Source organism: Mycetocola miduiensis, from assembly GCF_900115155.1.
Classification (GTDB): domain Bacteria; phylum Actinomycetota; class Actinomycetes; order Actinomycetales; family Microbacteriaceae; genus Mycetocola_A; species Mycetocola_A miduiensis.
Genome location: NZ_FOVM01000001.1, coordinates 681,180 through 737,951, shown reverse-complemented (window position 1 = coordinate 737,951; position 56,772 = coordinate 681,180). Strand labels below are relative to the sequence as shown.

Genomic DNA, 56,772 nt, shown 5'->3' with positions numbered 1-56,772 from the left:
GAGCCTATCGACGCGCGCTCCGCGCCAGTCACCCGGATGTCGGTGGCTCGGCCGAGAGCTTCCGCAGGGTGCAAGAGGCGTGGGCCGTTCTGGGCGATGCCGCCCGGCGAAGCGAGTACGACCGACTGAACCTGCCAAGGGCATCCGCTCCTCCGAAGGGCGAGACCCGCCGCGAACGGGCGTCGTCGCGCCGGACAGCCGACGAGCCAACCGCGACAGCGACGCCGACTTTCGCGACGGCCCACGGGCATCCGGGCGGATATTCACGTTCCCGATACCTCGATATCGCCCGCGAATGGATGCTGTCGCCCCAGCCACCGACGCCGCCCGCGAAGCCGCCGCGCATCCCGCACGAGCGTGACCGCTTTCTGCACATGTGGGGCGTCGTTTGCCTGCAACTGTTCGTGACCTTTGTGCTGATCGTTGCCGGCCTGGCCGCGATCGCGGCTGCCGCCGGAAATCTGCCCACGATTCCGACGGACGCGCTGTTCCCTGTGCTGCGCCACGTCACGATCGCTCTCTTCGGGGTGGCGTTCCTCTGTGGCGGGGCTGTGGCGACGCTGCGGCTGGGCACGAGTCCTGCGCGTGCCGAGGTTCGTCGCGTCCGGGCGCGCAATCGGGACATCTATGCCGGGCTTTGGGCCGCGCATGCTGCCGACCTGCGGGCGTTCCACGAGGACTTGGGCCGTCTCCCCGAGTCTCCAGACAGTTTTCTCCGATCGCCGTATTCGCCTGAGTCGGTGATGGTTGCGCCAGCCGCAGCCCAGGTCGAGCTCGCCAGGGCGCTGGCGCAGGAGCAAATCGCCGGGGCCTTAAAGTCGCTCAGTGATGAGTTCACCATTTGGGATGACGTGCGGATCCGCGAAACGGATGCCTATGCCTCGCATCTGGTGGTCGGGCCGCAGGGTCTCTTTCTCGTGGAGCCCCTCAGTGAGCGGCCGCGTCTCGATCCGCGACTGACGGAGTTGGCGGATGCGGTTGGCGTTGCCGCCCTGTCCGGGGTGCTGTTCGTCGATCTGGACCCGGCTGCGGTGAACGCGCCGCCGGCGAAGCTCGGAGAGGTGCCGACCCTCTCGTGGCGGATCGGGATAACCCGGCTTGCGCCGATGCTCGGTGGTGGGATACACGGCATCGAACGCGGTGAGAGCTGGGAAGTGCGCCAGCTGGTGGAGCGGGTGGCGCGGCGGGTGGCGTTTGCATAGGCGCCACTTAAACGTCGGTACGACCGTCGTGTTGATTGCGCCTTTTTACCGGAGGAAGCTCACACCGAGCCGTCGGGCGATGCCGACGAATACACGGCAAGAGACTCCAACGGCGGCTGCGACGACGGATGCGACACGGCGGCCGCCCCGACCGCACACGCGGTCCGCAGTGCATGCTCGGGCGACTGCCCCGAACGCAGCGCGAGCACCAGCGCCGCACAGAACGCATCACCGGCCCCCACCGAGTTGACCGCCGTGACGCAGACACCAGCGGCCCGGGCGATCTCGCGACCTTGCTCGAGGAGCGCTGCTCCTGCTGCCCCATACGTCACAGCCACCAACCGCGCCTCGGCCAGCTCCGGCATGAGCTCATACTCTGTCTCGTTAACGATGAACAGGTCCACGCGCCGCAGCAACTCCGCCGGGATCGGCTGCGCCGGCGACGCATTGACGGCGAGATAGCCGGGCACGACCTCCGCGAGTCTCGCCGCTATCGCCATCGAAATCTCGAGTTGAGCGATAACGACCTCGTCCGCACCAAACGCGGCGTCCTCAACCGTGACCTCGTCGTTAGCGCCCTGGCACACCGCGATCTGGTTCTCTGCTGCCCTGTCGACCACGATGAGCGCCGTGCCGGTCGCCGCATCAACCGTTCGAACCCGGGAGACATCCACACCGGCAGCCTCGATTTCACCGCGCATCCATCGCCCATCGCTGTCGTCACCGACCGCGCCGATCATGCGAACAGACGCACCAAGGCGAGCGGATGCCACAGCCTGGTTCGCCCCCTTGCCACCCATGTGCCGGCTCAAGACACCGCCAGCGACGGTCTCGCCAGCGCCAGGAAGCCGGTCGACGCTCGCAACGAGGTCCAGGTTGATCGTTCCGACAACAGCAACGGAGGGGAGCGAAGAATGAGTCATGGGGGAGTGCCTTTCAGGATTCGCCGGCCTCATCGATTATGGCCGGTCCATGCGTGGCTCAGCGCAAGTCCAGGCGATTCGCGAAGGGGCTGGAGGCGTTCCGACCGGGCGACTATGAAGGCGTGAAGGCATCCGGAACCCTTAAGAATGCTGTCGCTGCAGCATCCTTATCCCGGCGCTTTTTCCTTATCTCAAGCTGACGCGCTGCCGCCCAGCAGATCCGGGTGGTGGATCTCAGCCACATTCGGGTGCGCACGCAGCCGATAGCGGAGCGCGTTATCGCCGTAGGTGTCGAGGATCGGGCTGTTCGTCGGGTCGACCGAGAGACCACGAGCCGCTGCCGCGAGTTCGGGGTCCAGTTCGAGCCTCGGCATCACCGTGTCGAGGGCCGGGTTGAAGAAGAACGGTACCGAAATACGGTCGGAGCCGATCGGCGGCGAAAACACCTTGTGCAGCGTCGCCTTGAGGTAGCCGCCGGTGGCGAGCTCTAGCATCTCGCCGATGTTCACGACGAACGCACCGGGGATGGACGGCGCATCGATCCACTCGCCGTTGTATTCGACCTGCAGTCCTTCCTTGCCCGGCTCGACGAGCAGCAGGGTGAGCACGCCACCGTCGCGGTGCGCCCCGACACCCTGCTTGCGCTCGGCACCGGACTCACCGGGGTACCGCACGATCTTCGTCAACGCGAACGGCTTGTCGGCGAACGCTTCATCGAACGAGTCCTCCGGGGCACCGAGCGACAGCGCCCAGGCTCGCAGCAGTCGCAGTGAGACCCGTCTGAGTTCGTCGTTCCACCGCTCGGCGACCTGCTGCAGTTCCGGCAGCACCTCCGGCCACAGGTTGGGGCCTTCGAGGCGCCAGTAGTCCGGCGTCCCCTCGGTCAGTTCGACGGCATCCCGTTCCGGACCGATATCGATCTGCTCACGCCAGTCCACATCGCCGTGGGTGAGTTCACCGCCGACCCGGGTGTACCCGCGGAACTGTGGGCTGTGCACATTCTCGAGCTTCAGTTTCTCTTCGGTCGGCAGGTCGAAGAACCGCCGGGAAACAGCGAGGAGATCGTCGATCAGCTCACGGTCGACGCCGTGACCGACGAGGTAGAAGAACCCGACCTCGTGGGTTGCGCGCAGTAGGTCGGCGCGGAACGCGGCGGCTTCGTCAGCGCCGGCATCCAGCCGGGAGAAATCGAGGATCGGAAGGCTAGAGCTCATAGTTCAATGCTGACACGCTGCAAAGGATGCTCCGGCCAATGTGACGACGGGCGGCTCGAACCCCGGGCGCGTCACGCTGGACAGGTGGGCCGGGATGACGGTTTTCAGGAGATCGCACTGTTTTCAGGGGAGAAATCGCACAGGCGTCCTATTAATCCTGCGTTTTCCTGTTTTGCGTACGAGCCAAGCCGGCTATACGGTCAGGACGACTTTGCCGCGGGGGCTTCCCGAGTGGAGATACTCGATGGCCCCACCTGCTTCCTCGAGAGGGAACATCCGGTCGATTCTCGGCGTGATGCTGCCGGAGGCGAGCATCTCGCGAAGCGTCTCTAGCGCGGGCTGGTCCTCCTCGGACATCAGTCCGATCATCCTCTCCCGAACGAAGACGGAGGCCAGCGGAGCGGCGAGGGAACGACCGAAGCCACCCAACAGCATGCCGCCGCCCTCACCACCGACGATGACGAGAGTGCCGTACCTGACCAGGACGCGACGCAGGCGTGAGAGCGAGTTGTGTCCAGCGGTGTCGACGATGAGGTGGTACCTCTCGGGGCGGTCTGCGAAGTCCTCCCGCTCGTAATCGATCACCTTCTCAGCGCCGAGCGAGCGGACGAAGTCGACCTTCGACGTACTGGCTACGCCGGTGACCTTGGCACCGAGAGCGACCGCGATCTGCACAGCGAAGGATCCAACTCCGCCACCGGCGCCGAGAACCAACACCCGCTCGCCGGCGCGCAAACGACCCGCATCGCGCAATGCATGAAGTGCGGCGCAGCCTGAGATCGGAGACGCCGCCGCCTGCTCGAAGCTGATCGTCTCGGGCTTGACCGCGAGGCGGTCCTCGGTGGTGCGGGTGAACTCGGCGAAGCTTCCCTCGAGAGTGGTGCCGAACACCTCATCACCCGGCTTGAACCACGTCACCTGGGCGCCGACCTCCGTCACCTGACCCGCGACATCTCGCCCGGGGGTCCGCTGTTTCGGCGCCCGCAGGCCGAAGCCGAACAGTCGGATGAGGTACGGCTTGCCGGCGGTCGTGTGCCAGACGCCCGCGTCAACGCCGGCGGCCCGCACCCGGATCAGCACGTCGTGATCGCGAACAGCGGGGCGATCTAGCTCCTCGATGCGGAGCACCTCCGGCGCCCCGTACCGGTCCTGGACTACTGCCTTCATGCCTCTGCTCCTCGGTGGATGTGCTCGAGGGTGCACGCCCATGCAGACAGTTTGGCAACAGACGCGCTGCTCCGGTAGAGCGCCGGCGTCCGGCCGCAGTGGAAATGACCGGGAGCGCATGCCGCCACTCAATCGTTGTCCCCCGAACGCCACGCCGTGTCCTAGGCTGAGAGCCAGATGCAGCACGCAGCGGGTCAGGGTGGACAGCGCTTGCAACGCACGATTATTACGAGCCGACAGCAGAAGCCTGCTGACTCGAGGGGGATCATGACAGTCGAAGCCGCCATGAGCGCGAGCGAACGCATGCGGATCGCAGCGGTCGAGGAGCTCGACCTTCTCGATACCCCTCCCGAGGAACGCTTCGACCGGATCACGCGCATAGCGCGGCAGCTCTTTGACGTGCCTGTGGTCGAAATCAACCTCCTCGACGAAAACAGACAGTTCACCAAATCGCCCCAGACGCCCGGGCACTCACCGAACTCACCCCGCTCCGAGTCCTTCTGCGACATCACGATCCAGGAGCAGGAGCTTCTGGTGGTTCCGGATGCCACCGCCGACGCGCGGTTCGCGAATCGCGACACCGTCACCGGGCCGCGTCACATTCGCTTCTACGCCGGCCGGCCGCTGAGCATTGATCCAGGCCTCAACGTCGGCACACTCTGCCTGGTGGATACATCCCCACGCGACCTCACCGACGACGACAGACAGCTTCTCGACGACCTCGGCACCTGGGTCGAACGTGAACTCCGCGAGACCGCCGAGCGTGACCGCGCCGCCGACATCCAGCGCAGCCTGCTCCCGCAGAGCCAACCCGGGGCTCCCGCGTGGGACAGCGCTGGGCTGTCAGTGCCGCTCCACCAGGTCAGTGGCGATTTTTATAGCTGGAGCGAACACGGGACCGGTGTCGACGTGACCGTCGCGGATGTCATGGGCAAAGGTGCGGGAGCCGCCATCGTCGGCGCCGGCGTCCGTTCGGCCTTCCAAGCCCGAACCGGCACAGACCCGGCCCTCGCAGTCGCGCAGGTCAACGCGCAGCTGGCGAGCGACTTCGATGCGACCGAAACCTTCGCCACCCTGTTCCATGCGCGGCTTGACGTCGCATCCGGAGAACTCGTCTATGCAGACGCCGGCCACGGTTTGACCATCATTGCGCGGGCCGATGGCCGGGTCGAACGGCTTCAGGCGACCGGCCTCCCCGTCGGAGTCACGCCGGCCGGCACGTGGCAGACCGGCTCGACGACGCTTCTGGCCGGCGATGTCCTGCTCTCGTTCACTGATGGGCTGCTCGACCTCTTCGATGGGACACTCGCCTCGCTCGACCGGCTCGGAGAACTCGCCCGCACAGCGACGTCCGTGCGCGACATCACCGAACGAATTCGAGCGCTGACCCATGGAAACGCCACGGACGACGTGACCCTCGTCGTGATCACACGCCTGAGCTGAGCCGTGTCTCCTGAAAGTCAGACGCTGGAGGGCTGGGTTGCCTGGAGCGTCGTCCTGCAACCCCATGGTCTACGTCATCATCCCCGGCTTGCTGCGGGTGTTGCCATCCGACGGGTGGGGAACTGATGCGACTCTTCCTGCTCCGCCTCATCGTCGTGCTCACCGCGATCCTCGGCGTGAACTACATCGCCTGGCGCTGGTTGTTCTCGCTCAACTGGGATGCCTGGTGGATCGCCATCCCGCTGATCATCGCCGAAACCTACAGCCTCATCGACGTGCTCCTCTTCGGCATGACCATGTGGCAGGCGAGGACGCGCCTCGCACCGCCGCCGCCCGCGGCATCCGCCACGGCAGACGTGCTCATCACCACCTACGACGAACCGATCGACCTCGTGATGACGACGGCGATGGCGGCGAAGGCGATCCGATTCCCGCACAAGACCTGGATCCTCGACGACGGCGCAAGGGCTGAGATGCGCGAGGCGGCAGAGTCCGCCGGCATCGGCTACATCACACGCGGAGACGAGTGGGACGGCCTGCCTCGGCACGCGAAGGCCGGCAACGTCAACAACGCCCTGTCGATGACCGATGGAGAGTTCATCCTCATCCTCGACGCCGACCAGATTCCGCGCCCGGAGATCCTCGACAACACGCTCGGCTACTTCACCGACGACAAGGTTGCGCTCGTGCAAACGCCTCAGGTGTTCAGCAACGTCGCAACGGGCGACCCGCTCGGCAGCCAGGCGCCCCTGTTCTATGGGCCGATCCAGCAGGGCAAGGACGGCTGGAACGCGGCATTCTTCTGCGGCTCCAACGCTGTGCTGCGTCGCGAGGCGCTGATGATGCTTGGAGTCCTCGGCTACGTCGACGAACTCGACCGGTCGGTTACCTCGTCGCTGCGGCTGGCGTCCCGTGTCGTGCGGAAGGCACGCTCGCATCCGTCGGCTGCCGAGCCCGCCGTCCGGGCGGCGCTCGATGAGGTCGCCGCCGCGATCACGGATGCCCGAGGCCAGTTGGCGCGCAAGGAACCGTTCGCCGAGGTCACCTACGCTCTGCATCAGCGCGTCGACCGGGCCGCTGAGTCGATCGTCGCCGTCGACCTCGCGGCGATGGAGGAGGACCTCAAGGAGATCTACGCCCTCGCTGCGCCGGTGCCAGGCGCGACGAACCTGGAGTACCAGATCGACCTGCAGAACACCGTTTCGGCGCTGGCGACGAAGGAACTGTCGCCATTCAACGCGCTAGAGGCAGTTCAGGCCGTGCTCCGCTCCATCGCGATCGACCGCCCGGACGAGGCGCAGCCGGTGATGCCGCTCGCGACCATCTCAGTGACGGAAGACATGGCGACGTCTATGAGGCTTCACGGCCTCGGCTGGAAGAGCGTTTACCACCACGAACTGCTTGCCGACGGCCTTGCCCCCGAAGACGTCGGCTCGATGCTCACCCAGCGACTGCGCTGGGCGCAGGGCACTATGCAGGTCCTGCTGCGCGAGAACCCGCTCGTGCAGTGGGGAATGACGCTGCCTCAGCGGCTGATGTACTTCGCCACAATGTGGACGTACCTGAGCGGCTACGCCGCGCTCGTCTACTTCGCCGCACCGATCGTGTTCCTCGTTCTCGGCATCCTCCCGGTGGATACGAATGCATTCGACTTCTTCGTGCGGTTCGTGCCGTTCATTCTCGTGAACCAGCTGCTGTTCCTCGTCGCCGGGCGCGGGGTGCCGACCTGGCGGGGGCAGCAGTACAGCCTGGCCCTGTTCCCGGTTTGGATCAAAGCGTGCACGACAGCGTTCCAGAACGTCGTGCTCGGCACACCGCTCGGGTTCGCGGTCACTCCGAAGACCCGGCAGGAGACGACCGGGCGGCCCTGGCACCTGATCCGGCCTCAGCTGGTGGTTATGGTCCTGCTGCTACTCGCGATCCTCATCGGCCTTGTCCGGATCTTCGTCAACGGAGCCGAGCCGCTCGGCACCGGCGTGAACATCTTCTGGGCAGTCTTCGATCTGATCATCTTGAGCGTCCTATTCCGGGCGGTCTCGTATCGCGGCTATTCCGCAAGAAAAGGAAGGCATAAATGAAGTTTCACAGCGAGAATGTCGGAGACACAATCGCGATTGTCCGCGGCGACGGGCGCCTCAACATGGTGTCGGCTCCCGCCCTCCGTCAGGTGATCACAGGACTCGTCGATGCCGGCCGGTCGAAGATCGTGGTCGACCTCTCCGGCATCGACTTCATGGACTCCTCCGGTCTCGGATCCCTCATCGGATGCCTGAAGACCACCCGCCAGGCGGGCGGCGACCTGCGCATCGCCGCACCGACGAAACAGGTCGTTATGGTGCTGCAGTTGTCGAACCTCGACCGGGTTTTGAAGACCTACGACACTGCGGAGGACGCCTTCCATGACGAAACATGAGAACTCGTTCTTCTTCTCTTCGCCGCCCACTGACGTCGACGCCGTCCACGACTTCCTCCACGAGACCTGGGCTCTGCACCCGGATATCGATGAGATGGACCGGATGGCGTTCGAAACCGCTTTAGTCGAGCTTGCATCGAACGTCATTCAGCACGCCGACACGGGCGACGGCGTCACTTGCGCCCTGTCGGTGTCAGCTGACTCCACCGAGCTGCGAGCGCAGTTCAGTGACACAGCCGAGGCAGGCGGATTCCGGATGCGTACCGCGACCATGCCAGACGACCTCGCCGAATCCGGTCGTGGCCTTGCTTTCATGCAGATGCTCGTCGATGAGGTTCGCTACGAACGCGTCGAGGACCGGAACGTGTGGTCGCTCATCAAGAAGCGAGCTGCTTCTGAGGCATCCGCCGACTGACTGTCCGCTACGGCATTCGCAGGAGCGGAGATTCCGCCCGTTGCTTCTCTTTCCAGGCGAAAACGGATGGTTTCAGCCAGTATCTCCGCAATTGCAGACGAGTAGCGACGCGCTCAGGCGGTGATCGTCATCTGCTCCACAAGGTCGTCTTCCACCGTGAAGCTGAAGTGACTCTGCCCGGTGAAGCTGTCACCACCGACCGTTGCCGTGAACGTGGTGTACTCGCCGGTTGTGATGTCGGCGGTGACGTCGAGAGTGACGTGCATGCCGATGAACTCGGCATCCGACCAGCGTTGGATCTCATCGCGACCGGTGAACACGCGGCCCTGGTCGTTGACGGTGCCATCCGGGGCGAAGGTGTCGAGAAAGCCCTGGGTGTCTCCGGAGTTGGCAGCAGCCACCAACCGGGCAACCGGCTCAGGAATTGTGGAATCCATGTCGGTCCCTCTCTCTCGCGTGACACTCACGTTAGCCCCCGAATGGGGGAGCCGTAAATGCCATACCCGTAGCGGGCAAAGGTGGCTACCCCGGAACACAGGGGTTCGATGATGACGAGTGATCGCGACGGTACGTTGCTTGGCTCCGTCCAACGCGCCGCTCTCGTGGATGTCGTGGCGAACGCTCAAACCCCCTTCCGGTGAAAGCGAGAGCCCAGGCATCCGGCCTCACGCTTGGCACCGCGTACAACATCGTCCGCACCCTCGTGCAAGAAATCATCGCCTAGAAACGCGAGCGCGCCCCGACTAGCGTCGTAGTGCAGCGTTTCCGCCGAGCGCAACGTGCGCCAACGCACACACGCGATATGGCGACCCTCACAAGGGTTCGTCTGTTGGGGGGAAAGAGATGTCGCGTTCCTCGCACACCGCGACATCCTCCGGGCGAGCGGGTCTGCGCCGATCCGGCGCGGCCCCTCGCTCGTTGACCAGCGGGTTACGGCATCAGGCTCGTAGCGAGTGACGTGAACATCGCCGTCAGCAGCAGGGGAGCGACGAAAATCAGCCCGGCGCCGGCGACTGCCAGGCTGCCGAAGCTCCAGAGCGAGCGCCGGGTTGTGGCGGTGCGGACCTCGCCGCGAAGCTCATCGAAGCGAGCCAACAGTTGCTCGCATGGGGCGGATGCCCCGGTGCGCCAGGTGGCAGGGTCATCGACCAGCCCGACGATGCGGGTGAGGTCTTCGGGTCCGAACTGCACCGGACGTTTGAGCAGCCAGCGCCGCAAGCGGCGAGCGTCGAGAACGGTGACGAGATCCGGCTGCTCTTTGACGACGATCGAGGCGGCACCGTGGATCGCGACGACCGGACGGACCCGTCCGGTCAGGCCCAGCCTGGCGTGCACGAGCTTGGTCACGCGGGCGGCTTCGTGTTCGGCGTTGCGGATGTGCGGCTGGCGCTGTCCTGCCACCATCAGGGTCCGGTTCGCAACCCAGACCGGCTTTCCGCGGTGGTGCTTCGTGTTGATGCTGAAGACACCGCCTGATCCGACGACGAGGTGGTCGATGTCGGCTTCTTTCGTGCCGACCGGGAGTGCGTGGAAGACGCTCCAGTCCGCCGGCAGCGTGTCAAGCATCCGCCCGACCGCGATCTCTCCCTGGGCGCCCCGGAACCAGGCGGCCCCGCTGCTGCTGAGCGGTGAACGGCCGAAAATGCGGGCCAGCGGGCCACGCTCGACGAGGTGCGAGGGGTCAGCGAGGAGCTCTTCGATGACGGCCTGTGCAGCCTTGCGCTGTCGCATGCTCGTGGCGGTGACGGTCACTGGACTCCCTTTGTAGCTGTCATTCGACAGTACTGAGCCGCCTTGGCGCGATTGCATCCCCAGAACGGGCTCGCGACAAGCCGCTATCATCCGGGTCACTCCACGAAGCGGATGCCGTTCTGCAGTCGGGTGCGCAGGTCGAAGAGTTCGTTGCCGCCCGCCCTGGCAAGGTCGGGGAGCCCGGCCCGGAGGAATCCGGGGAGGAACGACGCACGGATGGCGAGCGTCGCTGCGCCCCGGCTGCTGCCGAGCTGAACGTACGGGGCCTCGAGGGCGTCGTCGGGGAGCACGATCGCCAGTCCGGTGAACTTCACGCGCAGCGACCGACTGACGACTTTGGCCCGCGCCGCGAGTCCATGCATGGGCCGTTCTCCGTCGATGGCTTCGCCGATGAGTTCGCCGCGCTTGATCTTCACCTCGCTGCCCCAGTCCTCCGAGAGCAGGGCGAACAGCCCGGTCGGCCCGAGAACGATGTGGTCGATCTTCTCGTCGGGTGCCCCGGTGGCGACGTCATGCCAGACGGTGAAGCCGAGGCCGAGCTCAGCGAGGTTGCGGGCGGTGGACTCCTCGGCGAGCGCGTCGGCGAGAAGGTGGCGGAGTTCACGCGGCGCGGTGCGGACGAGCGCGGGGTCATAGGGGTCGGCGTCGACGCCGCGGCCGGTCCACTCCCGCATGAGCCGGAGGTATCGCTCCCTCCGCCAGCCGCCCGGATGCCCGTACGAGCGAGCCCGCGGACGTGAGTCCGGCCGCGGCTTGGCGGCGGATGCTGCCCAGGTGTGGTGTTCCTCGGGAGCGGTCGCACCTGTCGAGCGACCGCGGTCGTAGGCGGCGCGCCCCTCAACGGTTCCGATCCGTTCCCAGGCGAGTTGCACGGCGGTGAACCGGACGGCATCTCCGCCGGTGTCCGGGTGAGTCTCGCGCATCAGGCGGCGGTAGGCGCGCCGCAATTCGTCCTGGCCGGCTGTCGGGCTCACGCCGAGGACCTCGTAAGGCGTCGCCGAGATCGGGCTGTCTGGCATCCGCTCGCTTTCGGGTGGGGAATTCTGCGTATCCGACGATACCGAGGAAATCTGGGAGGCGTGCTCGAAGCCAGCGGCGGTTGGGTCGCAGGCAGAAGGCCAGACTTCCGCCGCTAACGCCGACCCGTGTTTCCAACTTCGGATATTCACTCGTTCGCGAGCTGTGTCCGGCCGGAGAGGGCCGATTCAGCGAGAATCTCCGAAGTTGGAGACAGCACGTCCCGAACACCCGGGGCGATATGCGCCGATTGTGGCGCACGAGAACTGTCCGGCGCGAGGTGGACCGACCGGGAAGGGCTGTGCCAGCCTCTTCAGCCCCGCTTCAGCGCGGCTCGGGCAGAATGAGCGGGGAGGTGATCGGCATGCGGCTGCTCGTGGTCGAAGACGAAACGCGGCTCGCCGACGGTTTGCGCCGCGGACTCGAGGCCGAAGGGTTTGCCGTGGACGTCGCTCCGACCGGCACCGACGGGTTGTGGCTCGCGCGCGAGAACCAGTACGCGGCCATCCTGCTCGACATCATGCTGCCGGGGATCAGCGGGTACCGGGTCTGCGAAACCCTGCGCGCCGAGAAGGACTGGACGCCCATCCTCATGCTCACCGCCAAGGACGGCGAATGGGACCAGGTCGAAGCGCTCGACACCGGCGCCGACGACTACCTGACGAAGCCGTTCTCCTTCGCGATCCTGCTGGCGCGGGTGCGTGCCCTCGTGCGTCGCGGTGCCGCCGAACGTCCTGTCGTGCTCGAGGCCGGCGACATCCGCGTGGATCCTGCTGCCCGGAGGGTCTGGCGGGGTGAAACACCGATCGACCTGACCAGCCGGGAGTTCGCGGTACTCGAGTACCTGATGCGGAACCTCGGCAGCGTCGTGTCGAAGCGGGAGGTACTCGACAACGTCTGGGACTTCGACTTCGAGGGCGACCCGAACATCGTCGAGGTCTACGTGCGGCACCTGCGCAACAAGCTCGACCGGCCGTTCGGCCGCGAAGCGATTGAGACGCTCCGTGGCGCCGGGTATCGATTGGCGTCCAACGGTGGCTAAGGAACCGATCGCAGGCACCCGACGCCGGGTCTCGTTGCGAACCAGGATTGTTCTCGCCGCGACCGCCGTCGTCGCCGTTGCGCTCCTGATCGGCGCCGCCGGCTTCGTGGTCCTGCTGCAGGACTCACTGCGCGACGGAGTGCAGGCAACAGCGGAACAGGGCCTCAACGACCTCGTGAACCGGGTCGAGATCTCGGGACTCGACTCGGTTTCGCAAGGCGCCGTGCCGCAGGACCCGGTTTCGCAGGAAACCGTGCCGCCTGCCGTACCCGAGGACGACTCGGATGACTCCGACGGCGACGACTCCGGCAACGACGACTCTGGCGGCGATGGCTCTGGCAGTGATGACGGTGACAACAGCGGCCGGGGCCACAGCGACGACTCGGGCTCCGATAGCTCAGGAGATGATGACTCAGGCAATGACGACGGAGCCGACGACGACCCGGTCACCCAGACCACCGAAGAGTTCCTCTCCAACTACGACGATGACGAGGCGTTCTTCCAGGTGATCGACGACGCCGGCACGGTCGTCGCCGCGAGCGACAACGCCACCGCGATCGGAACGATCACCGCCCCGCCGCCGAATCAGGTGCAGTCACTCCGCCTGCCCGGCGAACCAGGCGAGTTCCTCACTGTCGCCGACACATCCGGCGACCTGTCGATCGTCACCGGTCGCAGCATCGCCTCCATCGGCGAGACCACCGCAACAGTGACCCGGTTGCTCACCGTCGCACTGCCGATCCTGTTGTTGTTCGTCGCCCTGATCACCTGGTTCGTCGTCGGCCGGGCGCTGCGCCCTGTGGATCGGATGCGCCTCGAAGTCGACGACGTGACATCCGCGAACCTCCACCGACGCATCGCCGACCCCGGGTCCCGTGACGAGATCGGACGACTCGCGACAACAATGAACCGGATGCTCGACCGGCTCGATGCGTCGCAGAAGACCCAGCGGCGCTTCATCTCGGATGCCTCGCACGAGCTGAAATCACCGCTCGCGTCGATGAGGCAGTACGCCGAGGTCGCCCAGGCGCACCCCGACCAGGTCGGAGTCGGTGAGCTCAGTGACGTCGTGCTCGACGAGGGCGCTCGGTTGGAGCGGCTCGTGCAGGGGATGCTCGTGCTCGCCAAGGCCGACGAGAATGCCCTGGCGGTGAGCCGCACCGCCGTCGACCTCGACGATCTCGTGCTCACCGAAGCGCGACGATTGAAAGACACAACGTCCCTCACCATCGACACCGCTTCCGTCGGGCCTGCCCGGGTCCTCGGCGACGTCGGCCTGCTCGGGCAGGCCCTGCGGAACTTGGCCGACAACGCCGCCCGGCATGCTGCGGGCCAGGTGTCGTTCGCGCTGTCCGAGTCGAATGGGCAGGTGCTCCTCGCCGTCTCGGATGACGGCAACGGCATCCCCGAGGATGCCCGGGACCGCGTCTTCGAACGATTCGTGAGGCTCGACGAGGCTCGCGCCCGCGAGTCCGGCGGCAGCGGGCTCGGGCTCTCCATCGTGCGCGAGATCGCTCACGCACACGGCGGTTCCGTCGTCGCCACAGAGGGCGCAGCGGGCGGTGCACGAGTCGAACTGCGGCTGCCTGCGGCATCCGTTTCGCCTTCCTGAAACTCTCTTCAGGAGGCTTCAGGCTGGCTTCAGCGGGTGCCGGGCACTGTGGAACAAACGCCACAAGGAGGCTCTCGTGAAGAAGAAAACAGTGATCATCGGATCTGCTCTCGCCGCTGTACTCGTGCTCGGAGGAACCGGCGCTGCCGTCGCCGCCAACAGCTCGAACGACGACGACACCCCGCTCGCCGGCACGACACTCGACATGGCATCGAAAGCTGCACTCGCCGAGACCGGTGAAGGCCGCGTGACCGAGGCGGAAGCCGAACACGGCGGCTACGAGGTCGAGGTCACCCTCGACAACGGCAGCGAAGTCGACGTGAGGCTCGACGACACCTTCACCGTTGTGCGCGTCGACGCCGACGCCGACAAGGGCACTGACGACAACGGCGCGGTGACCGCCGATGAGCACGCCAGCGCCGAAGCGGCCGCCCTCGCTGCCGAACCCGGCACGGTCACCGAGGTCGAGCGAAGCGACGACGGCGACCACGCTTTCGAGGTGAAGATCACCCGCGAGGACGGCACCGAGGTCGAGGTCGAACTCGACGCCGCCTTCACCGTGGTGCGGGTCGACGACGACGCCAACTCGGGCCACAACGGCAACGACGACTCGGGACACAACGGCAACGACGACAAGTAGTAATCGCGCAGCAGAAAGGGGCCGGACGCACTGCGTCTGGCCCCTTTTGCACGATGAGCGGGCACACCCGCGTTTGCAACTGCGGAGTTTCTACCGAGAAACCCCGCTTTCGGGCCGAAACAGCCACCGCGAGCGATTTTCTCCGCAGTTACGAACGGCCCTCCCGAATGCAAGGGGTTTCTCAGCCGCAGTTTGGGACCGTAGCCTCGGACCCATGAGCGACGAGACACTGAACCCCGGCAACGCCCCGAGCGGCGACCCGGTGACGCAGGCAAACACCGGCGGCAACCTCAACGACACCGAGCAGACCGACAAGGACATGTCATACAGCCCATCGAGCGGGCGTGAGACCGAACAACTCCAGGACTCCCCGCAGTCCCAGGCACTTGACGATCAGGACATCGACCCAGAGAACGTGAACCTACTGCCGGGCACCGGCGGCCCGGACGATGTCGGCGACATCGAGGTCGACCCGGACGAGATCGACCTCGAAGGCAACGCCGGCATCAGCTGATCGGTCAGCGCTGGTAGACGTCCGGGATGCCGTCGTTGTTGGCATCCCTTCGTTCTTCCTGTTCGATTCGGCGGTACCGGCGGTTGCGGCTGATCAGCAGAGCGGATGCCAGCACCGCGGCGAGCACGGACGCCAACAGGATGCCGACCTTGGCGTGGTCGTTCTGTACATCGCCGAGGCCAAAGCTCAGTTCGGCGACGAGCAACGACACAGTGAAGCCGATGCCGGCAAGCAGCCCGATGCCGACGAGGTCGATCCAAGCGAGGGAGGCGTCGAGCCGCGCTCGGGTGAACCGGGCCATTCCCCAGGTGGTCGCAACGATGCCGATCGGTTTGCCGAGCACAAGCGCGACGATGATGCCGATCGTGACCGGGTCGACGAGGGACGAGGTGAAGCCGTCCCAGCCACCGATGGCGACACCGGCCGCGAAGAATGCGAACACGGGGACCGCGAAACCGGCGGAGATCGGGCGGAAGCGGTGTTCGAAGATCTCCGCGAGACCCGGGCCGGCTGCTGGGCCACCGCTTGCCGTGCTGCGAAGAACGGGCACGGCGAATCCGAGCACCACTCCGGCGATGGTGGCGTGCACACCGGAGGCGTGGAGCAGCCCCCACGCGATCACCCCGAGGGGCAGGAGGATCAGCCAGGCCGCACTCGCGTGCAGCCCGAAGAACCGGCGGTACCGGTGCGCAACGAACGCGTACACCGCGACCGGAAGAAGGAACAGCACGAGTGGGAGCACGGAGATCTCGTTCGTGTAGAACACGGCGATGATGCTGATCGCGATCAGGTCGTCGACGACCGCGAGGGTGAGCAGGAAAATCCGCAGGGCGCTCGGCAGATGAGAGCCGATGATGGCGAGGACGGCGACGGCGAAGGCGATGTCGGTCGCCGTCGGAATGGCCCAGCCGCGGATGCCCTCCGGGTCGTTGAGATTGATCGCGACGTAGATCACGGCCGGGACAACGACCCCGCCCACCGCCGCTGCGACGGGGATGACGGCCTTGCTGAACTGACTGAGGTCTCCGGCGACGAACTCTCGTTTCAGTTCCAGTCCGACGAGGAAGAAGAAGATGGCGAGAAGTCCGTCAGACGCCCACGTTCCGAGACTCAGCTCGAGGTGCCACGGTTCATAGCCGATGGTGAAGTCGCGGATCGCGAAATACGCATCAGATGCCGGCGAATTGGCCCAGATGACGGCAATCGCTGCCGCGGCGACGAGCAACAGTCCGCCGACGGTCTCCTTGCGGAGAATGTCGCCGATCCGCACGGCTTCGGAATAGCTTCCACGGCCGAAGAGGCTGGGGGACGGTTTCGGTGGGGTGTTCGCCACGGGGGCTCCTTGCTGGACGGGTCGACAGAAGACAATGCCGACCAGACTTCCCGGCTCACCGGCATCCACTCTACAGGCGGGCGCCCGGCGGCTCAGTGGAGGTTACGCACCTCAGCCAGGGCGCTCGTGGACTCGGCGAGCGCTGCGGTCCCGCTCCGGGCGCTCAATTCCGACAGCGTCGTGTAGACGGCCGTTTTCTCGCCGGCTGCTTCGGCCCTGCCAGCGGTGCGTGAGAGGTGACCGCTGAACAGGATGCAGTCCCGGTGCTCGCCGAGTGTGTCCTGCACCCGTTCGCCCGCGGCCGCGACGGCAGCAGACCGCCCCACCCCCGCAACCTCGGCTGCTTCCGCGGCGTAGCGCAGGCGACGGCCCGCCCTGCGGACCGCGTGCAGCTGGGACTCAAGGTCACCGTCTGACGCGGCGACGGCATCCGACCGCTTCTCCACCCGCCGGATCTCACGGGCCAGCACCTTCTTCACGACTTTCTTCGCGCTCTTCGCGGCGGCATCGGTCAGTGGGGGATCGGCGACGAACGCATCGAGGTCATCGAGCAGGCGAAAATACTCGGGAGACGACAGCACGCTCTTGAGATGGCGGTGGGCCTTGCCGTAGCGCTCGCGAGTGCCGTCGACGAGGCGGGTTCGGGCGTCGTTCTCGGGCTGGCCTAGCGTCTCGAGCAGCCCCTCGGCGCGGATCGCCTGCACTTCGAGGTCGCGGGCGTATCCGAGCGCGTCGCCGATCGTTTTCAGCCGGTCCCGGAGGTCGTTCGTCACGTCGCGGTCGAACAGTGCGCGGTAGGCGGCGAGCACACTACGCAGGCGCCGCACGATCGTGCGCATCCGGTGCACTGCGTCAGGTTCGTCGGCACGGGCGGCCGGGTCGGCCTGTTCGAGCGCGTTTACAAGATCTCCGATCGCCCCGACGATCACAACGGATGCCGTGCTGCCGTCAGCGTCGGTCGCGGAGGGGTTTACCGCCGGGGTGGCATCCTTCGGAGTTACCTCGGTGAGCGAATCGGCGCCGAGCGCCCGAGCGATCTTGGCGACGCTCGATGAGGGGTGAGCGCCCGCCTCGGCGATGAGGCCTGCGATCTGGTCGAGGAGGGCTGTGCGGCCTTCCTCTGTGTCTGGGGCAGCGTCGAGGAGTTCGACCTCCCACTCCCGCCAACTCCGTTCTTCGCCGTTGCGGAGGTCCGTGGCGGTGACCTCGTCGTCGGCGATCTCGACGACGCCATTGCCGTCGGCATCCTGCAGGTGGATCGCGGTGCGTGTTGTTGCGATGCGAGCCAGCGGGGTGAGGTCGCGGTTGCGCACCCACGCGCGCACCTGTTCGAGGATCGCGTCTGGCACGGTGCCCGTGTCGTCGCCGAGCGGCCAGTGCAGTTCGGTGCGTCCCTCGGCCGCGGGCTTCTTGATGTGCCAGCCGGCGTCTCCGCCGCCCGTTCGACGGCGGACGACAATGCGTCGCACAGCCAGATCGAGGTTGTCGGTGTCGTAGTACACGGCCTCGAGGTGCACGGGCTCCAGGGTTCTGACCGACGCGATCCCGTCGACGGCGCTGAGGTCTGGGACGCTCGCCCCCTCCTCGACGTCATACTTGCGCTCGATCTCGCTCTGGGAGTGGTGGCCGGCCTCGGCGGTGTTCGTCATACCCCCATTGTCGACTGCACGGTGGCCCGCTGGCCACCGGTCGGCCCGCCTCGGGCGGTCGGGCGGGTATTCCGGCCGCGCGCGGGAGGAAATTCAGTAGCGCACCACCATTTCACCCGCGCCAGCCGGATGCCACGGCGCTGGCCGCCCCGTCAAGGCCTCGCTCCACCGACATTCCACCCCGTAGCCTCCCCACATGACATCCAACGACATGGCATCAAACGACAACGGCGACTTCGGCTTCGACAACAGCCCACTCGACGACGACCAGACGGGGGACTCGGTCGACGACGCCGGCTTTGGCGCCGACGAGGGAATCGGCGACGGCACAGGCATGGGCGAAGGCAACGGCAACGCTGGCCAGTCGTCGGACGACAGCCCCGCCGAGTAACGCCCCGCATCACTCGTTCCGGTCACGCTCACGCGGTGCGCCACGTGAGCGTGACCGGAACGCGTGAACCCGCGCAAGAATGCCTCAGCGCGGCAGCGACACCGGCTCCAGGAGTGTGCCGACCGGGGTGCGTACCCACCAGGCGCCGGTAGCCCGGTGTTCGGCCCAGGTCGAGTAGCGGTACCGGAACGCGCGGGCGCGGATCCAGAGGGGCGGAGCATCCGGGAACGGGTTCACGTCCATCAGCCGTAGCGTGCGCCGGTCGCCTTCGAGAAGCTTTACGACAAACATCTGGAACCACCGGGAGTCAGGCGAACCGAGCGCGAGGAACCACATCAACCAGTCCAGCCGCAGGTGGTACGGCGCGACCTGAGGCGGCATGCGCCTCACGTTCCCCGGTTTCCCCTTGAACTCGTATGGAATCCACTCTGATGCCGGCCCGGGGTTCTCATCGGCGCACCCCTCGACGATGACCTCGATCCGCACCTTCGTCACCGTGCCGAACGCACCGTACGCGTTGACCAGGTGATACCGGTTGAAGCTCGCGTTCATCAGCTGGTGCCGGGCGAAAAGGTTCACGAGGGGCTGCCAGCTGAGCACGAGCAGGAATACGATCACCGCGATCACCACCACGTCGAACCAGAGCGGTGTCGGCGGATACTCGGTGCTGAGGCCGTCGAACGACAGCACAGCCCTGAGTGTTTCATCGTCGATCGCGCAGAATGCCAGCACGATCGTGATCCAGTTGAGCCACGCGAAGTTGCCCGTGAACACCAGCCACAACTGGGTGAGGATGATGATCGTCGCCGCAACGGATGCCACGGGCTGCGGTGTGAATAGAAAAAACGGCACCACGAGCTGAGCGAAGTGGCTGCCGATCACTTCACCGCGGTGGAACCATTTCGGCAGGTGGTGCACGAACCAGCTGACCGGGTTCGGCATCGGTTGCGTCTCGTGGTGGTACATGAGGGCGGTCAGGTCACGCCATTCGCGACCCCCGCGCATTTTGATCATGCCGGCGCCGAACTCGAGTCGGAACACCAGCCACCGCAGGAACAGGATAACCAGAAGCGGCGGCGCGACCTGGTCTGAGCCGAGGAACGCGACGACGAAGCCGGCCTCGAGGAGCAGGCTCTCCCAGCCGAAACCGTAGAACGTCTGGCCGATGTTCACGATCGAGAGGTACAGGGCCCACACGACGAGAAACGCGATCATCGGCAGCCATGGCGGCCCGGACTGCGGCAGGCCGACCACGAGTGTCGCGGAGATGCCGGCGCCGACCGCCGCGACCGCGAGGAGACGGTCGTCGCTGTAGCCACGATGGAACAGGCTCGGCGACTGCTTGAAGCTGACGCGGCGCAGGAACCACGGTGCGGGCAAGAGTCCCCGCTCGCCGAGCAGCGCCGGGAACTGGTTCGCCGCCGCTATGAACGCGATGAGGTACAGCGCCGCTATGCCGCGCTGGAGAACTTGGCGGGCGAGCTCATAGTCCTCAGCGGCGAACCACTCCATCACAAGCCGACGTTAGACCCGTGCGGAGTCCGCTTCAATGGGTGGCCACCGGCCTGCGGAGGCAACCGAGAGCGCCCGAGTCGTTCCTGACATACCCGCCACCTCTCACAGAATCCTCCGGGTGGAAAGAGGTAGCCGCGAGTACTCAACAGTGCCATCATCGATGGCAACGGGCTCCGGACCGCCCGGAAGGGACATGTCATGGCACAGCTGACCAAGAACGACAAGGCCGCGAAGAACGCCCTCAAGAATGCTCTCGACGCGATCAAGGCCGCGACGAAGGCGGCAAAGAAGTCGGATAAGGGTGCACGCAAGGACGCTGCCGGCCTGAAGGCAAAACTTGACAAGGGCCTCAGCGGGTCGCCGAAGCGGACCGCCACAGCGCAGAAGTCCGGCGCGATCAAGAAGCCCACCAAGCCCGCAAAGTCCGCAGCGGCTTCCAAAAAGGCAAAAGACGTCAAGAAGCCCTCGAAAGCTGTGAAGATCAAGGCCTCCAAGGCCGACAAGCCGGCGAAGGCAAAGGACGCGAAAGCGAGCATGGGCGGCAAGAAGAGCAAGGCCATCAGCAAAGACAAAGCCCCCAAACCGAAGCCAGGTCAATCCGACAAGCCTGTCGTCCGGTCTTTTCCCACTCGGAGCGCAACGACAGCCGCAAGCAGCCCGAGCACCACCGCTGCGAGCCCCACTGCTGCGAGTACCGCCTCAGGCACGGCCACGGCGCCGGCGCGTGGAACCAGAAACGCAATTGTGTCGAAGCTGACGGCGCCTGCCGCCACTTCTGCGCCGACGGCAGGCACCGCAAGAAGAGGCCGGCGCAAATCAGCCGAACCGACGCTGCTTCAGCTCAGGCAGCAGGCCAGGTCGGCGGGACTTTCCGGCTTCTCCCGAATGAGCAAGACGGATTTGCAAAAGCTGCTCAGCCCACGGTGACGCGAAGACGATGTCGATGCGTCGCACTCGACGCCTCGCGTTCTCGCCCTGCACCGCAAACCGTGCATCCACAAACCGCGCATCCACAACAAAAACGCGCGCACACGAACCAAGGAGAGCCATGACGTTCAGCGACGACGAGATCGCAACCCCCGCCAACACAACCGTCCCGACCGACACCTTCATTCCGGCCGACGACGAGGACATGAAGACCATCGCCGCTCTGGTGAAGTCGGCGAAAATCGCCCTGGTCACCACCATCACCGCAACCGGCCACCTGCACAGCCGCCCGCTCGCCGCCCAGCAGGTCGAGTTCGACGGGGACCTGTGGTTCTTCACCCAGGATCCCAGCTCGAAAGTCGACGACATCCGCGCAAACAACCAGGTGAACGCCGCTTTCGAATCAGGCAAGGGCTACCTGTCGGTCGCCGGGACCGCGAGCATCGTGCACGACCGGGCCAAGGTCGACGAGCTCTGGACCCCTGTCGTTGAAGCGTGGTTCCCAGAGGGAAAGGACGACCCGACGGTTGCGCTTATCAAGCTGAGCGCCGAATCCGCCGAATACTGGGCGTCGAACGAACCGGGCGTGGTGACGGCGTTCAAGATCGCCAAAGCAATCGTCACTCACACCGAACCGGACGTCGGCGAGAACAAAGCGGTGGACCTCTAGGTCTCTTCACGCGGTCACGCCACCAAGTAGTCCTCGGCGGCGATCCAGCGCACCCCGCGTTTGTGGCTGAGCAGTTGCGCCCGCACGGCAACACCCTCAGTGGCGCAGGCGCGGTGCAATTGTTCCGCCCAGGCACAGTCTGACCTGGTGAGACTGTCGCTGCCGTAGCGCTCCCAGACGAAGATCACCTGGGCCGCGCTTACGGCCTCGACGATGTCGCGCACGCTCGCGGCGAACGACTCGGCATGACCGTCGCCCGGGGACTCCGGATAGTCAGCCACGGGGAGGACCAGCGGCATCTGGATGCTTCTGTCGTCGAGAAACAGCATCCATACCTGCCGGCTGCTGGCGCGCCCGACGAGCGCCCGCACACGTTGTTCAATGAGCTCGTCTGAGACGAGCGGGACTTTTGCCGACGCGTCGGCGCTGATTTCGATCATGCCGACAAGCGTGGCCGTCCCGCCCGGCCTGTGGCACGGCATCCGCATTTCTGTGGAGAAACGGATGCCTGTGGACAAGTCCGCTTAGATGGAACAATGACCGCAGAGATCCCGGCACACCTCGTGCACTTGCTCACCGAACCCAACTTCGGCAGCCTTGCGACCGTCCGACCCAACAACACCGCCCAGGTGAACCCGATGTGGTTCGAGTATGACGGCGAGCACCTGCTGTTCACCCACACGAAGAAGCGGGCGAAGTTCCGGAACCTGCAGAAGAACCCGTCGATGGCGCTTGCCGTCTTCGATCCGCAGAACCCGCTGAGCTACATCGAGGTGCGCGGCGAACTGTCAGAGGTACGGGAGGACCCGACCGGGGACTTCTATGTGCGGCTCGGCAAGCGGTACGGCAACGCGACGCAGGAGGCCCCGCCCGACAAGGCGGACCGGGTGATCCTCGTCATGTCGATCACCAAGGTGCACGGGCGGTAGAGCGCAGGCCGCTCGCGCGGGCCAAACCGCGGGGCGCTGGTGTTTTTCTACCGGCGCGACGCAGAAAGACCCGCGCGAGACGCATCCGCGCGGTTACGAGCGGGCGCTATGCGGTCTGGCGCTCGTGCTCGCCCTCGGCGATCTCCTCGACGAGCTTCGCGTTGAACGCGGGCAGGTCCTCCGGAGTACGGCTTGAGACGAGACCGTTGTCCACGACAACCTCCTCGTCGACCCAGTTGGCGCCGGCGTTGATCAAATCTGTCTTGAGACTCGGGTAACTGGTCAGCTCACGGTCACGAACCACATCGGCTTCAATCAGCAGCCACCCACCGTGGCAGATGACGCCGACCGGTTTGTGGTCCTCGAAGAACGAGCGGGCGAGGTTGACGGCGTCCGCGTCCATCCGCAGGTGGTCGGCGTTCACAACTCCGCCTGGCAGCACCAGGGCATCGAACTGGCTTGACGCTGCGTCGGCGGCCCGAACGTCCGCGTCCTGCGTGTGACCGTTCTCACCGGTGAGTGTTCCCAACTCCGGGGCCACGAGAACGGCGCTGGCGCCGGCATCCGTCACCGCCTGCCACGGGCTCGTCAACTCCGAGTCTTCAAAACCGTCCGTGAGGAGGAAGGCGACCTTCTTGCCTGAAAGTGTGTCTGTCATGATGCTCCTTTCCAGCCCGCCACTTTACGCGCGGCGGTTGGGGAGCGGCATGGCCTTGACGCATCGGGGGCCGAACGGCTAACCGGTGCGCATAGCTCCGCCGGTCCTACCGAAAACCGGGCCCGGCGGTGCCGGATCGCGGTTTACGGTCTGGTTCTGGCTGAGTTATGCGCGCCGGTCGGCGGGCAGAGCGGATGCCCTCGGCTGCGTACCTGATGGAGCGCGCGTCAGTCGGTCGGCTGGGTCTCGCCGAGCGCACCCGGGTTGAACCGGTGCTCGGGGTCGATGGTGGAGAGGATGCGGGTCATGATCCGATCGAGGTCGTCGACGTCCGCTGCAGTGAGCGGATCGACCACGTTCTCACGCACCGTGGTGACGTGGCCAGGTGCCGTGTCGACGACTTTCTCGAAGCCGACATCCGTCAGCCGCGCGTTCGTCGCGCGGCGATCCTCGAGGCACGGGGTCCGCTCGATGAAACCGCGCTTCTCCAACCGCGCGACAACATGGGAGAGACGAGGAAGCGTGGCGTTTGTCGCCGACGCGAGCCCCGTCATCCGGAGGGTCCGGTCGGGTGCCTCGGAGAGCATTGCAAGCACGAAGTATTCGAAGTGGCTGAGCTCGGCGTCGCGCTGAAGCTGCGAATCCAGCACCCCGGGCAGCAGTTCGACCACGGCGACGAACTTCTTCCAGGCCTGAAGTTCGTCCGAATTGAGCCAGCGCACATCGTTCATGAGAAATACTCTACCAAATACTTGACGCTACAACCAAGGATTGCTAGCGTTGCTTGTATCGACAACCAATCGGGCGGGCGCCCGGAGAACTGAGGAGATCACCATGACGAACGTCACCATCGTCGGAGCAGGCAACATGGGCTCGGCTATCGCAGGGATCGCCCTGGCCGGCGGCAACAGTGTGCAGGTCCTTGCCCGCGCGGCCGAAAAAGCAGAGGTCAACGCGCAGGTCAACGCCGGTGTCGTCGGCGACCCGATCACGGGTGACGTCGTCATCCTCGCCCTCCCTTACCCGGCCGTTGCCGAAGTTCTCGACACCTACGCAGGACAGCTCGACGGCAAGGTGCTCGTCGACCTCACCAACCCGCTCGATTTCTCGACCTTCGACGACCTCGTCGTTCCGGCCGACAGCTCCGCTGCCGCACAGTTCGCCGCCAAGGTTCCCGGCGCCAAGGTTCTCAAGGCTCTCAACACCAACTTCGCCGCAACCCTGGCGACCGGATCGGTCGGGAACGACGCCAAGACCACCGTGCTCGTCGCCGGTGACGACGCCGACGCCAAGGCCACGTTCGCTTCGATCATCGAAGGCGGCGGACTGAACGCCGTCGACGCCGGTTCGCTCAAGCGTGCCCGCGAGCTCGAATCCCTCGGTTTCCTGCAGCTGACCCTCGCCGCCGGAGAGAAGATCTCCTGGACCGCCGGCTTCGCGCTCGTCAAGTAAGCAGTAGAGCGGCCAATCGATGGCCTCGGTCCGCTTCGGCGGGCCGGGGCCGTTTCAGTTTTCGCTTGGCCACTCACAGAAAACGCAACCCACCCCTCCTCTAAGCCGTCGCCCGTAGAATGGGTATGCAGCGGTGTTCTCCGTCGTGCCGCAAGCGCTCCCTGGCAGCGCATTCTTCGCCCTCATGGCGACCATTCGGGAAGGGTGGCGATATGACCCCAGTTAACAAGCATCACGCAACGAAAATCGAAGCGTCAGCAGACGCATTCCGCCGCGACGACCCGATCACTGCATCGATGCCAATCATCAGCGAGGCTCCAGAACTCGTCCTTCTCTCGAGCGGCATCCGCGCGAATCGCTTTTCACGCGACGACGTCGTGCTTCGCAAAGGTGAGTACACACTGATCAACGGCCACCTCACCCCGCGTGAGTCGATGATCACGGACCTGCTCTCTCTTCGCGGTGTCCTCGAACGGAATGAGATCCCCTACCTTCTCGTGCGCGGGAGCGGGGACAACCTCGTCCTCGCCGTTGACCGCAAGTGCCGCAAGCAACTGAGCGCCGCGTTCGCCGACGCGTACGCCAACGAACCGTTCTACGCCAAGCGGCTCGACCCCGCTGAGATCCGCAACGGGCGTCGCTCCAAGAAAACGGATGCCCCATCGGCGCTGCTCGCGGACGGTGCGCTGACGAGCTTCCGGAAGGCGTCCGTCTTCCGCCTCTACCGCCCGCGGATCGAGCCGATCGGCCGCCTGCGGTACGGCCCAGAGACCGCCGTGCAGCTCGAACTGTGGCGGTTCGATGAAGATGAGATCGTCACGCCGGTCGAGAACGCCCTGATGCGCCGGAACCTGCCGCGCTCCGAGGCCCTCGAAGACACGGTCGAGATGTTCGGCGTGACCTGGCCGACGCTGCAGAACATGTTCGCCGAACTGGCGAGCGACGTGAGCTTCGACATCGACATGGTGTTCTCCTGGGTCGACGGTTCGAGCGCCGAGTTCCAGCGTGCCCGTGCGAAGCGCATGCAGAGTTACGTCGTCGGTGACGGCGACGATTCCGAGGCCCGGTTCCGCCAGATCAACGAGCTCAAGTACGCCCTGCGCAGCGTCTACATGTTCGCGCCATGGGTGCGCCGGATCTTCATCGTGACCGACTCGCCCAGGCCCGAGTGGCTCGCCGAGCATCCGTCGGTCACCCTCGTCCGCAGCGAAGACCACTTCGCCGACCTCAGCGTGCTGCCGATCCACAACTCACACGCGGTCGAAGCGCAGTTGCACCACATCGACGGGCTCGCTGAGCATTTCCTCTACTCGAACGACGACATGTTCATCGGGCGGCCGATCAAACCCGAGGTGTTCTTCTCCCCGGGCGGCATCACGAAGTTCGTCGAAGCAGCCACCCGGATCGGGCTCGGCGACAGCGATCCCACCCGCAGTGGCTTCGAAAACGCCGCACGGGTGAACCGGAGCCTTTTGCGCGAGCGTTTTGGCAAGGTCACCACACGGCACCTCGAGCACTCGGCAGCGCCGATGCGCAAGAGCGTGCTCCACGAAATGGAGCGTGAGTTCCCCGAGGACTTCAAGCGCACCGCGGCCAGCCGGTTCCGGTCAGCCACCGACATTTCGGTGACCAACTCGCTGTACCACTACTACGCGCTCATGACCGGGCGTGCTGTCGTGCAGACCAACGCGCGCGTGAAGTACATCGAGACGACGCTGAAGTCGGCGCTGAAGTCGATGGAACGGTTGCTGAAACGCCGTGACCAGGACATGTTCTGCCTCAACGACGGCTCGAAGCCCGAGATCTCGGTCGACGAGCGCACCGCTGCAGTGACGAGGTTCCTCGAGCATTACTTCCCGTTCCCGGCCCCCTGGGAGACCGAGGTCGCGGTGCACTCGACCGAGGCTGCCTCAGCAACGGATGTCGGCTAGCGCGAACCCCCGGCGTTTTCACGCACATTGGACGGATGCATGCGGTGCACCGCGTGCATCTGTCCGGAGTGAGTGATCCGGATCTCGAACGGCCGCAAGCGGGCTACTCGATCAATCAGGTGAGGACCGGGATCGACTCCGTCGGCGGTGATTGCGACGCAACCAGCGGGTCGATGTCGAGCTGCATGAAACCACTGGACTCGACAAAACGTACGCCGAGGGCGCTCAGCCGTCGGGCGCTCTCGTCGGCGTCGATGTAGTCGAGCGTGGGGAAGCTGCCGAGCGGCACGACCGAGTGCAGCACCGTGTTCGGGTAGACATGCACGAGGTTGAACGCCCTGGCGCCATCGCGGCCGCGCGTGCCGCCCACCGGAACGGTCAGGTCCTGCGTGTAACAGGTGGCGGATGCCACGGACACCGGGATGTTCGCGAACGTCGCCGTCGACGAATAGTGCAAGTGACCGGCGAGGATGCTGCGCACATCCGTGCCTTCAAGTACTTCGGCGAGGTCTTTCTGGTCACGCAGTTCCACGCTCGCGGCCAGGTCGAGCACGCTCGGGACCGGCGGGTGGTGCATGGCGAGGATGGTGCCGTCCGGAGCGGGAACAGAGAGTTCCTCGGCGAGCCAGTCGAGCTGGTCGCCCGTGACCTCACCGTAGTGATGGCCGGGAACGGTGGTGTCGAGGGTGATGATCCGCAGCCCGTTGAGGTCGTACACCCGGTCGACGGGGCGCTGGGTGGGCACTTCGTTGAAGAGTCCGGCCCGGAACGCCTCACGGTCGTCGTGGTTACCCATCACCCAGATGACTCGGGCGCCGAGTCGGCTGGCCGCTGGGTCGACGATGCGGCGAAGGCGTTCGTACGCCTCGGGTTCGCCGCGATCGGCGAGGTCCCCGGTGAAAACGATGGCTTCGGGGTGGCCACCGGAGGCCTCTAGCTCGGTGAAAACCTGCCTGAGGTGTGTCTCACTGTCTACCTGGCCGTAAAGCCTGTTGCCTCCTGCCAGGAGGTGTGTATCGCTGATGTGAAGTATGAAGTGATCCGGCCTGGGGTACTCAGCCGTTCGCGTGGTCACAATCCGTCCAATCGGGTTTGGCGGTGGTGCGCTTTCTGTAACACCTTATTTCCGTTAACGCCCAATTTGACCAGAGAATTCCGAACGGTCTCTGAACGGCACGCGTCGCCTTGGTTACCGACGCCCCATTTCGGGGCGTCGGAACGCCGTCAAGGGGGTCGCTCGACAAACAGCGCCGGTGACATACTGGCGACCAATGACTTCGCCAGACGCAATCGTGATCGGGTCGGGACCGAACGGCCTCGCCGCAGCCGTCACGCTCGCTCGCGCCGGAGTTTCAGTCCGCGTCTACGAGCGAGAGAACACGATCGGGGGAGGCTCGCGGACGGCGGAAGTGACACTTCCGGGCTTCCGCCACGACATCTGCTCCGCCGTCCACCCGATGGCCTACGCATCCGGTTTCTTCCAACGGTTCGGGCTCGCCGACCGCCTCGACTTCGTCACCCCCGAACTCGCCTACGGCCACCCCCTCGATGGTGGTCGGGCGGGCCTTGCCTGGCGCTCGCTCGAGCGTACCGCCGACGGCCTCGGCGTCGACGGGCTCGCCTGGCAACACTTGTTCGGCCCGCTGGCCGAGCATGCGGATGCCATCGGCCAGTTCACCTCCACGTCCTTGTTTCGCGTGCCGAAGCATCCGCTCACGCTCTCCCGCTTCGGGTTGCGCGCCCTGGAGCAGGGCAGCCCATTGTGGAACGTGCGGTGGCGTAGCGACACGGCGCCCGCCCTGCTCACCGGCGTGCTCGCTCATGCGATCCGGCCGCTTCCCGGCCTCGCGCCGACCGCTGCCGGACTCGTGCTCGCCAGCTATGCACATGCCTATGGCTGGCCCATCCCAGTTGGCGGAAGCCAGGGAATCGTCGACGTGATGGCAGCGGATGTCGTCGCGCACGGCGGTGAAATCGTCACCGACCACAACGTCACAAGCCTCCGCGAGCTGCCGCCGAGCCGGGCGGTGCTGTTCGACACGAGTGCGCGCGGGCTGGACCGGATTGCGGGCAACCGGCTCCCCGCCGGCTACCGTCGCAAGCTGTCACGGTTCGCCTACGGCAATGCCGTCGCTAAGGTGGACTTCGCCCTGTCAGGGCCGGTGCCATGGACGAATCCAGAACTTGCGCAGACCGGCACCCTGCACCTCGGCGGAACCCGTGCTGACATCGCACGTGCGGAGCGTGACGTCGCGCGCGGCAGGCATCCGGAGAATCCGTACGTCCTCGTCTCGCAACCGAGCAGTTTCGATCCGACCCGGGCGCCGGAGGGCAAACACACGCTTTGGGCGTACACGCACGTCCCAGCCGGATCCGACGTCGACCGCACCGACGCGATCACTCGGCAGATCGAGCGCTTCGCGCCAGGATTCCGCGACCTCATCCTCGCCTCGGCATCGAAAACCGCCGTCGATTACGCGGCGTACAACCCGAACTATGTCGGAGGCGACATCTCCGCCGGCGATGTGGACCTCCTGCAGCTTCTCGCCCGCCCGGTGGCGTCTCTGCAGCCATGGCGGACCCCGCTCGCCGGCGTTTACCTCTGCTCCTCGTCAACCCCGCCGGGTCCCGGGGTGCACGGCCTACCCGGCTGGAACGCCGCGCTCCTTGCCCTGCACGACGTTTTCGGCATGACCACACCGCCCTCGCTCGCGCCCGTTCCCAACCTCTAGGAGAGCCATGTCCGTCAACTACCGCTTTATCGAGGCAACACCCGATGAGGTGTTCGCGGTGCTGGCGAACGGATGGCTCTACCCGAGCTGGGTGGTCGGCGCATCCCGCATGCGAGACGTCGACGACGCGTGGCCAGCCGAGGGCGCGCGCATCTTTCACTCCTTCGGGGTCTGGCCGTTCCTGATCAATGACTCGACCTCGGTGCTTGAGTGGGATCCTCCGCGCCACATGAAGATCAGAGCCCGCGGCTGGCCGATCGGCGAAGCTCACGTCACCCTCGATGTGAAACCCCGCCGTGACGGATGCGTCGTCCGCATCGGTGAGGACGCCGTGCGCGGCCCAGGCCGCTACATCCCCGCACCGCTTCGCCAGCCCATGCTTCACGCCCGCAACACCGAGACGCTTCAGCGGCTCGCCTTCCTGGCCGAAGGCGGCGCAGCCGAGGGCTGAACGGACGGTCGACGCTCAACAGGATGAATCGGGCTGCACCCACACCCAACAGGAGCAAACGGCGGTGTTCCGGCATGCCCTCCTGTCGAGCGTGCGCCGGTGATCTTGACCGGTATGTTCAGCAACGAACAGAATTGACGCATGAGCACCGCGGCTCCTCCGGCCATGGGCGGCCGGGACGGTGACCCGGTCACCTCCGTCGGTGTCGACATCGGAAGCACGAACACGAAGGTCGTGCTCCTGGAGTTTGCGGATCGTTCCGGTGTCGCCCGGGAACTGGGCATCCGCTCCTTTCGCACCCCGGACCGGCCGGGCGAACTCGGTGGCGCTGTGCTCTCCGCCATCCGCGGCCTGGCATCATCGCAGTTCCGGCACCCCGTGGCCGTCGGCATTGCGTCGATGCCCGAGAGCGGTGTCGTCCTCGACAAAGCTGGCCGCCCCGTCGGGTCGATCGTGCGCTGGACGTCGGCGGGTACGTCCGCTGCACTGTTCGACGACCTCGGCCCGGCCGAACGAGAGAAACTCTCGCTTGCCACGGGCGTCCCGGCCACGCCCAAGGCTCCACTCGCGGCGTTGTACCGACTGCGGTTCCAGGAACCCAACCGTTGGGACAAACTCTTCCGGTGGGCGGGCATGGCGGACTTCATCGGCGTGATGCTCACCCGCGAACTCGCCACCGACCACACGCTCGCGGGCCGGACCATGGGGTACCGGCTCCCTCCGGCCGGCAGTCCGTTGGAGCCGACGTTCGACGACGACCTGCTCGCTCTCGCGGGGATGTCCGCCGAACAGATGCCTCGAATCCTGCGTCCGGGTGAACCGGTGGGGATGCTCGTGCCCGGCGCCGCTGAGGCCGCCGGTCTCGCGCCGAAAACACCCGTCTATCTCGCCGGTCATGACCACGCGGTCGCCGCATGGGCGGCGGGCGTACGGAAGGACGGAGAGGCGGCCGATTCGATCGGCACCACCGAGGCGCTTCTGCGTGTGGCCGGGGATCCCATCGATCGCGCTGCCGCACTGGCCGACGGGATGAGCGTCACCCGCACGGTGACCGGCGATCATGAGTGCCTCCTCGCCGGGGCAAGCGGTGGGGCGGTCATCGCGCGTTGGATCGCCTCGCATCCCGAGAAGGATGCCGACGTGCTGTTCCGTGCCCTCGAGCTCGAAGGGCCAGGCAACGCCTTCCTGCTGCCTTATCCGCGCGGGCGCCAGACTCCACGGCCCGACCCGGCCGCCCGTGATTTCGTCGTCGGCCCGACCGAGACGACGCTCGACTCTCTTCGCGCTGTTCTCGTCGGCCTGAGCCTCCACCTGCGCTGGATGGACGAGAGCCAATCCCGGATTATCGGTTCCGCGCCGACCGGACTGGGAATCGTCGGTGGCGCCTGGGCCCGCAACGCTGCCTGGAACCGGCTGAAGTCGCAACTGCTGACACGCCCGCTCACCGTTGTGGAATCCCACGAACCGGTCGCTTCCGGTGCTGCCCTCCTCGCCGCCGTCCGCCTCGGCGCCGTACCGCCCGACGCCGCCCTTCCATCTCTTCCGATTCCCTCACGCCCCCACCCGCGGGCGAATGATCTCTTCCGCGCCTTCGTCGAGGCAGCAACGTCCGCCGTTCCCCCATCGACACCCGCCAATCATGACGCCGCCCACACTTGACAGCATCGCCCGGCCGTCCGGCGCCCTGGCGATGGTCGCGATGGACCAGCGCGAGAGCCTGCGCACGATGTTCGACGCTGCAGGCGCCGGCCGGCCGCCGGACCGCGTTCTCATTGACTTCAAACGAAACGTCGCGGATGTTCTCGGGCCGCTGGCGTCCGGCTTTCTCCTCGACCGCGAATACGGTTTCGACGACATCCGAGATCGGCTCGGGCCGACCGCCGGGCTCATCCTCGCCGCGGACGCCCTCACCCAGGACCACGGGTCACCGGTCGAGGAAACCGGGCTCGACCCGGTGGTGCTCGAGCCCGACTTCGACCTGCACGGGGTGGTCGCCCTGAAACTGCTGATCATCTGGCGCCGCGACGTCCGGCGCGAGGAACGCGTTCAACTCGCGCGTGACTTCGTCGTCGCGTCCGCCGAGCGGGGGCTGCTGTCGGTACTCGAACCCGTCGTCCGCGCCACCAGGGATGAAGCGGATGCCGGCACCTGGGACCGTGAGGAGGCGATTCTCGAATGTGCTGAAGAACTCTCGGCCGTCGGACAGTCGCTGTATGAAGTCCAGGTGCCCCTCGCAGGGTTCGGCACTCCTGCCGAACAGCGGGACGCGAGCATCCGCCTCGGCCGCTCCATCACCGGGCCATGGGTGGTGCTGTCGCAGGGTGTCGAGCAGCGGAACTTTCGGCCCGCCGTCGAAGCCGCCTGCCACGGCGGAGCGAGCGGGTTCCTCGCCGGACGCGCACTGTGGAGCGATGTCGTTGGCGCCCGAAACGTGGCGACAGCGCTCCGCGAAAAGTCCCTTCCCCGCCTCGAACGCCTCATCGCCACCGTCGACCGTTACGCACACCCCTGGAGTGAATCATGACCCGTGTCGGACTACTGCACACCGTCCCCGCCCTCGCCGACACCTTCTCGGCCGCCCTGGCCGAGGCATCCCCCGGCATCGACGTGGTCGACATCATCGACCCCACGCTGCTCTCGACGGCGGTTCGGGACGGCGTGACCCCCGAGCTGACGGCGGCGGTCGTCGCCCGCATTCAGGAACTGGCCGCGCTGGACGTCGACGCCATCCTCGTCACCTGCAGCTCGATTGCCGAGGCGGCTGAGACGGCATCCGTCCCGGTGCCCGTGCTGAGAGTGGATACCCCGATGGCCGAGGAGGCCGTCAGGATCGCGCGACGAGTGGCCCGGGAGGAAGCGCGCACCGGCCGGATCGAGGTCCTCGCCACTCTCGAGGCGACAATCGGTCCGACCGGACGACTCCTCGAAAGCGCCGCAACCGGCGCGGACGTTGAGGTCGATGTGACAGTGATCGACGGAGCGGCGGACGCACGAGCGCGAGGCGACCAGGCCGAGCACGACCGGCTCGTGACCGACGCGATCCTTGAATTCGCCGGGCGCGCAGACGTGATCGTTCTCGCCCAGGCCTCCATGGCGGCGGCGCTCGGCGACACGAAGGTCCCGGTGCCCGTGCTCTCCTCGCCAGAGGGCGGCGTGCGGTCGCTCGTAGCCGCTGTCAGCGGCGGCGGGCATCCTGTTGAGGATGCACCGAACTGACGCGCCCAGCTCAGCGTCCGACGACCGGATTGCCGAGCGGAGGAGTGGGCGGAGCGTCCGGATCCTCCGGTGCCACGGGCGCTACCGCGTGAAGCGGTGGCACACGGGGAACCCGCGGTCCGTCGCCGACCGCGGAGATGCGGACCGGGTTGTATTCGGCAGCCTCGGTCGCGAATACCGTCGATTCCGGGCCGGAGCGAACGACGCGTCGGAGGGTTGCGGCAGACATCGCGAGTGCTGCGGTCGACGACACCACGGATGCTCCGGCGAGAATCCAACCGACCACGACCTGCGCGCGTGAACCCTGGATGCCACGGCCCGGCATTGGTCTGGACGCTCTGCGGTTCTTCATAGGATCACCCCTCTCGGCACCGCAGCACTCCCACGACTTCACGATGCACGCTAAGTCGCTTCCCATCTCGAGAACAGGGGTTGACATGGTAACGACCCAGAGCAGTCGTCGCGGTCGATTTCGATGCCCACACCGGTCCCATACCGGTTTTGCCGCGGCCCGGCCCTGATGTCATGACAACCCCTTGTTTGAGGGAAGGGGCTGCACTACCTTGCAGCGTGTGGAAAGGATTCCAGCTTCTTCGGGACATCTCGTTCACAGACCGGCGACGACGCCGAACTTGATCTCTGATCGAAGGGAAAGTACATGAAAACGAGGCAGAACGTGCTCCTTGCCTTCACAGCGACGGCCTCCCTCCTCGCGCTCACCGCTTGCGGTGGCGGCGCTGCAACCACCGAGGACACATCGTTCAGTGACAGTCCTACCGGTGCCCTCGCCTCCTGGGGTTTCGACAACGCCGATGAGGTCGGACTTTCTCGGCTCGAATACGTCGAAAAGGAGTTGCCTGACGTCGACGTCACCCTGGACGTTACCGGATTCGACGCGCAGAAGTTTTCCGCTCGGACGGCCAGCGGCAACGTACCCGACGTGGTGCAGATGGACCGCCAGTATGTCGCCACCTACGCGGCCCAAGACCTCATCATTCCCCTCGATGAATGCTTCGCTACGCACGGCGTCGACCCGGCCGAGCAGTACTACGACGCTGTACTCGAGGACGTCACCTGGGACGACAAGGTTTGGGCCGTGCCGCAGTTCTACCAGCCGCCGGCAATCATTCTCAACAAGCGGGTTATGGACGCGGCCGGTGTCACCGCTGACCAGATCGACACATCCCAACCCGAAGTGCTCCTCGCAGCGGTCAGCAAAATGTATGAGGAGAGCGGCGGAAACCCGAGCGTTATCGGTTTCGATTCGCAGGGCGTGAACCAGGCCGGGTTGTGGTTGCTTGGGCACGGCGGGTCACTGATGGATGACGATGGCAGCCCCACGCTCGATGACCCGACGAATGTCGAGGCCATCGAGTACCTCAAGCTGTTGTTCGACGCGCAGGGTGGCTACTCGAAATACAAGAGCTTCACCGACTCCTTCGACTTCTTCGGCGAAAATAACCAGTACGTAGCCGACCAGGTCGGCGCGGAGATCAACCAGCAGTGGTACGTGAACGTTCTTGCTGAGTTCGCCGACACTGTCGACATCGAGGCGGTGCCGTTCAAAAACATGGACGGTGAGCCTTTCACGGTCGCGAGCGGGACGTCCTTCGTCATCCCTGCTGGAGCTAAGAATGCGGATGCGGCGTGCGCGTGGGCAATCGAGCTCACATCGCAGGACGCCTGGATGGCCGCGGGCGCTGCGCGAGCCGAGACTGTTTCGAAAACGCCGGGCGCCATTAACACCGGCCTTTTCACCGGATCACCCGCTGTCGACGAGGCCATCCGTGACGAGTACGTCGAGGAGAGCGGTAACGCGGGCTTCGATCAAACCATCGCTACCTATTACGAAATCGTTGGCGAAGGTGCTTCATTCGGCGCCTCCCCGGCTGGTCAGGTAATCCAGGACGAGCTGAAGAATGCGGTTACATCCACGCTCCTCGGTGACAAGTCGGCCGCGGAAGCGCTCGGCGACGCTCAGGAAGCGGCGATGCGGGCCTACGACAAGGCAGTGCCGAAGTAAACGCACGTCAGCAGAGACCGGGCGGTCCCTTGCGGGGCCGCCCGGTCTTGAGCGTCGCGGCCGGTGCATAGCGACCGATTCACTCACGCCGGACCAAAACACCCGGCACACGGGATGATCACGTCCGAACCCGGTGAAAACGCCGTCACCTCGCGCTACGCCCCCAGCGTTCGCGCGTCGCACCGACGCCCATTGCGCCCGCCGCACTCGGAGCCAATCCGCGCCGGGGCACAACCGCCAACTCACACACTCCGGACCAGAACACGCGGCGCACCGAATGAATACGGTCGAACCGGGTGAAAACGCGGCACGTTGCATCCGCGCATGCAAGAGACCCGGCGGGAGACCCGGCCCTCCAGCGACGTGCTATCCCTTGCGGCAGCGACGTGCTACCCCTTGCGGCCCTGCGTGGCCACACCCTCGATGAAGTAGCGCTGGCCGAAGGCGAAGATCAGCAGCATCGGGAGCGTGATGATCAACGACGCAACCATGACGTACTGGTAATCGCCCTGCCCACCCGCGGTCGGGCTGTACTTCGTCATCGCGTAGGCGATGCCGAGCGGAGCGGTAAACCCTTCGACTGTGCCTGCATTGAGGTAGATCAACGATGCCTGGAGGTTGTTCCAGCTCGCCTGGAACTCGAACACGAACACGATGATGAACGACGGGATCGACAGCGGCATCGCGATCCGGCGGAACAGCCCCCAATAGCTTGCTCCGTCGATTCGGGCCGCCTCGAACAGCTCACGCGGCAACCCGAGGAAGAACTGACGCTGGAGGAAGATGTAGAACGCCGACCCGAACAAGTTGGCACCCCACAGAGGCACCCACGTGCCGATGAACCCCAGCTCCTTCCAGATCAGGTACTGGGGGAGCATCGTGACAGCACCCGGCAGCATCATTGTCGCGAGCACAAGCCCGAACAGCAGGTTGCGGGCTGGGAACTTGAAATAGGCGAAGCCGAACGCGACCACCGAGCTCGATAACGCCACCGCGAAGGCCGCCAGCAGCGCGATCGCGATGCTGTTGAACATCCAGTTGAGCAGCGGCAGCTGATTCCAGACTTCGACGTAGTTCTCGGGGATGATGGTCTGCGGCCAGAGCGCGTTGTCGAAGACCTGGCCGCGCGGTTTGAGGCTTGCCGACAGCAGCCATACAAACGGATACATGAAGAGAATCGCGAAGAAGATGAGCGCTATCCACAGCACGATCTTGCCGAGGATACTTTTCGGCTTGTACCAGCGGTCGGGTTTGCGCGACGGCAGCTGCTCACGTTGCGGCGGCCCAGTGACGGACTGTTCGCCGATCACCTGTCCCTTCAGTCGGATGGCCTCGGGTGAAGACTCGGTGACGCTCATCAGTGGTCACCCCCCTCGTAATACACGAATCGGTTGCCGAACTTCATTTGAATGAAAGTGATCACCATGATGATCATGAAGAGCAGCCAGGCCATTGCAGCAGCGAATCCGAAGTTGAATTGACGGAACGCCTGCTGGAACAAATACACGGCGTAGAAGAGCGACGACTCCGGCGACGCATTCGATTGATCACGCCAGAACAACAAATACGCCTGGTCGAACACCTGTAGTGCCGCGATCGTGAGAACGATGACGTTGAAGAAGAGGGCACTCGAGATCATCGGGATCGTGATGCTGAAGAATTGCCGCACCGGCCCCGCGCCGTCAAGAGCGGCAACCTCGTAGAGATCGCGCGGCACATTCTTGAGAGCCGCGAGGAAGATGACCATGGTGCCGCTGACGGTCCAGAGAGTCATCAGCACAATGGACGGCTTTACCCATGCCGGGTCGACAAGCCATTGCGGTCCCTGGATCCCGATCACTTCCAGGCCTTTGTTGATCGCCCCGGAGTTGCCGTTCAGGATCAGGAGAAATACGGATGCCGTCGCGACCGTCGGCGTCATCTTCGGCAGGTAGTAGACGGTGCGGAAGAACCCGGCACCCCTGCCCACCCGAGCGAGCAGCATCGCGAGGAACAAGGCGAAGGCGCATTCGAGCGGTACTGCCATAAGCGCGTAGACGAGCGTGTTCGTCAGGGAGAGGCCGACTTTGGGGTCCTCGAACAGTTGCTCGTAGTTCGAGAAGCCCACCGGCGTTGCAGTGTTCGTCGCGAGGTTGTAGTTACTGAACGAGATCACGAGGCTGTAGACCATCGCTCCGAGGGTGAAGACGAGGAAGCCGACGATCCACGGGGCGATGAAGAGGTATCCGGCAATGGCTTCGCGCCGGTTGTACTTCGACCGGAACGCGGCCTTTCGTTTCTGCCGTCTCGACATCGGGGCAGGCGCAGGGTTGTCGCGCCGAACCTCGGTGGTCATCGGGATTCCCCGGGCGGATAGCCCCGATCACAAGAACCGCTGTGTTTCATCGCACACCCCTTATTAAGGTTCCACTTCCGCAGGAAGCCGAGCGCCGAGTATGGCGTCGTTGCCACAGGGGGACTATAAAGCCGAAGCCATAGAGCCACAAGACCATTGGCAAGCGATGTTGACTGGCTACTATGCGACGCTCTGCGGGGCTATTCTGTGGCTCGTCGGTCGGCCGTGTCTCCGCGCCGACGCAACCAAACAACGCGCTCGCTGAGGGTGTCTGGCGCGCGGCCAGCGACCTGGGCCTCCGGATCCCCGACGATCTCGTGTCGTTCGACGCGCGAAGCCCGACCCGGATACCCCGGGAAGCCTCAGCAGGCATCGTCCGGAGAGCGGTCGTGCGTGCTCAGCCCTGGAAGTCGTCCGGGTCGACCTCGTCGAGGAATTTGCGGAACTCGTCTACCCGTTCTTCCTGTTCGACTGGATCTGTCTTCTCGCCCTCATCGACGATGCCTGCCTCTTCGAGCACCTCGTCGTTTACCCAGATGGGCGCATCCATCCGGGCTGCAAGAGCGATGGCGTCTGAGGGCCGGGAATCGATGGCCAGTGCACCGTCTTTCGTGTGGAGGGTTATCTCCGCATAGAACGTTCCGTCTTCGATTTTCGTAACATCCACGCGTTCGACGGTGGCGCCGACTGTTTCGAGAAGCGTCTTCATCAGGTCGTGCGACAGCGGCCGAGGTGCCTCGGCACCCTCCACAGCGATGAGGATCGACGTCGCTTCCTGTGCGCCGATCCAGATGGGGAGCATCCGTTCACTGCCTGTTTCGCTGAGCGGTTTCAACAGGATGAGGGGTTGTCCGCGCGAATCCAGCGCCACACCGACGATACGAACCTGAACCATGGCAACCTCCCCTGAGGGCAACGGGCCTGAACCTTCATGGTAGGTCAGCGAGGCGTTTCAAACGAGCCGCGTTTCACACGAGCTGTCTCGTTTCACACGAGTTGTCTGGCGAGGAACGCAGCCTCTGTTCGGGTGGCCGCCCCGAGTTTGCGGAGGATCGCTGACACGTGCACGCTCGCTGTCTTCGAGCTGATGAACAGCTGTTCTCCGATCTGCCGGTTACTCATGCCCTGGGCGATCAGTTCGAGGACCTGCCGTTCGCGGGCGGTGAGTTCCGCGGCATCCATTGCAGGACGCGCGAATGTGTCGTCGAGGGCGATGCCGGCTCGCGATGCCACCTTTTCGGCCTCAGTCCGGATGAGGCCGGCACCGAGAAGATCGGCTTCGGCGATCGAATCCAGCAGGGATGCCGCCGCTGCGGTTCGGTCGCCCGATTCCGTCTGTGCGCGGCCGAGGCGGAGCAGAACGTAGGGGCGGAGGTGTGCGGGTGATGCAGGGTCGGTGCCCGTGTCGTCGACGGCGCGCTGCCAGGCCTCGGGGTCGTTGCCGGTTCCGGTTGGACCGGAGAGCTCGGCATTGATCAGCGTCGACCAGAGCCTGCTGGTCGGCCAGAACGCCAGGCTGGCGGTCAGCTCCCGGATGTGCGCTTCGGCGGCAGCAGCATCGGCAGCCACGGTCGCAATAGCGCCACTCCTAAGAGCATCGAGCGGCTCTGGCAAGGCTCGAAGTTCGGCAAGCGTGCGAGCCGCCGTCGCGAGGAGTGGCAGGTCGTAGCCGGGGTACGGGCGGCGGTCGGGATCAAACAGCACGGCAACGTCGACCCAGGCCTGCTTCGGGTCGTGGCGGGCGAGGGCCAGTTCCGCTGCGGTGCGGGCATGGCCCAGTTTCACCTGCAGCTCGACCTCAGCGAGGGCAAGGAACGGTGCCCGCATGCTGCGGTACGCCTTCGTCGCCCCGTCGATGTCTCCCCGCCAGATCATCAAGAAGAGCCGCGCCCGCTGCAGGTAGGCGTCGAAGGTGCTCGAGGACAGCAGGGTAAGCGCCCGGTTGATGTGCCGGTCAGCGCGCTCCCAGTCGCCGAGCGCGATGAGAGGGTCGATCGCGTTCGCCTGGAGAACGATTCCCGAACTGCGTTCGACGCCGAGCTCATGGGCGCGGGCGACTCCCGCTTCGGCGATGCGCAGCGCTTCGGCGTAGTGGCCGAGGAGGTATTCGCCGTCTGACGCGTTCACGCGGTAGCGGAGCATCGCAGTGGGGTCGTTCTCAGCGAAACGTTGTGCGTCCTCCCAGCGAGCAAGTCCTTCCTCGATCCGCCCGGTGTCGATCAGTGACGCGCCGAGGATGTTCGACGCTATCGATGCGTTCCGGTCGGAGCCTGCCGACAGAGCCTCCTCGAGCCCTTCGGCCGCGATGGTCTCAGCCTCGGTGAACTGGCCGTCAATCATCAGTCGACCGGCGAGTCCCGCGAGCATGGCTGAGCGTAACTCGGATGCCGTCAAGGCAGACCCGCTCAGGCCTGCGGTCCCGACAACTCCGCTCGACCCGCGCGGAATAAGTTCGAGCGCCTCGCGGATCAACTCGATTGTTCCAGGTTTACCGAGGTTGCCCAGGTGCATGGCCTTGTCTCGCAGCAGGCGGGCATAACGGTAGGTGTCGTCGCGGGGGCACTCCTCGAGTGCGAGGTTGACCATGGCAAGCGAGCGTTCCCCCTCGCCGGCGTTGCGCAGCACGGATGCCGTCTGCGCGATCAGGTCGACCTTCTTACGGTTCGCGACGGACTCCGCATCCTGGACCTGGTCCCAGAGCTCAAGGGCCCGTTCGCCCATCTGGGCTGCCGTCCCGTAGGCGTAGGTCGCCCGCGCCTCGCTCATCGCCGAAAGGGACGCACGGAATGCGCGCGGAGCGTCGTGGGCGGCGAGCCAGTGATAGGAGATCTCCACCGCCAGACGCCGGTCGCCAGGTATGGCCTCGAGAGCTTCGGCGTATCGGGTGTGGAACCGGGAGCGTTCCCCAGGCAACAGCTCGGAGTGGATCGCCTCGCGCACGAGAGCATGGCGAAAGGCGTAACCGCGAGAGTCGGCCATCAGGATGTTCGCGAAGACTGCCTCTCGAGCGGCCCGGTCGAGGATGTCTGCGTCTGCGGAGTACACCTGCACGAGAAGGTCATGGTCAACGCGCACCCCGCCGGCCGACAGCATCCGGAGGAAGTGCTGTGTCTCGTCGCTCAGCCGCTCATAGCGGGCGAGCAGCAGTTCGCGAAGGGTCCACGGAAGGTCTCCTTCACAGGTCTCGTCGAACCCGACGAGTTCTTCGACAAAGAACGGGATGCCCTCGCTCCGTGCGAAAAGGTTGTCGAACGCTTCGTCGTCGGGAATCGTTCCCAGGATTTCCTGCACCTGTTGGCGCACGTCGGTGCGATCGAGCCGTGGAATGTCGATCCGCGAGACACTGCGTGACCGTTCCAGCTCGGAGATGAGCCCACGAAGCGGATGCCCTCGTGGCACGTCTTCGGTCCGGAAGCTCAGGATGACGAGGAGCCGGCCCCGTGTCAGCGCGCGAAGGAGGAATCGCAGCAGGTTGAGGGTCGCGTCGTCAGCCCAGTGCAGGTCTTCGATGACGACGACGACGGGAGAGCGCTGGGACACCGTCTCGAGCAGGACGGCGACCGTCTCATGCAGGCGGTTGGAGCCCGACTCCGTACGGTCGAACGGGGTTTCACCCAGTTCTGGAAGCAGCGCGGTCAGTGCGTCGCGGCCCGGGCCGCCCGCGTCGAGGACAGCATCCGCACCGATCTGTTCAACGAGCCCCCGAAGCACGCCCTTGATCGGGGCGTACGGTGCTCCGACCGTTCCCAGGTCGACGCATTGCCCGGCGACGACGATTGCTTCGACCGACGCCTGGGCAAGGAATTCTTCAAGGAGCCGCGTTTTGCCGATGCCCGCTTCTCCCGAAACGACGACGCCACGTGGGCGTCCGTTCAGGGTGTCGTCGAGCGCCGCCCGCAGCTGGGCCAGTTCGGACTCGCGCCCGATCATCGATGGGCTCGCCGCCGGTGACCTCATACCCTCATGGTCCCACGGACCCCTGACAGCGGTCGAGCGGGTTTCGGTCACAACACCGTCGGTAACCGCCACTGACGCGGACGGCGCCCACGCGGGTGAGGTGGGAGTCACCGGTGGGCCGCGTGGACCGCGGACACCCCGACGTCCTGCCGACCAACCGGCATCCCCTCGCCCGCGAGAAGGGCAGCCAACCGGGCACGCATTGTTCCGCGCGGGTGGCGCTTCTTCGCCGGGGTTTCCGCCTGTCGTTCGTTTCCGATGCGGCGACGCTCCAGGTCACGGCTCAGCTGCTCCTCCGTGTAGCGAAGAAGTAGTTCGGTCCCGTATTCTCCGGAAATCTGCATGATCTCAACTCTCCTCAGGTTGTGATGATGTATTCATCGTGTTCTCTAAGGAGGGGGCCGAGTATCGGGCAGTTGCCCTATTTCTCCGGCCTCAGGCGGCTTAGGCCGGAGCGCGACGGCTTAGGCCGGGGGCAGCAAAAAGCCGTCGTCGACGAGAGCCCGCACGCGCGGCAGCAGCTCATCGAGCAACTCGAGGTAGTCGGCGTCGAGCAACTGGGCGATCGCGGCGACCACCGCAGCGACCGACAGGTCGCCGTCACTTGCCCCTACGAGGGCGGCGAGCCCCGTGTCCATGCGGACGGTGCGGCCGAAACCTCCGCCCTGGCGCAGCATGAGGGCTGTCGGATGCTCCGCGCCCGGCCAGTAGTGACGTTCCTCCGTCACATCCAGCGCGACAGCGAGTTGGGCGAGGCCGAGTTCCTCATTCGACCGCACAACCTGCCAGTCATGGCCCGCGAGTGCCGCCGCGAGGTGGATGCCGAGCCCGGTCTCGTTGGAGCCGAGGGCGCCGTGCATCCGCTCGAGACGACGCAGCGTCGGGGACCCGGCCAGCGGCATCCGAAGAGTGATGTAACCGAAGCCGACCGAGGTGACGCGGCGGGCGGCGAAGTCGTCGAGCCACGCCGTGTAGAGGTGTTCGAACTCCGGCGTGCCTGAGCGGGTGCCGCCGTCGCGGATCCAGGTTTCGGCGTATTGGGCGGGATCCTGAACGTCACGTTCGATGATCCAGGCGTCGAGTCCGGTGCCGTCGACCCAGCCGCCGACCCGGCGGAAAGCGTCCTGACCGACGCGGTACTCCCAGTTGCCGAGCAGCTGGGCGACCCCGCCCGGGTGCAGGTGGGCGGCCGCTCCCCGGAGGACGGCTTCGACGAGCGCGTCACCCTCCATGCCGCCGTCGCGGTACTCATAGGCGGGAACACCCTCGCTGCGCGGCGTGATGACGAACGGTGGGTTCGAGACGATCTGGTCGAATCGTTCCCCGCGCACGGGTTCGAAGAGGTTGCCGTGCCGGAATTCGATGTTGTGGATGCCATTGAGTTCGGCGTTGAGTCGCGCGATAACGAGTGCCCGCTTGGAGATGTCGGTGGCGATGACGGACACGGCATGCCGGGCGGCGTGCATCGCCTGGATGCCGCATCCGGTTCCGAGGTCGAGCACGCTGCCGACCGGGGTCTGCATCATCAGGCCACTGAGCGTCATCGACGCGCCGCCGACACCGAGCACATGTTCCTCACCGAGCGGCCGACCGAGGGCCAGTTCGCCGAGGTCGGAAACGATCCACCAGCTGCCTGCGCCGGCCGCGTCGACGAAACTGTACGGGCGCAGGTCGACGAGCGGACGCACCTCCGTGTCGTCGACGGCGACGAGTTCGAGCTGGGCTGCCCCGTCGGCTCCGAGGGTCGGCAGGGCTGCTTCCAACTCTTCACGCTGCACAGGCAGGCCGAGCACGAACAGCCGGGCGAGGGTGGCGGATGCCTCGGCCCCGGTCTCCTCACGTCGTCGCGCGAGCGCACGCAGAGCCGGGACCCTCTCGTTGCGGTGCAAAGCGGCATCCGCTTCATCGCCCCACAGGCCGGTGAGCGTCGTCACCGTGAACCGGGCGGAGTCGAGGTCAGATCGGAGGCGCTGCACGAGCTCAGAAGTCACGGTCCCCAGTCTTGCACCGTCCGGGGGTGCGCATAATTCAGCCTGCAGCTGCCGTGAGACCGTTGACCCGAGGATTTCGGCTGGCTTGGGGCCCGTTCAGACTGAGTTGTGCCCACGAAGCGCCGGCACAGCTGGGGTGCCAGACTGGATGGATCATGAAAACTCTGTTGAACATCATCTGGGTGGTTCTGTCGGGATTCTGGCTGTTTCTCGGCTACATGCTCGCCGCAGCCGCCATGTTCATCCTCATTGTCACTATCCCGTGGGGCATCGCTGCCGCACGGATCGGGCTCTACGCGCTGTGGCCCTTCGGCAAAGAGGTCGTCGACAAACCGACGGCAGGCATCGGTTCGGTTCTGGGAAACGTGGTGTGGGTGGTCCTCGCCGGGTGGTGGCTTGCCCTCGGGCACATTCTCAGCGGCGTCGCCCTCTTCATCACCATCATCGGCATCCCATTCGGCTGGGCCAACTTCAAAATGGTGCCCGTCGCTCTTCTCCCCTTGGGAAAGCAGATCGTCGACGGCTGACGAGCGGATGCCGCGGGGCGGGTCGCCCCTTCCTGCACGGTCGCGCGGGTCTTTTTGCATCACGCGGGTTAAATTGCGCCCGCGCGACGCAGTTTCTCCCGCGCGGGCGGCGTGACTACGCGTGCTCGGACCGGTACCGCTCCATCAACCGGTCGAGGAGGCCGATGAGTTCGGCCTCCATCGTGTCGTCGAGCGACGCGAACGAGAAGGTCGCTCGCCCTGTGCGCCGGGATCGGAAGGCATCCGAGGCCAGTTCGAGGTCTTCCGGGTATCGGTCCGCGATGATGAGGTAGAGCCCAACTTTGTTCGTGCCCTGTTTGAGCGCGGCGAAGTAGTCGTGGCCGGTTGCACCGGGCCACACGAGCGCTGGGATGCCATAGATGGTTCCGTCCACCAGCTCGGGGCGGTACCGATCGAGGATGGAGTTGAGCCGCTCCTCCACCTCTGCAGGGGTTGTCACAGGCACGGCGGGACCTCAGGCTGCGTCATGGGTCCACCTCTCCCGCTGCGTGCTGTCGACGGCGACGTAGTGCCACTTTTCCACCTCGTTGCCTCGTGTGTAAGACCCAGTTATCTCCGCGGTCGCGACGGCCCCGCGCGGGTCTTTTTGCATCGCGCGGGTGAAATTGCGCCCGCGCGATGTAATTTCTCCCGCGCGGGCCATGCTCCCAAGCATCCGGCCGCCGGGGCTGTCAGCAGCACCTGCCAAGCTGGGAGCATGACGAACACCGGCATCGACACGCGCGCGAACGCCCTCGAGATCCTGCGCACCCTCGTCGGCTCACCCGACGCTGACTTTCACGACGGACAGTTCGAGGCGATTGAGACCCTTGTCGCCGACCGGCAGCGGGCCCTCGTCGTCCAGCGCACCGGCTGGGGCAAGTCCGCCGTCTACTTCGTCGCGACGCTGCTCCTCCGTCGGCAGGGCGCAGGGCCGACGCTGCTCGTCTCTCCTCTGCTCGCCCTCATGCGCGACCAGGTCGAAGCCGCCGCCCGCGCCGGCGTTCGCGCTGTCGCCATCAACTCCGCCAACCCACACGAATGGGGCGACGTGCTGCAAAAGCTGGATGCAGACGAGGTCGACGTGCTCCTCGTCTCACCCGAGCGGCTCAACAACCCGCGCTTCCGTGAGGAGCAGCTGCCCAAGCTCATCCCGCGGACCGGCCTGCTCGTGGTCGACGAAGCCCACTGTATCTCCGACTGGGGCCACGACTTCCGCCCGGACTACCGCCGCCTCCGCGACCTGATCGCTGAGATGCCGCACGGCGTGCCCGTCCTGGCGACGACCGCAACCGCCAACTCCCGCGTCGTGACGGATGTCGCCGAGCAGCTCGAGCACGCCGGCGGCGAACCAGTCGTGACGATCCGTGGCCCGCTGGCGCGAGCATCCCTCCGACTCGGTGTTCTGCGGCTGCCAGACGCCGGGGCGCGCCTCGGCTGGCTGCTCAGCCACCTCGGCGAGCTGACCGGCTCGGGCATCATCTATGCGCTCACTGTCTCCGCCGCCGAAGACACCGCCCGGCTTCTGCGCGAAGCGGGCCATGAGGTGCAGGCCTACACCGGGCGAACGGATGCCGGTGATCGCGAAGGACTGGAACAAGCGCTCAAGAACAATGAGGTCAAGGCGCTCGTCGCTACCAGCGCGCTCGGCATGGGTTTCGACAAACCTGATCTTGGTTTTGTGATCCACCTCGGAGCTCCCTCCTCCCCGGTCGCGTACTACCAGCAGGTCGGCCGGGCCGGCCGCGCGGCGAGAATCGCCGGCAAACAGGCCAGCGCCGACGTTCTGCTCCTTCCAGGCACCGAAGACGAAGCAATCTGGCAGTACTTCGCCACGTCGTCCATGCCGAACGAGCAAAAGGCCCTCGCCGTGATCGACGAACTCGCGTTCGAAGGGGTGCCGCTGTCGACGCCTGCCCTCGAAGCCCGGGTCAACCTCAAACGAACCCCACTCGAACTGCTCCTCAAAGTGCTCGACGTGGACGGCGCCGTGCAGCGAGTCACCGGCGGCTGGATCGCCACTGGTCAACCCTGGGTTTACGACGCCGAACGCTACGAACGCATCGCCGCCGCACGCGTCAACGAGCAAAACGCCATGCTCGAATACGAACGCACGACCGGATGCCGCATGGAATTTCTCCAGCGCGCCCTCGACGACGACACCGCTGTTCCCTGCGGTCGCTGCGACAACTGTGCAGCCGCAGCGGGGCAGCCGGCCTGGTACCCGAGCGACGTGCGGGAGGAGGCATCCGGGCAGGCGCAGAAGTCGCTCAGCCGCGTCGGCGTCACCATCGAGCCGCGGGCGCAATGGCCGACGGGGGCCGACAAGCTCAGCGTGCCCGTGAAGGGCAAGATCGGTCCAGCGGACCGCGTTGAGGCAGGCCGCGCCCTCGCCCGGCTGACCGACCTCGGCTGGGGCGGAACCCTCCGCGACCTTTTCTCGCCCGGAACACCGGATGCGCCGGCGAGCCCTGCGCTGATCCAGGCCTGCATCCGGGTGCTGGCCGAGTGGGGGTGGGACGAACGCCCGGCCGCGGTGGTCAGCATGCCGTCCAGGCGCCGCCCCCAGCTGGTGGACTCCGTGGCCCGCGCCCTGTCTGAGGTGGGCCGGCTGCCCTACCTCGGCCCGCTCAGCCTCAAAAACGGAGGCCCGTCAGGCGAACCCGGCGGCAACAGCGCGTACCGGCTTGCCAGCGTCTGGGACCGATTCGGCCTCGACCCCGAGTTGGTAACCGTTCTCGATGGTTACCGCGGCCGCCCCATTCTGCTGGTCGATGACCTGGTCGACAGTCGCTGGACGATCACTGTCGCCGGCCGTCTGCTTCGCGGCGCCGGGGCATCCGCTGTGCTGCCGTTCAGCCTCGCCGTGCAGGCGTAGCGGGCAGGTCGCCGGCCACGACCGTCGACAGGTCTGGGCCGAATACGAAGTGACGCTCGCAGTACTCGCCGTCGAGCGCTGCGGGGAGCCAGTGTTTAGCGTCGTCCCACATGCGGTCGAATGGGATGTCGTCGACCGGGTGCCAGTGCAACAGGAGCTCATCGGACTCCACGATGTCGCCCTCCCAGGCGTGCACCGCGAACACCCACGAAACCTGACTCCAGGCGGGTCGGTCGGGGAACTCGTAACGGATACGCCCTAGCGAGACGAGGTCCTCCTCGCGCACCCTCAGACCCGATTCCTCGAGTACTTCACGCACGACAGCCTGCTCGGGCGACTCACCGATCTCGAGCTTTCCTCCCGGTCCGACCATCTTTCCGAGGCCGAGTCCCTTCTTCTTCTCGCCGAGCAGAACCTCGTAACCGCCCTGACCGGTTTCACGGAGGATGTAGCAGACGCACACCTCGGGAAGATCCGGGACGGCGGGGAGCGCGGAGGTCATACGCCGAGCGTACGCGCCGTAGTCGAGTTAGCGCTTTTCGGCGAGCCGGGCGCAGTCGATGCAGAGTTCTGCGGCCGGTCGTGCGTCGAGTCTGGCGCGACCGATCGGCTTGCCGCAGCGGGCGCAGATCCCGAAGCTGCCGTCGTCGACGCGGGCGAGTGCTTTGTCGAGGACGGTGAGCTGGCGGGCGGCCTCCTCCTGGAGACCGGTGAGCCTTGACCACTCCGACGCGATCGTCGGGCCTTCCGGGTCGTGCTCGTCGTCAGACTCTCCGTCGCGCGCCACGCGCACTTCGGCCAGCGAGACCTCGTGGTTCGCCCGCTGTTGCAGCAGTTCGGCACGCTGCTCTTCGAGGACCGCGCGGAAATGCTCCAACGTTGCTGTGCTCAACCGTGAGTTTTCCATAGCCCATCGTCGCACGCAGGTGCCCGTTTTCCATGAATTCCGCACGCGCGCTGCCCGCTCTGCCGCTGCCCAGGGAAGAAGGCGTACCCTTTAACGGGTCGTTGGGCGCATCAACGGGTCGTTGGGCGCACCAGGCCATCGAGTGAACCAGGCCATGAAGCGAGACGGGAAGGGGCCGACATGACCACAACGCCGTTCGACCTTGACCGCTTGCGCCGGTACGCACGCGACGAACTCGATGTGATCATCGAGCACCGCTGCCGCGCGGGCGAAGACCCGTACGACTTCATCCACGACCTGCCGACGGTCGATGAGCTCGTCGTCTACGAGTTGCGGGCCGATGCCCTCGACGCCCGCGGACTGACCACCCAGTACACGATGGCCCGGTATGCCGCGCGCAGCAACCGCCCGGATGCCGACACCCACCGCCACAACGTCGCGAGGCTCGAGTACGACCTGCTCCGTGAGATCGCGCTCGAACACCCGGACCTCACGCGAACGGTGTGGACGATGATCGGCGAGATCGGGCTGTAGGGCTTCAAGTGCTACGCACTCGCAAGCCCGCACGGCTTCCTTCACAACCTGCGGCGCGGCCTCCTCGCTCCACGGATCCCTCAACACCGTCACACCTCCGGCGGCGGCTCGGCATCCTCGACTCATGCCGTACATGTATATGCTTCGCTGCTCCGACGGAACCCTGTACACCGGCAGCACCTGGGACCTTTCGCACCGGATGGACCAGCACGACTCAGGGCTTGGCGCGAAGTACACCTCACGGCGTCGACCACTAACCCTCGTGTACTTCGAGTACTTCGACCGGATCGACGAGGCCTATTACCGCGAGAGGCAGATCCACGGCTGGGTGCGATGGAAGAAGGACCGGCTGATTGCAGAGGGACCAGGCGGGCGTGACCCGTGGGATCTCGTCTGAGGGCCGGGCAGGGTCGTGCTGGCACGCTTCGGTTGTTTCGCTCCCTCAAGCGAGCGGAGTAGGAGCACGGACCGCGGACGGAGTGGCTGGCGGCATCCATCCAGCGTCCCCACGTAGAATCAGGTCTCATGCTGGCGAGGCCCAGAGCCAGCGAAAGCCTATGACCAAGAACCGACTAACGAAGACACTGCGTGCGCTCGTAGCCACTGCAGTCGGCTTGGTGTCCCTTGGTGTCGGAACAGGCGCCGTAGCGCTTGACAGCTCACCCTCCGGAACGACGGCGAATGAGGCTGGCCGTGCCGCCCCCGCCGTAGCGCCCGCAGCGGCTTCCGTCGAGGACGTCACCGTTGAGATCAACCAGTCGGCGAGCTTCCTCAGCGGGGCGGAAGCGATGACGCTGACGGTGACCATCGACAACTCCACGACGTCAGACCTGCCCGCCGGCACCCTGGACATCACGTCCGGCACCCAACCCATCGACTCGCGCAAAGCGCTGACCGAATGGCTGTCCGGTGCGGGCGACGTGGCGAGCGATCGCGTCCTGACCAGTATCCCGATCCCTGTGCTCGAACCGGGGGGCCGCCACACGATCACGCCGATCACGGTGAGCGCCGAACTGCTCGGCCTGCCAGCCGAGCCCGGTGCCTATCCGATCGATGCAAGCTACACGAGCGCCGACACGGTCGTCGGAGACTCCGAAACGATCGTCCACCGGCCGGATGGCGCAACGGACAACCCTCTCGGCGTCGCGGTTGCCGCTCCGATCACGGCACCGCCCAGCACCACCGGACTCCTCGGCGCCGACGCCCTGGCCCTCTACACCTCGCCGTCCGGCGTTCTCACCCGGCAGCTCGACGGCTTGATCGACCGGCCGGTCGCTCTGGGGATCGACCCGATGATCATCGCCTCGATCCGCGCACTCGGCAACGCGGCGCCGGCGTCAGCCGTCAACTGGTTGGACCGCCTCAGCCGCGCCACCAACGAAACGTTCCCGCTCCAGTTCGCGGATGCGGACGCCTCTGTGCAGGCGCAGGCAGGCCTGCCCGGCCTGCTGAATCCCACGTCGCTTCTGTACAGCATGGAGCCGGAGAATTTCGTCGAGGAGGCCGTCCCCGATGCTGAGCCAACGGACCCCGACGAGCCGGCAAACCCCGCTCCGACGATCGCACCGACCACCACCCCCTCACCCACTCCCGGGCCGGCCGAGCCCACTTTGCCCACCCTCGCTGAGTTGACCGAGTGGCAGTACACCTCCGCCGGCATCGTCTGGCCCGACGACGGCACCGTGCAGGCCGCTGATTTTCCGGTCTTTTCGGCATCCGGTGCGACCACCACGGTTGTTTCGTCGACCAACGTAACCTCCGAAGGGGGTTACACGCTGGGTGCAGCCGGGACCAACGGTGACGCGTCGGTCCTCGTCTCGGATGCCGCCGCCTCCGACGCACTGCGGCAGGCAGCAACTGCAATCACCAGCGACGAGCAACTGGATGCCCTCGCTACCCTCGCCGGCCACCTCATGGTGATCGCGGCCGAGCCAAATGCCCCGCAGCGCACCCTGATGCTCACTCTCGATCGGGGATGGCCACCCACCGGCTCCCGCCTGAGTGACGCGATCACAGCCCTGATGGCCATGCCGACGGTCGCCGCATCCGCGTTGAGCGCAGCGGCCGCCGAGGAAGCCGAAGCCGTCATCATCACCGACCTGCCGCAAGGGCCTGATCGCATCGCCCTCGTGAAGCGCCTGCACACCCGCGAGGCAAGCCTTGCGGCGTTCTCTACAATGCTCGACGAACCGGCACTGCTGACCGGCCGGGAACGCGCCGAAATTCTCGCCCTGCTCGCTGTGGCCTGGCGCTCGGACTCTGAAGGCTGGGCCCGCGCCATCACCGCCCACGACACCGCAACAACGAGAACGCTCGACTCGGTCTCAATTGCGGAGACCAGCCCCATTCTCATGGTCAGCAACCAGTCCTCGCTTCCATTCTCCGTGCGGAATGAATACGACCTGCCCGTGACCGTGGTGCTGCAGGCATCCAGTTCGAGTCTCAAGCTCAGCGTTGATTCAAGCGTTACCCAGACCATCGCCGCGAACGCGCGCGAATCGGTTCGGGTGCCCGTCGAGGCCCGGCTGGGCAACGGTGAGGTCACCGTGCGCCTACAACTCTATTCGCCGCAAAGCGCCGTGATCGGTGAGAGCTCACTCGTCCCGGTCACCGTACGGGCGGACTGGGAGGGCATCGGCGCAGCCGTGCTCGTCGCGCTCGTCGCCCTTCTGTTCATCGGTGGCCTCATCCGCACCGTTCACAAGCGCCGGGCCGAACGTCGCATCCCAGCCGACACGTATGCCGGAACCGACATGGATGCCAACGCCGACACGGACGCCACAACCGACACGGATGCCACACCCGCGGCCCACGCGGACGCGGGGGAGCGATGACGAAAACGACTGAAAGCGGCAGCATCGGACGCGCCAGCATGTTCCTGGCCTCCGGGACGATGGTGTCGCGCATCCTCGGCTTCGTGAAGGCCATGCTGCTGGCTGCGACGATCGGTCTGGTCAGCAGCCAGAGTGCCGACGCGTTCGGTGTGGCCAATCAGCTTCCTAACACCCTGTACATCATCATCGCCGGGGGCGTGCTGAGCGCAATTCTCGTGCCGTCGATCGTCCGTTCGATCGTGCACGCCGACGGCGGGCGGGCGTACGTCAACAAGCTCCTGACCATCACCCTCGTCGTGCTGTTCGTGGCGACGGCTCTGGCGGTCGTCCTCGCCCCGTTCCTGGTGCATCTCTACTCCGTGCGGCTCGATCCTGACGCCCGGGCGCTCGCGATCACCTTCGCGTACTGGTGCCTGCCCCAGATCTTCTTCTATGGCCTGTACACGGTGCTCGGCGAGATCCTCAACGCGCACAAGCTCTTCGGGCCATTCACCTGGGCACCCGTCGTCAACAACGTCGTCGCCATGGTCGGCCTGGTCCTCTTCATCGTCTTCTTCGGCGCCGACCCCAACGGCGAACGGCTGGTCACCGAGTGGACGCCCGACATGATCACCCTGCTGGCCGGAACGGCGACGCTCGGTGTGGCCACGCAGGCGCTCGTCCTGTTCTTCTTCTGGAAGCGGATCGGGCTGAGCTACCGTCCCGATTTCGGCTGGCGGGGCATCGGCCTGCGGGCGACGGGCAAGCTGGCCGGCTGGTCCTTCGCCATGCTTGCGCTGACGACGGTTGCCGGGCTCATCCAGAGCAACGTCGCCCTCATCGCATCCGGCAACGGACCGTCAACCGCCACCCTGCAGAACGCCTGGCTCATCTTCATGCTGCCGCACTCTGTCATCACCCTTTCAGTTGCGACCGCGTACTTCACCCGCCTCGCAGAACACGTACGCGAGAACCGCACCGAAGAGCTGAAGACGGATGTCTCCTCCGCGATCCGCCAGATCACTCTGATCATCGTGCTGGCCACCGCAGGGCTCATGGTCCTGGCGTTCCCGTTCGCGAGCCTGTTCACCGGAGCGTTCGCCGACACAGCCGCGATGGGTTTCGTACTTATCGCGTACCTGATCGGCCTCGTGCCGTTCGCCGTTCTGTTCGTCTTCCAGCGCACGTTCTACGCTCTCGGCGATACCCGCACCCCGTTCTTCTTCACGCTTGTCCAGGTCTCCGTCTACATCGTCCTGGCACTGGCCTGTTCGCTGCTGCCGCTGCGGTTCATCGGCCTCGGACTCGCCATCTCGATGTCGATCTCGATCATCGTTCAGATGCTCACGGCCGGCATCCTTCTGCGCAGGCGCATTTCAGGCCTTGAGATCCCCCGCATCGTGCGCAGTCTCGTCATCTACTCAGCCGCTGCAGTCCCCGCCGTGCTGGTCGGTGCTGGCCTGGTCGGGCTGCTCGGTGGTTACAGCGGTGGATGGGCCCTGGCATCCGTTCTCGGAGCCCTCCTGACGATGGTTCTCGTCGGCCTCGTCATGTCAGCCGTCTACGTCGGCGCGCTGCTCGCCGTTCGCTCTCCGGAGCTGCGTGAGGCGATCACCCCGATCACCCGCCGCCTCCGCCGCCGTTAGGACGCGGGCGCGCACCCCCGCGCGGGTCAATCTGCACCGCGCGGGTGAGAATACACCCGCTGCTGACCATTTCACCCGCGCGAACGCCGTTTGGCGCGGCCGGTAGGCAGCGGCGGAGCGCCGTACAGGTGAGCGGAATATCGTCGAACTAAGATGTGTTCCATTCAGCGACTGACATTTTCCAAGGAGCTTCTGTGCGCAACGTCATCATCATCGGGTCGGGTCCTGCCGGCTACACCGCTGCCATCTATGCGGCGCGGGCGAACCTCAACCCGCTGCTTCTCGCCTCGAGCGTTGAAGCCGGTGGTGAGTTGATGAACACGACTGAGGTCGAAAACTACCCCGGTTTCCCCGAGGGAATCCAGGGCCCCGAACTCATGACCAAGTTCCAGGAGCAGGCAGAACGCTTCGGAACCGAGGTCATCCTCGACGACGTCACTGAGGTATCGCTCGAAGGCGACGTGAAGACCGTGAAGACCGGGTACTCGGGCGACTTCGAGGCGGCATCCGTCATCGTGGCGACCGGCAGCGCCTATCGCAAACTCGGTCTCGAGGACGAAGAACGCCTCTCCGGCCGAGGGATCTCGTGGTGCGCAACCTGTGACGGCTTCTTCTTCAAGCAGAAGACGATCGCCGTCGTCGGCGGTGGCGACTCCGCAATGGAAGAGGCAACCTTCCTCACCCGCTTCGCGTCGAAGGTCTACGTCATCCACCGCAAGGACACCCTCCGCGCGTCCAAGATCATGCAGGAGCGCGCATTCGCCAACGACAAGATCGAATTCATCTGGAATTCCGAAGTTGTCGGCATCTCCGGAGAGAACGCCGTCGACGGTGTCACTCTGAGATCCACAGTTGACGGAAGCGAAAGCCACCTCGAACTCGGCGGCCTGTTCGTCGCGATCGGCAACGACCCGCGTACGCACCTCTTCCACGGTCAGCTCGAACTCACCAAGGACGGCACCATCGCCGTCGACGGCCGGTCCTCCCGCACAAACCTGCCCGGCGTTTTCGCCGCAGGTGACGTCATCGACCCGACCTACCGTCAGGCCGTGACGGCCGCCGCATCCGGAACCGTTGCCGCACTCGACGCCGAACACTTCCTCGCAAGCCTCGAGCAGGAAGCCCAGCACAACCCGGAAATCGCGTCAGCCGTCGCGGCATCCGTCTAGACTTCGACCCATCCACAAAGGAGAACACTTCATGTCAGCACGCGCCGTATCCGAAAGCACCTTCGACAAAGAGGTTCTGCAGAGCGCCCGACCGGTCCTCGTCGACTTCTGGGCCGAGTGGTGTGGCCCCTGCCGCATGGTTTCGCCGATCCTCGACCAGATCGCGACTGAGAACCTCGACAAGCTCGACATCGTCAAGGTGAACGTCGACGAGAACCCCGGCCTGGCGATGCAGTACCAGATCACCTCCATCCCCGCCCTCAAGGTGTTCAAGGGTGGAGAGGTCGCGCAGACCATCATCGGCGCGAAGCCCAAAGCAGCACTCGAAGCCGACCTGGCCGCCTTCCTGGCGTAGTCCGGCGACCCTCGAAACTCGACCCGCCCGGCACACGCCGGGCGGGTCTTTTTTTTACCCACCGAAAACAGGAGCCACACGCGCGCAATTGGCATCACTCAACCCCGATAACATCGATTAGGAACCAGGAACGGAAGAACAGTGTCAGAACCAGTCCACCGCCAAGCATCCGGAAACAACCTCGACCCGTGGTACGGCGCCTACGCCGCCCGCACGGCCGGGTTGGCCGCCAGCGAGGTCCGTGCACTGTTCGCCGTCGCCAGCCGCCCAGAGGTCGTCTCGCTGGCCGGTGGGATGCCGTTCGTCTCCGCCCTTCCCGAGGACCTGGTGACGGATGCCATGAGTCGCGTCATGCGAGAACAGGGCCCTGTCGCCCTGCAGTACGGCTCGGGGCAGGGTGTTGAGAAGCTCCGGGAGCAGACGCTTGACGTGATGGCTCTCGAGGGCATCCAGGGCAGCGCTTCGGACGTCGTCATCACGACAGGGAGCCAGCACGCCCTCGAACTGTTCAGCAAACTCTTCATCGACCCGGGTGACGTCGTCCTCGCCGAGGGACCGAGCTACGTCACCGCGATGGTCATCTTCAAGAGCTACCAGGCCGAGGTGAACCATGTCGCGATGGACGACGATGGGCTCATCCCCGAGGCGCTGCGCGAGCAGATTGCGCGGCTCAAGGCCGACGGCAAGAAGATCAAGTTCCTGTACACGATTCCCACCTTCCACAACCCTGCCGGCGTCACGCTCTCGGAAGCACGGCGGAGCGAGATCCTTCAGATTGCGCGGGAGAATGACATCCTCGTGCTTGAAGACAACCCGTACGGGTTGCTCTACTTCGATCAGAAGCCACCGGCGGCGTTGCGCTCGCTCGAACAGGACGGCGTCGTCTATCTGGGGACATTCTCCAAGACGCTCGCACCGGGCTTCCGTGTCGGCTGGGCCCTCGCGCCTCACGCCATCCGCGAGAAGTTGATTCTGGCCAACGAGGCGGCGATCCTCTGTCCGTCGTCGTTCAGCCAGCTGGTGATCTCGCAGTATCTGGACCAGGCCGACTGGAAGGCCCAGATCAATACCTTCCGCGGGGTCTACAAGGAGCGCAAAGAAACGATGCTCTCTGCGCTCGGGGAATACCTGCCCGACCTCACCTGGACGAACCCGACAGGTGGCTTCTACGTGTGGCTCACTCTGCCGGAGGGGCTGGACTCGAAGGCCATGCTGCCGCGTGCCGTCAAAGAACTCGTTGCCTACACCCCGGGCACGGCGTTCTTTGCTGATGGCGACGGGCACCAGAACATGCGGTTGTCCTTCTGCTACCCGGCGCCTGAGAGCATCCGTGTCGGCATCCGACGCCTCGCCACGGTCATCAACGGCGAGCTCGACCTGCTTAACACTTTCGCTGGAACGGGGCGCCTGACGAGTTCGAAAGCACGCGGGAAGTTCACGGCACCTCCCCCCAATATGTCCTGATATCCCGCACACAGACCAGAGAAAAGGCCTGATCATGACTACATTCAAGAAGCTCAACATCGTGGTGCTCGCCGGCGGGATCTCCCACGAACGTGATGTCTCGCTCCGCTCGGGACGCCGCGTGGCAGAGGAGCTGCAGGCCGCCGGCCACACTGTGACGTTGCGCGACCCGGATGCCTCCCTGCTGGCGGCACTCACCGAGAACACCCCAGATGTCGTCTGGCCGGCCCTGCACGGCGCCAGCGGCGAAGACGGCGCTCTGCAGGCGCTCTTACGAGCCCGCGGCATCCGCTACGTCGGGTCACACCCCGAAGGCGCCGGACTGGCGTGGTTCAAGCCCACCGCGAAGGCGCTGGTTTCACGTGCCGGTATCGCCACGCCCGACTGGCTGGCCCTGCCCAATCAGACCTTCCGCGAGTTGGGTGCCAACGGCGTGCTGGCCGAGATCCTTCACGGCATCGGTGCTCCCGCTGTCGTGAAGCCGGCCCAGGGCGGCTCCGCGCAGGGTGTGACGATCGTCACGGACGCTGCTGACCTTCCTCGCGCCATGGTCGACGCGTACACCTACTCCGACGTGGCCCTCATCGAGAAGAAGATCGACGGCACTGAGCTCGCGATCACGGTGATGGACTCCGGTCACGGTCCTGTGGCGCTTCCTGCGGTCGAGATCGTTCCCCTGTCTGACGTGTACAGCTTCGAGGCGCGCTACAACGCCGGAGAAACGACGTTCTACGCACCCGCGAGGGTGTCTGAAGAGGTCGCCGTGCGCGCCGCCGAGGTGGCTGTACAGGTTCACAGGCTGCTCGGCCTGCGTCATCTCTCCCGGGTGGACGTCATCGTCGACGCCGAGGGAGTGGTGTGGTTCCTCGAGGCGAACATGTTGCCAGGGCTGACCGAGACGTCACTCGTGCCTCAGGCAATTGAGGCCGCGGGACTGACGCTGTCGTCTGCGTACAGCGCACTGG

The 56,772-nt window shown here is 65.5% G+C and carries 54 protein-coding genes (2 of these 54 running past the window's edge); 31 read left to right on the top strand and 23 right to left on the bottom strand.

Features of this window, described 5'->3' with window-relative positions; all coding sequences use genetic code 11:
* A protein-coding gene (locus BM197_RS03640) for a J domain-containing protein (RefSeq protein WP_090708840.1) crosses the window boundary here: on the top strand, positions 1-1,202 show its 3' portion. Its footprint begins 67 nt before the window's first position; the window shows 1,202 of its 1,269 coding nt (coding positions 68-1,269); the start codon falls outside the window, past its left edge; its stop codon occupies positions 1,200-1,202.
* Between the two features lie 59 nt (positions 1,203-1,261).
* On the opposite strand, the gene BM197_RS03635 is transcribed toward BM197_RS03640, so the two are convergent.
* The 3 genes from BM197_RS03635 to BM197_RS03625 all read right to left on the bottom strand — a co-directional run bounded on the left by BM197_RS03635 (position 1,262) and on the right by BM197_RS03625 (position 4,506).
* On the bottom strand, positions 1,262-2,125 hold the full coding sequence (locus tag BM197_RS03635) for a ribokinase (protein ID WP_090708838.1): 864 nt from the start codon (positions 2,123-2,125) through the stop codon (positions 1,262-1,264).
* Positions 2,126-2,316: 191 nt separating this feature from the next.
* Complete coding sequence (locus tag BM197_RS03630; protein WP_090708837.1) at positions 2,317-3,339, bottom strand: isopenicillin N synthase family dioxygenase; 1,023 nt, start codon at positions 3,337-3,339, stop codon at positions 2,317-2,319.
* 192 nt (positions 3,340-3,531) lie between these two features.
* Entirely contained in the window at positions 3,532-4,506 is a 975-nt protein-coding gene (locus BM197_RS03625; protein ID WP_090708835.1) for an NAD(P)-dependent alcohol dehydrogenase, read from the bottom strand.
* 267 nt (positions 4,507-4,773) lie between these two features.
* Between BM197_RS03625 and BM197_RS03620 the strand changes: the two genes are divergently transcribed.
* The 4 genes from BM197_RS03620 (at position 4,774) to BM197_RS03605 (ending at position 8,777) form a co-directional block, all read left to right on the top strand.
* Complete coding sequence (locus BM197_RS03620) at positions 4,774-5,949, top strand: PP2C family protein-serine/threonine phosphatase (RefSeq protein WP_177216702.1); 1,176 nt, start codon at positions 4,774-4,776, stop codon at positions 5,947-5,949.
* Between the two features lie 125 nt (positions 5,950-6,074).
* Positions 6,075-8,027 (top strand): glycosyltransferase family 2 protein, encoded by a 1,953-nt coding sequence (locus tag BM197_RS03615; protein WP_090708832.1) that lies wholly within the window; start codon positions 6,075-6,077, stop codon positions 8,025-8,027.
* Positions 8,024-8,362 carry an STAS domain-containing protein gene (locus BM197_RS03610; RefSeq protein ID WP_090708830.1) on the top strand — a complete coding sequence of 113 codons (339 nt, stop codon included), beginning with the start codon at positions 8,024-8,026 and terminating at the stop codon, positions 8,360-8,362. Before BM197_RS03615 ends, BM197_RS03610 begins: the two co-directional genes overlap by 4 nt.
* On the top strand, positions 8,349-8,777 hold the full coding sequence (locus tag BM197_RS03605; protein WP_090708829.1) for an ATP-binding protein: 429 nt from the start codon (positions 8,349-8,351) through the stop codon (positions 8,775-8,777). The genes BM197_RS03610 and BM197_RS03605 overlap by 14 nt, the downstream gene beginning before the upstream one ends.
* A gap of 113 nt (positions 8,778-8,890) precedes the next feature.
* Here BM197_RS03605 and BM197_RS03600 read toward each other — a convergent pair whose 3' ends face one another.
* The 3 genes from BM197_RS03600 to BM197_RS03590 all read right to left on the bottom strand — a co-directional run bounded on the left by BM197_RS03600 (position 8,891) and on the right by BM197_RS03590 (position 11,548).
* The gene (locus tag BM197_RS03600) at positions 8,891-9,214 is read right to left on the bottom strand and encodes a nuclear transport factor 2 family protein (RefSeq protein ID WP_090708827.1); all 324 of its coding nucleotides are present in this window, start codon (positions 9,212-9,214) and stop codon (positions 8,891-8,893) included.
* Between the two features lie 493 nt (positions 9,215-9,707).
* The gene (locus BM197_RS03595) at positions 9,708-10,529 is read right to left on the bottom strand and encodes a nuclease-related domain-containing protein (protein ID WP_177216701.1); all 822 of its coding nucleotides are present in this window, start codon (positions 10,527-10,529) and stop codon (positions 9,708-9,710) included.
* Between the two features lie 95 nt (positions 10,530-10,624).
* Positions 10,625-11,548 (bottom strand): J domain-containing protein, encoded by a 924-nt coding sequence (locus tag BM197_RS03590; protein WP_090708824.1) that lies wholly within the window; start codon positions 11,546-11,548, stop codon positions 10,625-10,627.
* A 362-nt stretch (positions 11,549-11,910) separates the two neighbouring features.
* Between BM197_RS03590 and BM197_RS03585 the strand changes: the two genes are divergently transcribed.
* The 4 genes from BM197_RS03585 (at position 11,911) to BM197_RS03570 (ending at position 15,354) form a co-directional block, all read left to right on the top strand.
* Positions 11,911-12,588, top strand: coding sequence for a response regulator transcription factor (locus BM197_RS03585; RefSeq protein ID WP_090708984.1), 678 nt, complete (start codon positions 11,911-11,913; stop codon positions 12,586-12,588).
* Positions 12,581-14,200 carry a sensor histidine kinase gene (locus BM197_RS03580; RefSeq protein WP_177216700.1) on the top strand — a complete coding sequence of 540 codons (1,620 nt, stop codon included), beginning with the start codon at positions 12,581-12,583 and terminating at the stop codon, positions 14,198-14,200. The genes BM197_RS03585 and BM197_RS03580 overlap by 8 nt, the downstream gene beginning before the upstream one ends.
* A gap of 76 nt (positions 14,201-14,276) precedes the next feature.
* Entirely contained in the window at positions 14,277-14,840 is a 564-nt protein-coding gene (locus BM197_RS03575; RefSeq protein ID WP_090708821.1) for a PepSY domain-containing protein, read from the top strand.
* A 214-nt stretch (positions 14,841-15,054) separates the two neighbouring features.
* A complete protein-coding gene (locus tag BM197_RS03570; protein ID WP_245762353.1) occupies positions 15,055-15,354 on the top strand; it encodes a hypothetical protein in 300 nt (99 codons plus the stop codon).
* A gap of 4 nt (positions 15,355-15,358) precedes the next feature.
* Here BM197_RS03570 and nhaA read toward each other — a convergent pair whose 3' ends face one another.
* Both nhaA and BM197_RS03560 read right to left on the bottom strand, forming a co-directional pair.
* The gene (gene nhaA, locus BM197_RS03565) at positions 15,359-16,687 is read right to left on the bottom strand and encodes a Na+/H+ antiporter NhaA (protein ID WP_090708819.1); all 1,329 of its coding nucleotides are present in this window, start codon (positions 16,685-16,687) and stop codon (positions 15,359-15,361) included.
* A 92-nt stretch (positions 16,688-16,779) separates the two neighbouring features.
* A complete protein-coding gene (locus BM197_RS03560) occupies positions 16,780-18,336 on the bottom strand; it encodes a CYTH and CHAD domain-containing protein (protein WP_090708818.1) in 1,557 nt (518 codons plus the stop codon).
* A 196-nt stretch (positions 18,337-18,532) separates the two neighbouring features.
* On the opposite strand from BM197_RS03560, the gene BM197_RS03555 reads away from it, so the two are divergent.
* On the top strand, positions 18,533-18,727 hold the full coding sequence (locus BM197_RS03555) for a hypothetical protein (RefSeq protein ID WP_090708816.1): 195 nt from the start codon (positions 18,533-18,535) through the stop codon (positions 18,725-18,727).
* Between the two features lie 84 nt (positions 18,728-18,811).
* Here BM197_RS03555 and BM197_RS03550 read toward each other — a convergent pair whose 3' ends face one another.
* Entirely contained in the window at positions 18,812-20,239 is a 1,428-nt protein-coding gene (locus BM197_RS03550; protein WP_090708814.1) for a lipase maturation factor family protein, read from the bottom strand.
* 201 nt (positions 20,240-20,440) lie between these two features.
* On the opposite strand from BM197_RS03550, the gene BM197_RS03545 reads away from it, so the two are divergent.
* Together BM197_RS03545 and BM197_RS03540 are read left to right on the top strand one after the other, a co-directional pair.
* A complete protein-coding gene (locus BM197_RS03545) occupies positions 20,441-21,169 on the top strand; it encodes a hypothetical protein (RefSeq protein WP_090708812.1) in 729 nt (242 codons plus the stop codon).
* A 121-nt stretch (positions 21,170-21,290) separates the two neighbouring features.
* Entirely contained in the window at positions 21,291-21,839 is a 549-nt protein-coding gene (locus BM197_RS03540; protein WP_090708811.1) for a pyridoxamine 5'-phosphate oxidase family protein, read from the top strand.
* 14 nt (positions 21,840-21,853) lie between these two features.
* Here BM197_RS03540 and BM197_RS03535 read toward each other — a convergent pair whose 3' ends face one another.
* On the bottom strand, positions 21,854-22,279 hold the full coding sequence (locus tag BM197_RS03535; protein ID WP_143094973.1) for a hypothetical protein: 426 nt from the start codon (positions 22,277-22,279) through the stop codon (positions 21,854-21,856).
* A gap of 96 nt (positions 22,280-22,375) precedes the next feature.
* Here BM197_RS03535 and BM197_RS03530 point away from each other — a divergent pair, with 96 nt between their 5' ends.
* Positions 22,376-22,768, top strand: coding sequence for a PPOX class F420-dependent oxidoreductase (locus BM197_RS03530; RefSeq protein ID WP_090708809.1), 393 nt, complete (start codon positions 22,376-22,378; stop codon positions 22,766-22,768).
* 106 nt (positions 22,769-22,874) lie between these two features.
* Here BM197_RS03530 and BM197_RS03525 read toward each other — a convergent pair whose 3' ends face one another.
* Together BM197_RS03525 and BM197_RS03520 are read right to left on the bottom strand one after the other, a co-directional pair.
* Positions 22,875-23,429 (bottom strand): type 1 glutamine amidotransferase domain-containing protein, encoded by a 555-nt coding sequence (locus BM197_RS03525; RefSeq protein ID WP_425435673.1) that lies wholly within the window; start codon positions 23,427-23,429, stop codon positions 22,875-22,877.
* 224 nt (positions 23,430-23,653) lie between these two features.
* Positions 23,654-24,157 carry a MarR family winged helix-turn-helix transcriptional regulator gene (locus tag BM197_RS03520; protein WP_090708806.1) on the bottom strand — a complete coding sequence of 168 codons (504 nt, stop codon included), beginning with the start codon at positions 24,155-24,157 and terminating at the stop codon, positions 23,654-23,656.
* 103 nt (positions 24,158-24,260) lie between these two features.
* Between BM197_RS03520 and BM197_RS03515 the strand changes: the two genes are divergently transcribed.
* Both BM197_RS03515 and BM197_RS03510 read left to right on the top strand, forming a co-directional pair.
* Complete coding sequence (locus BM197_RS03515) at positions 24,261-24,878, top strand: NADPH-dependent F420 reductase (protein ID WP_090708804.1); 618 nt, start codon at positions 24,261-24,263, stop codon at positions 24,876-24,878.
* A gap of 212 nt (positions 24,879-25,090) precedes the next feature.
* Entirely contained in the window at positions 25,091-26,809 is a 1,719-nt protein-coding gene (locus tag BM197_RS03510; RefSeq protein WP_177216699.1) for a stealth family protein, read from the top strand.
* A gap of 115 nt (positions 26,810-26,924) precedes the next feature.
* On the opposite strand, the gene BM197_RS03505 is transcribed toward BM197_RS03510, so the two are convergent.
* Complete coding sequence (locus BM197_RS03505; RefSeq protein ID WP_090708803.1) at positions 26,925-27,884, bottom strand: phosphodiesterase; 960 nt, start codon at positions 27,882-27,884, stop codon at positions 26,925-26,927.
* A gap of 196 nt (positions 27,885-28,080) precedes the next feature.
* Between BM197_RS03505 and BM197_RS03500 the strand changes: the two genes are divergently transcribed.
* From BM197_RS03500 to BM197_RS03480, 5 genes are all read left to right on the top strand, one after another.
* A complete protein-coding gene (locus BM197_RS03500; RefSeq protein ID WP_090708801.1) occupies positions 28,081-29,541 on the top strand; it encodes a phytoene desaturase family protein in 1,461 nt (486 codons plus the stop codon).
* A 7-nt stretch (positions 29,542-29,548) separates the two neighbouring features.
* Positions 29,549-29,992, top strand: coding sequence for an SRPBCC family protein (locus BM197_RS03495; protein WP_090708799.1), 444 nt, complete (start codon positions 29,549-29,551; stop codon positions 29,990-29,992).
* 141 nt (positions 29,993-30,133) lie between these two features.
* Positions 30,134-31,651 (top strand): FGGY-family carbohydrate kinase, encoded by a 1,518-nt coding sequence (locus BM197_RS03490; RefSeq protein WP_090708797.1) that lies wholly within the window; start codon positions 30,134-30,136, stop codon positions 31,649-31,651.
* Positions 31,632-32,516, top strand: coding sequence for a hypothetical protein (locus BM197_RS03485; protein ID WP_090708795.1), 885 nt, complete (start codon positions 31,632-31,634; stop codon positions 32,514-32,516). Before BM197_RS03490 ends, BM197_RS03485 begins: the two co-directional genes overlap by 20 nt.
* Positions 32,513-33,208, top strand: coding sequence for an aspartate/glutamate racemase family protein (locus BM197_RS03480; RefSeq protein ID WP_090708793.1), 696 nt, complete (start codon positions 32,513-32,515; stop codon positions 33,206-33,208). The genes BM197_RS03485 and BM197_RS03480 overlap by 4 nt, the downstream gene beginning before the upstream one ends.
* A 10-nt stretch (positions 33,209-33,218) precedes the next feature.
* On the opposite strand, the gene BM197_RS03475 is transcribed toward BM197_RS03480, so the two are convergent.
* A complete protein-coding gene (locus BM197_RS03475) occupies positions 33,219-33,560 on the bottom strand; it encodes a hypothetical protein (RefSeq protein WP_143094972.1) in 342 nt (113 codons plus the stop codon).
* A 306-nt stretch (positions 33,561-33,866) separates the two neighbouring features.
* On the opposite strand from BM197_RS03475, the gene BM197_RS03470 reads away from it, so the two are divergent.
* Positions 33,867-35,231 carry an ABC transporter substrate-binding protein gene (locus tag BM197_RS03470; RefSeq protein ID WP_090708789.1) on the top strand — a complete coding sequence of 455 codons (1,365 nt, stop codon included), beginning with the start codon at positions 33,867-33,869 and terminating at the stop codon, positions 35,229-35,231.
* A gap of 389 nt (positions 35,232-35,620) precedes the next feature.
* On the opposite strand, the gene BM197_RS03465 is transcribed toward BM197_RS03470, so the two are convergent.
* From BM197_RS03465 to BM197_RS03440, 6 genes are all read right to left on the bottom strand, one after another.
* Positions 35,621-36,589 carry a carbohydrate ABC transporter permease gene (locus BM197_RS03465; protein ID WP_090708788.1) on the bottom strand — a complete coding sequence of 323 codons (969 nt, stop codon included), beginning with the start codon at positions 36,587-36,589 and terminating at the stop codon, positions 35,621-35,623.
* Complete coding sequence (locus tag BM197_RS03460) at positions 36,589-37,566, bottom strand: carbohydrate ABC transporter permease (protein ID WP_425435668.1); 978 nt, start codon at positions 37,564-37,566, stop codon at positions 36,589-36,591. Before BM197_RS03460 ends, BM197_RS03465 begins: the two co-directional genes overlap by 1 nt.
* Positions 37,567-37,963: 397 nt before the next feature.
* A complete protein-coding gene (locus tag BM197_RS03455) occupies positions 37,964-38,461 on the bottom strand; it encodes a bifunctional nuclease family protein (RefSeq protein WP_090708786.1) in 498 nt (165 codons plus the stop codon).
* 92 nt (positions 38,462-38,553) lie between these two features.
* On the bottom strand, positions 38,554-41,523 hold the full coding sequence (locus BM197_RS03450; RefSeq protein WP_090708977.1) for a helix-turn-helix transcriptional regulator: 2,970 nt from the start codon (positions 41,521-41,523) through the stop codon (positions 38,554-38,556).
* 107 nt (positions 41,524-41,630) lie between these two features.
* Positions 41,631-41,867: a hypothetical protein gene (locus BM197_RS03445; RefSeq protein WP_090708784.1), complete on the bottom strand. Its 237-nt coding sequence runs from the start codon at positions 41,865-41,867 to the stop codon at positions 41,631-41,633.
* Between the two features lie 120 nt (positions 41,868-41,987).
* Positions 41,988-43,514, bottom strand: a complete 1,527-nt coding sequence (locus tag BM197_RS03440; protein WP_245762352.1) for a DUF7059 domain-containing protein — start codon at positions 43,512-43,514, stop codon at positions 41,988-41,990.
* A gap of 155 nt (positions 43,515-43,669) precedes the next feature.
* Here BM197_RS03440 and BM197_RS03435 point away from each other — a divergent pair, with 155 nt between their 5' ends.
* A complete protein-coding gene (locus BM197_RS03435; protein ID WP_090708780.1) occupies positions 43,670-44,041 on the top strand; it encodes a YccF domain-containing protein in 372 nt (123 codons plus the stop codon).
* Positions 44,042-44,156: 115 nt separating this feature from the next.
* Here BM197_RS03435 and BM197_RS03430 read toward each other — a convergent pair whose 3' ends face one another.
* Positions 44,157-44,507: a hypothetical protein gene (locus BM197_RS03430; RefSeq protein WP_143094971.1), complete on the bottom strand. Its 351-nt coding sequence runs from the start codon at positions 44,505-44,507 to the stop codon at positions 44,157-44,159.
* Positions 44,508-44,759: 252 nt separating this feature from the next.
* Here BM197_RS03430 and BM197_RS03425 point away from each other — a divergent pair, with 252 nt between their 5' ends.
* Positions 44,760-46,919: a RecQ family ATP-dependent DNA helicase gene (locus BM197_RS03425; RefSeq protein ID WP_090708777.1), complete on the top strand. Its 2,160-nt coding sequence runs from the start codon at positions 44,760-44,762 to the stop codon at positions 46,917-46,919.
* Here BM197_RS03425 and BM197_RS03420 read toward each other — a convergent pair.
* Together BM197_RS03420 and BM197_RS03415 are read right to left on the bottom strand one after the other, a co-directional pair.
* On the bottom strand, positions 46,897-47,421 hold the full coding sequence (locus BM197_RS03420) for an 8-oxo-dGTP diphosphatase (RefSeq protein WP_090708775.1): 525 nt from the start codon (positions 47,419-47,421) through the stop codon (positions 46,897-46,899). The genes BM197_RS03425 and BM197_RS03420 overlap by 23 nt on opposite strands.
* 27 nt (positions 47,422-47,448) lie before the next feature.
* Positions 47,449-47,811: a TraR/DksA family transcriptional regulator gene (locus tag BM197_RS03415; protein WP_245762351.1), complete on the bottom strand. Its 363-nt coding sequence runs from the start codon at positions 47,809-47,811 to the stop codon at positions 47,449-47,451.
* Positions 47,812-48,006: 195 nt separating this feature from the next.
* Here BM197_RS03415 and BM197_RS03410 point away from each other — a divergent pair, with 195 nt between their 5' ends.
* The 8 genes from BM197_RS03410 to BM197_RS03375 all read left to right on the top strand — a co-directional run.
* The gene (locus tag BM197_RS03410; protein WP_090708772.1) at positions 48,007-48,360 is read left to right on the top strand and encodes a hypothetical protein; all 354 of its coding nucleotides are present in this window, start codon (positions 48,007-48,009) and stop codon (positions 48,358-48,360) included.
* Between the two features lie 124 nt (positions 48,361-48,484).
* On the top strand, positions 48,485-48,757 hold the full coding sequence (locus BM197_RS03405; protein WP_090708770.1) for a GIY-YIG nuclease family protein: 273 nt from the start codon (positions 48,485-48,487) through the stop codon (positions 48,755-48,757).
* A gap of 160 nt (positions 48,758-48,917) precedes the next feature.
* Positions 48,918-51,194, top strand: a complete 2,277-nt coding sequence (locus tag BM197_RS03400; protein WP_090708769.1) for a DUF6049 family protein — start codon at positions 48,918-48,920, stop codon at positions 51,192-51,194.
* Positions 51,191-52,819, top strand: a complete 1,629-nt coding sequence (gene murJ, locus BM197_RS03395) for a murein biosynthesis integral membrane protein MurJ (protein ID WP_090708767.1) — start codon at positions 51,191-51,193, stop codon at positions 52,817-52,819. Before BM197_RS03400 ends, murJ begins: the two co-directional genes overlap by 4 nt.
* 194 nt (positions 52,820-53,013) lie before the next feature.
* A complete protein-coding gene (gene trxB / locus BM197_RS03390) occupies positions 53,014-53,988 on the top strand; it encodes a thioredoxin-disulfide reductase (protein WP_090708765.1) in 975 nt (324 codons plus the stop codon).
* A gap of 31 nt (positions 53,989-54,019) precedes the next feature.
* Complete coding sequence (gene trxA, locus BM197_RS03385; RefSeq protein WP_090708764.1) at positions 54,020-54,343, top strand: thioredoxin; 324 nt, start codon at positions 54,020-54,022, stop codon at positions 54,341-54,343.
* 141 nt (positions 54,344-54,484) lie between these two features.
* Positions 54,485-55,807, top strand: coding sequence for an aminotransferase-like domain-containing protein (locus BM197_RS03380; protein WP_090708762.1), 1,323 nt, complete (start codon positions 54,485-54,487; stop codon positions 55,805-55,807).
* 34 nt (positions 55,808-55,841) lie between these two features.
* Positions 55,842-56,772: the 5' portion of a D-alanine--D-alanine ligase family protein gene (locus BM197_RS03375; protein WP_090708761.1), read on the top strand. 23 nt of this gene lie beyond the right edge of the window; 931 of the gene's 954 nt are visible here — the first part of the coding sequence; the start codon lies at positions 55,842-55,844; its stop codon lies off the right edge, out of view.

Excerpts from the sequence above, each read along its gene's own strand:
- BM197_RS03635 (WP_090708838.1), bottom strand. The coding sequence starts at position 2,125 with ATGACTCATTCTTCGCTCCCCTCCGTTGCTGTTGTCGGAACGATCAAC.
- BM197_RS03630 (WP_090708837.1), bottom strand. The coding sequence starts at position 3,339 with ATGAGCTCTAGCCTTCCGATCCTCGATTTCTCCCGGCTGGATGCCGGC.
- BM197_RS03625 (WP_090708835.1), bottom strand. The coding sequence starts at position 4,506 with ATGAAGGCAGTAGTCCAGGACCGGTACGGGGCGCCGGAGGTGCTCCGC.
- BM197_RS03620 (WP_177216702.1), top strand. The coding sequence starts at position 4,774 with ATGACAGTCGAAGCCGCCATGAGCGCGAGCGAACGCATGCGGATCGCA.
- BM197_RS03615 (WP_090708832.1), top strand. The coding sequence starts at position 6,075 with ATGCGACTCTTCCTGCTCCGCCTCATCGTCGTGCTCACCGCGATCCTC.
- BM197_RS03610 (WP_090708830.1), top strand. The coding sequence starts at position 8,024 with ATGAAGTTTCACAGCGAGAATGTCGGAGACACAATCGCGATTGTCCGC.
- BM197_RS03605 (WP_090708829.1), top strand. The coding sequence starts at position 8,349 with ATGACGAAACATGAGAACTCGTTCTTCTTCTCTTCGCCGCCCACTGAC.
- BM197_RS03600 (WP_090708827.1), bottom strand. The coding sequence starts at position 9,214 with ATGGATTCCACAATTCCTGAGCCGGTTGCCCGGTTGGTGGCTGCTGCC.
- BM197_RS03590 (WP_090708824.1), bottom strand. The coding sequence starts at position 11,548 with ATGCCAGACAGCCCGATCTCGGCGACGCCTTACGAGGTCCTCGGCGTG.
- BM197_RS03585 (WP_090708984.1), top strand. The coding sequence starts at position 11,911 with ATGCGGCTGCTCGTGGTCGAAGACGAAACGCGGCTCGCCGACGGTTTG.
- BM197_RS03570 (WP_245762353.1), top strand. The coding sequence starts at position 15,055 with ATGAGCGACGAGACACTGAACCCCGGCAACGCCCCGAGCGGCGACCCG.
- BM197_RS03560 (WP_090708818.1), bottom strand. The coding sequence starts at position 18,336 with ATGACGAACACCGCCGAGGCCGGCCACCACTCCCAGAGCGAGATCGAG.
- BM197_RS03555 (WP_090708816.1), top strand. The coding sequence starts at position 18,533 with ATGACATCCAACGACATGGCATCAAACGACAACGGCGACTTCGGCTTC.
- BM197_RS03550 (WP_090708814.1), bottom strand. The coding sequence starts at position 20,239 with ATGGAGTGGTTCGCCGCTGAGGACTATGAGCTCGCCCGCCAAGTTCTC.
- BM197_RS03545 (WP_090708812.1), top strand. The coding sequence starts at position 20,441 with ATGGCACAGCTGACCAAGAACGACAAGGCCGCGAAGAACGCCCTCAAG.
- BM197_RS03540 (WP_090708811.1), top strand. The coding sequence starts at position 21,291 with ATGACGTTCAGCGACGACGAGATCGCAACCCCCGCCAACACAACCGTC.
- BM197_RS03535 (WP_143094973.1), bottom strand. The coding sequence starts at position 22,279 with ATGATCGAAATCAGCGCCGACGCGTCGGCAAAAGTCCCGCTCGTCTCA.
- BM197_RS03530 (WP_090708809.1), top strand. The coding sequence starts at position 22,376 with ATGACCGCAGAGATCCCGGCACACCTCGTGCACTTGCTCACCGAACCC.
- BM197_RS03520 (WP_090708806.1), bottom strand. The coding sequence starts at position 24,157 with ATGAACGATGTGCGCTGGCTCAATTCGGACGAACTTCAGGCCTGGAAG.
- BM197_RS03515 (WP_090708804.1), top strand. The coding sequence starts at position 24,261 with ATGACGAACGTCACCATCGTCGGAGCAGGCAACATGGGCTCGGCTATC.
- BM197_RS03510 (WP_177216699.1), top strand. The coding sequence starts at position 25,091 with ATGACCCCAGTTAACAAGCATCACGCAACGAAAATCGAAGCGTCAGCA.
- BM197_RS03500 (WP_090708801.1), top strand. The coding sequence starts at position 28,081 with ATGACTTCGCCAGACGCAATCGTGATCGGGTCGGGACCGAACGGCCTC.
- BM197_RS03495 (WP_090708799.1), top strand. The coding sequence starts at position 29,549 with ATGTCCGTCAACTACCGCTTTATCGAGGCAACACCCGATGAGGTGTTC.
- BM197_RS03490 (WP_090708797.1), top strand. The coding sequence starts at position 30,134 with ATGAGCACCGCGGCTCCTCCGGCCATGGGCGGCCGGGACGGTGACCCG.
- BM197_RS03485 (WP_090708795.1), top strand. The coding sequence starts at position 31,632 with ATGACGCCGCCCACACTTGACAGCATCGCCCGGCCGTCCGGCGCCCTG.
- BM197_RS03480 (WP_090708793.1), top strand. The coding sequence starts at position 32,513 with ATGACCCGTGTCGGACTACTGCACACCGTCCCCGCCCTCGCCGACACC.
- BM197_RS03475 (WP_143094972.1), bottom strand. The coding sequence starts at position 33,560 with ATGAAGAACCGCAGAGCGTCCAGACCAATGCCGGGCCGTGGCATCCAG.
- BM197_RS03470 (WP_090708789.1), top strand. The coding sequence starts at position 33,867 with ATGAAAACGAGGCAGAACGTGCTCCTTGCCTTCACAGCGACGGCCTCC.
- BM197_RS03465 (WP_090708788.1), bottom strand. The coding sequence starts at position 36,589 with ATGAGCGTCACCGAGTCTTCACCCGAGGCCATCCGACTGAAGGGACAG.
- BM197_RS03460 (WP_425435668.1), bottom strand. The coding sequence starts at position 37,566 with ATGACCACCGAGGTTCGGCGCGACAACCCTGCGCCTGCCCCGATGTCG.
- BM197_RS03455 (WP_090708786.1), bottom strand. The coding sequence starts at position 38,461 with ATGGTTCAGGTTCGTATCGTCGGTGTGGCGCTGGATTCGCGCGGACAA.
- BM197_RS03450 (WP_090708977.1), bottom strand. The coding sequence starts at position 41,523 with ATGAGGTCACCGGCGGCGAGCCCATCGATGATCGGGCGCGAGTCCGAA.
- BM197_RS03445 (WP_090708784.1), bottom strand. The coding sequence starts at position 41,867 with ATGCAGATTTCCGGAGAATACGGGACCGAACTACTTCTTCGCTACACG.
- BM197_RS03435 (WP_090708780.1), top strand. The coding sequence starts at position 43,670 with ATGAAAACTCTGTTGAACATCATCTGGGTGGTTCTGTCGGGATTCTGG.
- BM197_RS03425 (WP_090708777.1), top strand. The coding sequence starts at position 44,760 with ATGACGAACACCGGCATCGACACGCGCGCGAACGCCCTCGAGATCCTG.
- BM197_RS03420 (WP_090708775.1), bottom strand. The coding sequence starts at position 47,421 with ATGACCTCCGCGCTCCCCGCCGTCCCGGATCTTCCCGAGGTGTGCGTC.
- BM197_RS03410 (WP_090708772.1), top strand. The coding sequence starts at position 48,007 with ATGACCACAACGCCGTTCGACCTTGACCGCTTGCGCCGGTACGCACGC.
- BM197_RS03405 (WP_090708770.1), top strand. The coding sequence starts at position 48,485 with ATGCCGTACATGTATATGCTTCGCTGCTCCGACGGAACCCTGTACACC.
- BM197_RS03400 (WP_090708769.1), top strand. The coding sequence starts at position 48,918 with ATGACCAAGAACCGACTAACGAAGACACTGCGTGCGCTCGTAGCCACT.
- murJ (WP_090708767.1), top strand. The coding sequence starts at position 51,191 with ATGACGAAAACGACTGAAAGCGGCAGCATCGGACGCGCCAGCATGTTC.
- trxA (WP_090708764.1), top strand. The coding sequence starts at position 54,020 with ATGTCAGCACGCGCCGTATCCGAAAGCACCTTCGACAAAGAGGTTCTG.